We start from the raw sequence: 56337 nt of genomic DNA, 5'->3' as shown, positions 1-56337 counted from the left end.
GGACTTCTTCGCCTTCGGCGGCGTCAGCTTCCGCTGCCTCGGCGTCCTCTGCAGACGGGGTTTCGGCCGCCTCGTCGCCACTGGCCTGCACGGCCTCGGGTTCAACGGCTGCGGCTGCGACTGCTGTGGGGGCTTCAGGCGTGTCGCCTGCCTCCGGGCTGGTGGATTCGATGCCGGGCGCGGCGGCGGCCTCTGGCGTCTCGGCCGAAGGGTCCAGGGGCGCCGGGTTCGGCAGCGAAGGGGTCGATGACATGAAGATTCGGAAAGCGCGGGAAAGGCGCGATTGTGCCCATGCTGGCGGCGTTTGCGCGGCCGGCCCTGCGCGCTGCCGTGTTACCGGGCTGATTTCGTGTCGGCCGGGCCGGTTTTTCCTGTTTCAGTGGCTGGCGGCGACCTGAGAGACGGCGCGCAGGTGCTCCAGCTTGGCTGCATAGACCGCTCGGTTGCCAGGCGTGCTGCCGTTTTTCGCGGCCAGCGCGAGGTGGCTGCGCGCATTCGGCAAGTCACCCAGTTCGAGGTAGACCTGCGCCAGCCAGGCCTGTGCGTCCTGGAAGGTCGGGTCGCGTTCGAGTTCGCGGTTCAGTTCGTCGCGGGCTCGCAGCCAGTCATGCCGCTGCGCGGCGGCCAGGCCGAGGCGGAAGTGGTGGAAGGGTTGCTGCGGCATCAGCGTGGCAATCCGCTGGTCCAGCGGAGCCGCCTCGAAGTCGCGCCCCTGGGTGCGCATCAGGCCGGCCAGGTTCGCCAGCGAGCGCAGGTTGTCGGGTTCCAGCGCCAAAGCATGGCGGTAGGCCAGCTCGGCCATGGCAGGCAGTTGCCGGCGTTGGTAGATCACGCCCAGTGTGTTGACGGCTGCTGCGGCGGGCTTGTCATGCGACACGGCGGCCCGGGCCCACCAGTACGCCGTGTCCAGGTCGCCCTGGGCCATGGACTCGACGGCGCGGTTGTTCTCGAACATTGCGACGAGCACGTCTTCGCTGACCAGGCGGGCACGCCGGCCGCGCACCGCTTCCGTCGGAAGGAAGTCCACGACCAGCGACTGGCTGTCGTCGCCCCACGACATCGAATTGCGCTGGCCCAGCACCACGTTGACGTGGCCGCTGGCGACCACCAAGTCGCCGCTCAGACCCCAGCTGTCCTCGTTCAGCACCTGCTGGAAACTCACCTGCAGGCCGAGCTTGCGGCCCAGCGAGGCGGTCAGGATGACAAGAGAGAGGCAATTGCCTGAACGCGCCTGGAAGGCCTGGGCGGCTGTGCGGGTCTGCGCGGTGTCGTAATCCAGCTTCAGGTACCTGTTGCTCTGCAGTGCTTCGTAGAGGCCGCGCTGCTTGCCCTGGGCGCGGATCAAAGGCTCCAGGTCGCTGCGCAGGAAATGCAGCATGTCGCTGTTCGCGGTGAACAGGTCGCGGGTATCGACGGCTTCCCGCGGCGCGGCGAACAAACCATCAGCCAGCAGCGCCCGAATGCCTGGAGAAGCGGTGCCTGCGCTGTTCGATGGCTGGGCCGATGCGTCTGCAAGCCCGGGCTTCGGCTGTGCAGGAATTTGCGCACAGCCTGCCAGCACGGCTGTCCAGACCAGTGCGGCCGTGCAGCCGGCCACCAAGCGGAAATGTCCTCGCGTGTGCATGAGACCTCCTGCAGACACTTCATCGTAGAGCGGAACCGTGGGCTTGGGAATGGTGCCGGGCCGCATCGCTGCCGTGTTCCGTGTGGCGTGCAAAGGAAGTTCTCGATGCCGTTGCTGTCATTGATATTCCGCAATAGGAATGGCTGCGCACATCGCCTCGGAGTGGCTGGCCCGAATCATGCTGAAGCAGCGGGCATGAACGGGGATACGACAAAACAAAACCGGCCGACCGACACGGCGGCCGTGCTGGGTGCGATTCAACAGGCGGGCGAAGCGGTGCTGGGCTTGACCCATGGGCTGGCCGAGGTCGAGTTGCTGGCTTCGGGTTCGACGCGGGGCGAGGTGGCCCGTCAGTTGGGCCTGCTGGCCACGGCCTTGCGGCATCTGCCGCGCGAGGCGATGCGGGTGATGCCGGAGATCGACTGGGCCGGCTGGCGCGGCATGGCGAGTTCGCTGGACCAGTTGGGCGGGCTGGCGCGCGACGAGGCCTTGTGGTTTGGTGCGCACTCGCTGGTACCGGCCACGCTGAGCACGCTGCACCAGTACCGGGCCACGCGGCCAGAGCTGTTCACCTACTGGAACTGAAAGCTGGCGGCGCGCCGTTCGGGCGCGATGCGCTGGTTGGGGGGATGCCGCTGGGCGGGGTCAGTTGCCCGGCAATTCGCGCAGGCGGGACAGGTCGGCCGGGGTGTTGACGTTGAAAAAGGCGTTGCGGTCTTCAAAGGCCACCAGCGTGCAGGCGTGCTGGCGGGCCCAGCGTTCAACCTGGCGCTGCTCCTGCGCCAGATAGGCCTGCAGCGATGCGCGCAGGTGCGTGCGCAGCAGGCAGAACACCGGTTCGGGATGCAGCGCCCCGCCGGGCGAATGGGTCGCGGCCATGGCGATCTCGCAATCCTGGGTGACCGCGGCCTCTGCCAGCCTTGCAACCAGGTCCGCCGGGAAGTTCGGTGTGTCGCAGGGCACGGTGGCCAGCCAGGGCGTGGCGGCGGCCGACAGGCCGGCCAGGAAGCCGGCGAGCGGGCCGGGGAAGCCGCCCTGGGCGTCGGCCAATACCGGCGGGCCCAGCCTGGCGTAGTCGGCCAGGTGGCGGTTGGCGCTGATGAGGCAGTGGCCGACCTGCGGCGCCAGGCGTTGCAGCGCAGACTGGGCCAGCGGCCGGCCTTGCCAGGTCTGCAGGCCCTTGTCGACACCGCCCAGGCGCTGGCCGCGGCCGCCGGCCAGCAGCAGGCCGGTGATCTGCTCGCGCGGGATGCTGGCCGTCATGATCCGGACCAGTTTGCCGGGAGGCTCAGGTGCTCTTCGAGATGCTGATGCTGGGAAACTTGGACGAGAAGTCCTTGGCACGCTGCGCGACCTGCACCGCGACCTGGCGGGCGATGGCGCGGTAGAGGCCGGCTTCCTCGCTGTCCGGCTGGCTGACCACGGTTGGTGCACCAGCATCGGCCTGCTCGCGGATGGACAGGCTGAGCGGCAACGCGCCCAGATAGTGCACGCCATGCGTCTCGGCCATTCGCTTGCCGCCGTCCGCACCGAAGATGTGGGCGGTGTGGCCGCAGTTGGGGCAGCAGTAGACGGCCATGTTCTCGACCAGGCCGAGGATGGGCACGCTGACCTTCTCGAACATCTTCAGGCCCTTGCGCGCATCGATCAGCGCCACGTCCTGCGGCGTGGTGACGATGACCGCGCCGGTCAGCGGCACGCGCTGCGACAGCGTCAGCTGGATGTCGCCGGTGCCAGGCGGCAGATCGACGATCAGGTAGTCCAGTTCGCCCCAGTTGGTCTGGCGCAGCAGCTGTTCCAGCGCCTGCGTGGCCATCGGGCCGCGCCAGATCATCGCATCGCCCGGATCGACCAGGAAGCCGATGGAGTTGACCTTGATGCCGTGGCCCTGCATCGGCTCCATGGATTTGCCGTCCAGGGTTTCCGGCCGGCCGGAAATGCCCAGCATGGTCGGCTGGCTGGGGCCATAGATGTCGGCGTCCAGCAGGCCCACCGATGCACCTTCGGCGGCCAGCGCCAGTGCCAGGTTCACCGCCGTGGTGCTCTTGCCGACGCCGCCCTTGCCGGACGCCACCGCGACGATGTTCTTCACGCCCGGCAGCAGCGCCACGCCGCGCTGTACTTGATGCGCGACGATGTGGCTGCTGACCTGCACGTCGACCTGCGTGACCTCGGGCAGCGCGCGCACGGCGGCCTGCAAGGCTGATTGCAGCGGCGCGACCTGGCTGCGCGCCGGGTAGCCGAGCTCAACCTCGAAGCTGACCTTGCCGCCGTCCAGGCGCAGCGCTTTCAACTGGCGGGTGGACACAAAGTCCTTGCCGGTGTTCGGGTCGACGACGGTTTGCAGTGCTGCGAGAACGGCTTGTTCGGTGAGGGCCATGGCGTGGGGAGCTGGAAGGGCAGACTGGCCAGCACGGTGCGGGCCGGTCGGCGGGTGCCGGGCTGCCGCGGGTGGCGTTGCCGCGCGCGGGTGGAGAATGGCCGGCAGTCTACCGGCTGCGCCTGTGATGCACGGGGTGGCCTTCGAGAGCCCTGGTTCGATGTCGCCCATGAACGAACGCTTCCTGGCCATTCGCGCCGGGGCTTGCCCAACGGGAGTCGACGGATGATGAACGGGAAGCAGGGTTTTCGCCGTGCGCTGTGTGGCGTGGCACTGGCACTGGCACTGGTCTTGGCAGGTCCGATGGGCAGCCTGCGCGCTGCCGCCGCGCCACCCACGCCAGCCGCCACCGCGCCGATGCCACCTGTGCAGGTCCGGTTGGTGACCGACCAAGGCACCATCGTGGTAGCCGTTGACCTCGCGCATGCGCCGCTGTCCGCCGGTGATTTCCTGCGCTACGTGGACCGCGGGCTGTATGCCGGCGCGAGCTTCTACCGCACGGTGCGGCGCGACAACGACCACGGCACGCCGCAGATCGAAGTCATTCAAGGCGGCGTGGCGGGCGACGACACGCCGGCGCCGCCGGTCGCCCACGAGAGCACGCAAACCACCGGGTTGCGGCACCACGATGGCACGCTGTCGCTGGCGCGTGGTGCGGTGGGCACCGGCTCGGCCGCTGCGTTTTTCATCTGCATCGGCGAGCAGCCGGGGTTGGATTTCGGCGGCCAGCGCAACCCGGACCGGCAGGGCTTTGCCGCGTTTGGCCAGGTGCAGGAAGGCATGGACGTGGTGCGCCGCATCCACGCTGCCGCAACCGATCCAGCTCGGGGTGAGGACTATGTGCGCGGGCAACTGCTGGTCAAGCCGGTGCGCATCCTGCGGGCCGAGCGGGTCGAGCCTGCGCCGCAGGCCGTACCACCCGGGGTGGCGCTGCGCTGAAGCTGCTCAGCGCAGGAACAGCTGGTAGACCGGGTTGTCGGTCTCGTCCACGCAGGGGTAGGCCAGGCCCGCAATGAAGTCCTTGAAGGCCTGTTTGTTGCCCTTGGGCACCTGCATGCCGACGAGGATGCGGCCGTAGTCGGCGCCCTGGTTGCGGTAGTGGAACAGGCTGATGTTCCAGTCCGGGTGCATGGCCGACAGGAAGCGCATCAGCGCGCCCGGGCGCTCCGGGAACTGGAAGCGGTACAGCCGCTCGTCGCGTGCCAGCTCGCTGCGGCCGCCCACCATGTGGCGCACATGCGCCTTGGCCAGTTCGTCGTCGGTGAGGTTGACCGTGGCGAAGCCATGGCGGCTGAAGCTGCGGGCGATCTTGTCGGCTTCGTCGCGCTTGCTGATGGACACGCCGACGAAGACGTGGGCGAGCTTGGCGTCCGAGATGCGGTAGTTGAACTCGGTGACACTGCGCGAGCCGATCAGCTCACAGAAGCGCTTGAAGCTGCCACGTTCCTCGGGGATCGTGACTGCGAACAAGGCTTCACGCTGCTCACCGAGTTCGGCCCGCTCGGCAACAAAGCGCAGCCGGTCGAAGTTCATGTTGGCGCCGCAAGTCACGGCCACCAGCGTCTGGCCCTTGAGCTTGTGCTCGGCGGCGTATTGCTTCAGGCCCGCCACGCCCATCGCGCCCGAGGGCTCGACGATGCTGCGTGTGTCCTGGAACACGTCTTTCATCGCGGCACAGACGGCGTCGGTGTCGACGACCACGAAGTCGTCGACCAACTCGCGCACCAGACGGAATGTCTCTTCACCGACCAGTTTCACGGCGGTGCCGTCAGCGAACAGGCCAACATCCGGCAGCGTGACCCGCTTGCCGGCCTTGACCGAGCGCAGCATCGCGTCGGAGTCGACCGTCTGCACGCCAATCACCTTGATCTCGGGCCGCACGGCCTTGATGTAGGCCGCGACGCCGGAGATCAGCCCGCCGCCGCCGATGGCGCAGAACACCGCGTGGATGGGACCCTGGTGCTGGCGCAGGATCTCCATCGCGATCGTGCCCTGACCGGCGATCACGTCCGGGTCGTCGAACGGGTGTACGAAGGTCAGGCCCTGGGCCTTTTCCAGTTCGACCGCATGGCCGTAGGCATCTGAATAGCTTTCGCCGTGCAGCACAACCTCGCCGCCCCAGCCGGCCACGGCGTCGATCTTGACCTTGGGCGTGGTGACCGGCATCACGATGACGGCACGGCAGCCCATGCGCTTGGCGCTCATCGCCACGCCCTGGGCGTGGTTGCCGGCCGAAGCGCAGATGACGCCGCGCTGCAGCTTTTCGGGCGGCAGGTGGGCCATCTTGTTGTAGGCGCCGCGCAGCTTGAAGCTGAACACCGGTTGCAGGTCTTCGCGCTTGAGCAACACCTGATTGCCCAGGCGCTTGCTCAGCGTACGGGCTGGGTCCAGTGCGGTTTCGTCTGCGACGTCATAGACCTTGGCGTTCAGGATCTTGCGCAGGTAGTCGTTGGCGCTGGGCGGCGTGGCCGCTTGGGGCGCAACGCTGCTGCCGGATGTGGAACGACGGGATGCCGGGCGCGCCGCAGGGCGGGCCGGACGGGCGGCGCCTGCCATGGCGTCTCTCCTTGGTGCAATGCTGGTTAAAAGACTTCGCACGCATCGCCCGGAGGGTCTGTCACGAGAAGCGCTGCATGATAAGACAGCGTGCTGCGACGAGAACCACACAGAAAAAAGCCCGGAGCTTTGCAGCTCCGGGCTGAATCCACCAATGGAGGAGGTGGAGGAGACAACCGGGGCATTGATCGATAGATCCATCAATGCGATGAATAGAGTTTAACCGCACTTGTGCTGCGCTGCAATATGTTGCATGCCGCCCGTTGCGATCCGTGAGCGGGACGGACCGCGAGATAATTCACACCCGGCGGCTTCGCGAGCTTGCGGCGCCGCCGTTACACGAGGATGAAGTCGATGGAATGCACGATCCACTGGGTGCCGGAGACCGGCATGTCGATGCTGGCGGAGACCGGCAGCGGCCATTTGCTGAGCATGGACGGCGCACCCGAAGGCGGCGGCCGCAATCTGGCCCCCCGCCCCATGGAGACGCTGCTGGCCGGCGCCGGTGGCTGCACCGCTTATGACGTGGTGCTGATCCTGCAGCGCGGGCGGCACGAGGTCAGCGGTTGTACCGTGTCCCTCAAGGCCGAGCGAGCGCCGGTTGACCCGAAAGTCTTCACCAAGCTGCACATGCATTTCGTGGTGACCGGCAAGCAGTTGCCAGAAGCCGCAGTGGCGCGCGCTGTGACGCTTTCGCACGAAAAGTATTGTTCGGCGACGGCGATGCTGGGTCGCACCGCGGAAATCAGCACCAGCATCGAGGTGCGCGAGGCCGGCGCCTGAGGCCGTGCAGCCTTGTCAGATGTAGTGCGCGGTGGTTGTCATGACCTTCGCCGCAACCCGCATCAGGCCGCGAACGGGGGCTGGCAGCCGATGGGCCCCTGCTGCCTCGGCCTGTTCGGCATGCCGGACTTCGTCGGTGTGCATCTGCGCCACGATGGCGCGTGAAGCGTGGTCTTCCGAGGGCAGTTGCGCCAAGTGGCTGGCCAGATGCCGGGCCACTTGGCGCTCGGTCTCCGCAACAAAGCCCAGGCTCCAGCGATCTCCAGCGCGGCCTGCCAGCAGGCCCAGCGAGAAAGCACCGGCGTACCACAGCGGGTTCAGCCAGCTGGTGTGGCTGTTCAGGGCTTTCAAGCGTTCGGCTGTCCAGGCCAGGTGATCGATTTCCTCGTCTGCGGCTTGTTGCAGTGCCTGCCGCAGCACGGGATCGTGTGTGCCCAGCGCCTGAGATTGGTAAAGCGCTTGCGCACAGACCTCGCCGACATGGTTCACACGCATCAGCGCGCCCGAAAGTCGCTTGGCCGGTGCACTGAGGGCTGCTGTGTCGCCCTCAGGTTGTGCGGGGCTGGCGCGGCTGGCTCGGGCGCCGCCTGAAAGTGTGCGCAGCGCTTGGTCCGCGTTGATCAATAGGGTGTCGAGCATCCTGGGTCTCTTCCGATCGCGGGCGTCATGTGAATTTCGCGAGACCATATTGTGACGCGCCTGTTTTTTGGCTACCCGTTGTCTATAGGCAACGACCCGGGGCCAGATGTGGCTGAAAGTTTGCCTCCTCGTCGAGGCTCTGGTGCAATCACGTCCAGCTTCCGCATCAGGGTTTGCCTTTAGTGCGCTCCGGACCAGCTGCTCGATGAAGCAGCCAGGCCAACCCTCCGGATCTCTCGTATCAATCTTGGAGATAGTTGCAATGAAAAAAACTCTGCTCGCTCTGGCAGTTCTGGGTGCTTTCGCTGGCGCCGCTTCCGCTCAATCGTCGGTGACCGTGTACGGCAAGCTTGACCTAGCACTGGCCAAGCTCGTGGCTTCCAAGGACAAGCAGGTTGCCGACAACAACGGCAGCCGCATCGGCTTCAAGGGCTCTGAAGATCTGGGCAATGGCATGTCGGCCATCTTCCGGATCGAAAGCCAGATTTCGGCTGACACTGGTGCAGCCAATTCGACGTTTTGGAACCGTTGGTCTTCCGTTGGCCTGAACACCAAGTTCGGCTCCATTCAACTGGGCCGGATGGAAAGCGCAGCTTGGGACGTGGTCAGTTCCTCTGATCCGTTCGGTGGTGACACCATTGCTAATTTGCGTGACGTTGGCGCCACGCTGCGCACCAGCAAGTTCGACGCCACGCAGGCGACGGTGGATGTGCGTCGACTGGACAATTCTGTTCGTTATGACGGTGCTTTTGGTGCCTTCAAGCTGTCAGCTTCCGTCGCGGAAACTTACGGCGCTGGCACCGAGAAGCCCTATGCGGTCGGTGCTTCCTACACGATGGGTTCGCTGATGGTCGGTGGTGCGTACGAAGCCACCACGTTTGAAAACCAGAAGATGTGGACCGCTGTCGGTTCCTACGACTTCGGCATGGCCAAGCTGTCCGGCTCGTACTCCGATGGCAAGACCATTAATGACGATGACGTCAAGGGCTTCCTCGTTGGCGTGGTTGTGCCTTACGGCGCCATCAACCTGAAGGCTGGCTACGCACAGTCCAAGGTGGACTTTGCTGCAGGTTCGCAGACCCTGAAGAAGGCTGGGCTGGGCATCGAGTACAAGCTGTCCAAGCGCACCAAGATCTATGCTGACTACGCCCGCATCGGTGGCGATGTTGGTGGCAGTTTGGCGGCCGACAACAAGAACGGCTACGACTTTGGTCTGAGCCACTCGTTCTAAGTCTCTCCATGCATTGGCGCAGTTCTTCTGCGCGAATGCCGTGTGAGCAAAAGCCCGACAGGCCATGCCTCTCGGGCTTTTTTATTTCTGTCACATCAGCCCCTGCCAAGGCGTGACTCACGTTGGTGAGTCGGCCTGCGTCACTCAGGGCTGGTTTGCGCTGGCTGCGGCGCCGCGGTGGAGGCCGGAGAAGTTGCTGAGGCGCGAGACGGCTTGGTTGATGCCTGATCGGGTAGCACCAAATTGGCCCGTTGGCCGCAGCCAGCGCACAGCAGCGCCAGGGCCAGCCCCGCGGCCAGCGTTACAACTCGCGGTCCGCCACAGAAGGCCTGCGACGAAGAGGTCTTCAAAGGTGCTCGCTTTTGCGGCGCCACTACACTGAACATCACGCAATGCGGCATGACTGAATTTTAGCGATGACCACGACTGCTTCGACCTTGACCGACGCGCAATACCACGAACTGGCTCACCTGGCGCTCGCCAGCGTCGAGGCTCAGATCGACCAGTGGCTGGACCGGGACGTGATCGACATCGACACGCATCGTACCGGCGGCCTGCTGGAGTTGTCGTTCCCCAATGGCAGCAAGATCATCTTGAACACCCAGCCGCCGCTGCATGAGATCTGGCTGGCGGCGCGAGGTGGCGGTTTTCACTACCGGCGTGACGTCGCGGCTGGTTGCTGGATTGACACGCGTGATGGCAGCGAGCTGTTCGACAGTCTTTCACGTCACGCCAGTGCGCAGGCTGGCGTGGCGCTGAAGTTCACCGGCAGCTGACCGCAGCACAGGCATTGTCCCGGGTACCCCGCTCGATGCCGATTCGCGGCAGCGGAGAACCTTTCCAGGCTGGGCTACCGGAACAGGTCCAGGATCCCTTTCTTCTCATCTTCGTTTGGCGGTGTGGGCAGGTGTTCTTCGGTGTTCAGGCTGCTGACGCCCTGGCCGCCGCTGAATTCGTCGTAATACCACTCGCCAGCCACGTTGACCACGCCCTGTGTGGGCTGCACTTCGGCCACCGGCACGCCTTTGAGCGCCTGACCCATGAACTCGATCCAGACGGGCAGCGACAGTCCCCCGCCAGTCTCGCGGTCTCCCAGCTTGCGTGGGTTGTCGTAGCCAATCCAGACGACGGCCGCCAGCGAGGGTTGGAAGCCGGCAAACCAGGCGTCCATCGAGTCATTGGTGGTGCCGGTCTTGCCATAGATGTCTGGCCGCTTGAGCGTGGCCTGGGCGCGCGCCGCGGTGCCTGAACGCGCAACTTCTTGCAACAGGCTGCTCATGATGAATGCGTTGCGAGGCTCAATGACACGAAGCGATTCGTCTGGAGGCGTCAGCTTGGTCTCGTGCAACACGCGGCCGCGGTTGTCGGTCACCCGGGCGATCAGCACAGGGTTGACGCGGTAGCCGCCATTGGCAAACACGCTGTAGCCGGTCACCATCTGCATGGGCGTGACCGAGCCGGCACCCAGTGCCATCGTCAGGTAAGGGTCATGGCGCTCTTTCTCGAAACCGAAGCGGGTGATCCAGTCGCGTGCATAAGGCACGCCAATGGCTTGCAACACCCGGATCGACACCATGTTTTTGGACTTGGCCAGCGCCCGCCGCAGCGACATCGGGCCGTCGAAGGTGCCGTCGTAGTTCTTCGGCTCCCAGGGTTGGCTGCCAGTGCTTCCGGCGTCGAAGAACAGTGGTGCGTCATTGACCACCGTGGCGGGTGTGAAGCCCTTTTCGAGTGCGGCGGAGTAGATGAAAGGCTTGAAGCTGGAGCCCGGTTGCCGCCACGCCTGGGTGACGTGATTGAACTTGTTCTTGCCAAAGTCGAAGCCGCCTACCAGGGCCCGAATGGCGCCAGTCCCTGGCTCCATCGACACGAACGCACCCTCGACCTCGGGTTGCTGGGTCAGCGTCCAGTCGCCCTTGACTGTCTTCAGCACCCGCACGATGGCGCCTCGGCGGACCTGCACCTTCGGGTCGGCGCGGTCCGACAGGCCGGAGGTTGCCGGCTTCAGGCCCTCGCCGACAATTGTCAGCGCCTCGCCGGATTGCAGCGCGGCGATGACCTTCTTGGGCGACGCCTCCAACACCACGGCGGCCTTCAGTTCATCGTTGTCTGGGTGGTCTGCCAGCGCTTCCGCGATGCGCGCATCCAGCGCCCTGGGATCTGCCGGGAGGTCCACATAGGCTTCAGGGCCGCGGTAGACCTGCCGTCGCTCAAAGTCCATCAGACCTTTGCGCAACGCATGGTAGGCGGCGGCCTGATCGGCAGCTTGCACGGTCAATTGCACGTTCAGTCCGCGGGTGTAGGTGTCCGCGCCGTACTGGGCAAACATCAGCTGCCTGGCTGCTTCGGCCAGATATTCGGCATGTACCGGCACCTCGGTAGGAGTGCGGTACTTCAGGTTCTGCGCGAGCGCTGTGTCCCGCTGTTCGGCAGTGATGAAGCCGTTGTCCAGCATCCGGTCCACGATGTAGCGCTGGCGCACCGTGGCCCGGCGCGGGTTGGCGATCGGGTTGTAGGCAGATGGCGCCTTGGGCAGGCCGGCCAGCATGGCTGCCTCGGCCACGCTCAGTTCCCGCAGTGGCTTGCCGAAATAGATTTCGCTGGCTGCGGCGAAGCCATGCGCCCGCTGTCCCAGGTAGATCTGGTTCATGTAGATCTCCAGGATCTGGTCTTTGCTCAGCGCACTCTCGATCTTCAGTGCCAGCAGCACTTCGTAAAGCTTGCGAGTGATCGTCTTCTCGGTCGACAAGTAAAAATTACGTGCGACCTGCATCGTGATCGTGGAGGCGCCCTGGCTGCCGGCTGCACCGAACTGTGCGATGCCAGCCCGCAACACGCCAAGGTAGTCCACGCCGCTGTGCTGATAAAAACGTGCATCCTCAATTGCCAGCACAGCATGCTTCATCACGTCCGGGATTTCGGCAATGGGAGTGAACTGGCGTCGTTCGTCGCCGTACTCACCCAACAACACGCCATCGGCTGAATAGATTCGCAGAGGCAGCTTTGGGCGATAGTCGGTGATCGCATCCAGCTCGGGCAGGTTCGGATACGCCACGGCCAGCGCAATGCCCCCGCAAATCAGTCCCGCCGCCACCAGCGCCAGTCCCGTGCCAAACAGTGCCGCGATCAAACGCAAAAAAACGGACGCGACCCGCGAAGCAGGGGTGGCTGTGGACGTCGAGCTGGAGCGCTTGTCGGTACCGGCGGACGAGGAAGGGGCGGGATCGTTGGGGTCGGCGTCGCTCATGGTTCTCCCGTTGGGCCGCCGATTATAGGAAGGGGCACCGGCTTCAAGCCCGCCCCCAACGCGGCTGTCGTGGGCGACAGCACAGCTTTTGGGGATGCGGCGCAAAGGTTCCGTACCGGTATCCTTTGCTTACCAATCAGTCGGTCCAACGCAACGGACGCGCGGATTCGTTCCGGGGAAATCCTTGGTTCGTCAACAAGCTTGCTGCTAGCATTGAAGTGCTTTGTTAACTTTGCGCCCGTTCACGGTGTCGCTGGAGCCATCTCCCGTGGGTTTTCTTGATCGCTTTCTGGGCCAGAAACATCCCCAGATGATGGGTCTCGACATCAGTTCATCCAGCGTCAAGCTGGTCGAGTTGGGTCAGTCATCGTCCGGCGAATTGCTGCTCGAACGACTTTCCAGTGAGCCTTTCGAAAAGGGCTGGATCGTGGACGGGCAAATCGAGAAGTTCGATGAAGTGGCCGACGCGGTGCGGCGGGTGGTCGCCCGCAGCGGCACGCGCACCCGGCACGTGGTGATGGCCATGCCGGCCGCCGCGGTCATCACCAAGCGCATCGTGCTGCCCGCCGGGCTCCGCGAAGAGGAAATGGAACTTCAGGTTGAAACTGAGGCCCATCAATACATTCCGTTTTCGCTGGACGAAGTCAGCCTGGACTTTTGCGTCATCGGCCCGAATTCAAATTCTGCCGGCGACGTGGATGTGCTGATCGCCGCTTCTCGCAAAGACCGCGTGCAAGACCGGCAAGGCCTGGCGGAGGCCGCAGGATTGACGCCGGTCGTGCTGGACATCGAATCGCACGCTTCCCGGCTGGCCATGACGCGGCTGGTGGCTGCCTTGCCTGAGCAAGGCAAGGACGCTTTGGTTGCGCTGTTTGAAATTGGCGCCGACACCACCAGCCTCAAGGTTCTGCGGGAAGACGAACTGCTGTACGACCGCGACCAATCTTTTGGTGGCGCACAACTGACGCAGCTGATTTCCCGGCAGTACGGTTTTTCGTACGAAGAAGCCGAGCAAAAGAAGCTCAGTGGCGATTTGCCGGAAGACTACGGTCCCACATTGCTGACGCCCTTTGTGGACAGCCTGGCGCATGAGATCGGCCGTGCCTTGCAGTACTTTTTCACCAGCACGCCGCACCACAAGGTGCATTACGTGATGCTGGCGGGCGGTGCCGCGTCCATGACCGGCTTGCGCGAACGGGTCAAGGATGTCACCGGCTTTGCTTCGCGCGTCGTGAATCCATTCGAAAACATGAAGTTAGGCCCGGCGGTGCGGGAGGCCAAGCTCAAGCGTGAGGCGCCGTCGTACCTCACGGCCTGCGGTCTGGCCATGCGGAGATTTGTGCAGTGATCCTGATCAACCTGTTGCCTCACCGCGAGGCGCGCCGGCAGGAACGCAAACGGGCATTCTTCGCGGCATTGGGGCTGGCAGCCATCATCGGCGCTGGCATTGTGTTGCTCTGGTATCTCGTGTTGCAGCAATTGACCGCCGCGCAGAATTCCCGGAACAGTTTTCTGAAAACCGAGATAACCAAGCTCGATGTCAAAATCAAGGACATCGCCGACTTGAAGGCGGAAATCGAAGCTTTGAAGGCTCGGCAAAACGCGGTGGAGAACCTGCAGACAGATCGGAACGTGCCGGTTTATCTGTTAAACGAACTTGTTAAACAGACGCCCGAAGGGGTCTATTTGACGGCCGTTCGCCAAAGCGGCAATCAGGTGACAGTCAGCGGCATTGCCCAGACCAACGAACGTGTTTCCGAGTTGCTGCGCAACACTGCTTACAACTCCACTTGGTTGGAGCGTCCCGAGTTGGTGGAAAGCAAGTCGGCCAATATCTTGATTGGCAAGGATCAACGCAAATTGTTCGATTTCTCCATCAAGGTGTCGATCAAGCGGCCCGCTCCGCCCGCTGGGGCGGCCAGCGGCGTCCCAGGCAAGCCTGCGGCCCCCAAGGTGTCCTGAGTATTGGCCATGGCGACACAGAAAAAAACCTCTCAAATCGACGTTGGGGCATCGCTGCGAGCGGCGGGAAGCCAATTCCAGGGCCTGGATCCCAAAGAGCCCGGGCAATGGCCGGCGCTGCCAAAGGCCCTGGTATGGCTATTGGCAACCATCGTGGCCGTGGTGGTAGGTTGGCTGGTATTGATCAGTGATGAAACTGATCATTTGGCGCAGTCGCGAGACCTCGAGCCCAAGCTGAAGTCCGAATATCGGAATAAGCTGACGGAAGCCGTGAACCTTGAAGAGTTGCGCAAGCAAAAAGAACAGGTTCAGGAGTATGTGACGCAGCTCGAAAAGCAGTTGCCTGGCAAGGCTGACATGGACGCCTTGCTGTCCGACATCAACCAGGCCGGCGTCGGGCGGGGGATGCAGTTCGAACTGTTCCGGCCAGGGCAAGTGGTGGTGAAGGACTATTACGCCGAGCTGCCGATCGCCATCCGAGTGTCCGGCCGTTTCCATGACATCGGTTCATTCGCCGGAGATGTTGCCAATCTTTCTCGCATTGTCACTTTGCACAATCTGGTCATCACGCCCACAACGGCCAAGGACAACTCAGGCGCCTTGGTCATGGAAGCCACGGCACGGACTTATCGCTATCTGGATCCAGCCGAGGTTGCTCAAGTCAAGCGAGATGCTGCAGCGAAGTCGAGCACAAAGAAGAAGGGCAAGTCATGAGTCGGCAGTCTTCGACTTGGTTGGGATTGGTTCTCCTTTTCTCGATGGCGGGATGTTCCGGTGACAATCAGGAGATTCAGGCTTGGATGGATCAGCAGGCGAAAGAGGTCAAGCCAAATGTGCAGCCGATCTCGCCGCCGCGGAAATTCGAACCAGAACCGTATGTCGGAAGCGTCGCACCGGAGCCTTTTGGCGCGGGCAAGATGGTAGCTGGGACGAGGCTCGATGCGCGGGGCTCCAATGCGATCCTCACAGCCGAAATGCGCCGCCGAAAGCAGCCGTTGGAATCGTATCCGTTGGATGGCATGAAAATGGTCGGCAGCGTGAACAAAAGCGGCCAGCCCCACGCGTTGTTGAAGGTTCAGGGGCTGCTTCACTATGTGAAGGCGGGCGATTATCTGGGTCAGAATTTCGGCAAGATCATCAGGATTTCCGAAACCGAGCTTGAGTTGCGGGAAATCGTGCAAGACGCCTCGGGCGAATGGATCGAACGCACCAGTACCCTCCAGCTTCAGGAGTCGGGGCAATGAACAACAGGTTGGAGTCACGCAAAATGCGTAGTTGGTACGCGGCAGCCTTGGCGCTGTCGATCGGAATGATGGCGCCGGATCTGGCCTTGGCGCAAAACGTCATTCGCTCGGTCACCGGTTCGCAACAAGCCAACGGCGAAGTAATTCGCGTCGAGCTGAGCCAGCCTTTGACCGCCGCGCCCACCGGGTTTGTGGTGCAGGCGCCGCCTCGAGTCGCCATCGACCTGCCGGGTGTCACCAATGGGTTGGGTACGTCCAGCGTCGAGGTGAATCAGGGCAATGTTCGGTCTGTCAACGTCGCCAATTCTGGTGATCGGACTCGGTTGGTGGTGAGCCTGAAGCAGGCGACTTCCTACAAAACCGAGATTCAAGGCAAAACGCTCTTGATCTTGTTGGACACGCAGGCTTCAGCGGGTGCCGCCCAGGATGCGGTGCACTTCGCCAGCAGCCAGAATTCCGAGCAGCTTGCTTTGCGAGACATTGACTTCCGCCGCGGTCCGGATGGTGCCGGACGCGTGGTGGTTGGATTGGCCAACACCCAGGTTGGCGTGGATCTGCGGCAGCAGGGGCAGAATCTGGTGGTGGAGTTTCTGCATTCCACCTTGCCGGAGAGCTTGCGTCGAAAGCTGGATGTTTCCGACTTCGGCACGCCTGTGCAAGGCATTTCGGCGGTACAGAACGGCGACCGAGTTCGTTTGTTGATCGAGCCTCGCGGCGCATGGGAGCACAGTGCTTATCAGACCGATACGCAGTTTGTGCTGGAGGTTCGTCCTGTTCGCATGGATCCGAACAAGTTGGTGCAAGGCCCCGGTTTCCAGGGCGAGAAACTGTCGCTGAATTTCCAGAACATCGAAGTCCGCGCGTTGCTGCAAGTCATCGCTGATTTCACGAACTTCAACGTGGTCACCAGCGACACAGTGACCGGCAGTGTGACCCTGCGTCTCAAGGATGTGCCTTGGGACCATGCGCTGGACATCATTTTGCAAGCCAAGGGGCTTGGCATGCGCAAATCTGGCAACGTGCTTTGGATTGCGCCGAAGGAGGAGTTGGCGGCCAAGGAGCAGGTTGATCTCGAGGCAAAGAAGAAGATCACCGAACTGGAGCCGGTACGGACGCAGTCTTATCAGCTGAACTACACCAAGGCAGAGGACATCGCCAAGGCCTTGAGCGGTCAAGCCTCCAGTTCTGGCGGTGGTGCAAATTCTGGGGGTGCCAGTGGGGGCAATGCCACTCGCATTCTGTCGCCGCGTGGTTCTGTGTTGGCTGAGGCGCGAACCAATCAGCTGTTTGTGTCGGACATTGCTTCCAAATTGGAAGAAGTGACGACCATGATTTCTAAAATCGACATTCCTGTCCGCCAAGTGCTGATCGAGGCGCGCATCGTGGAAGCCGACGACAAGTTCGGCCGCGCATTGGGTATCAAGTTGGGCGCGACCGATCTTCGCGGTGTCAATGGCGGTGTTCCGGGTTATTCGGTCGGTGGCAGCAACTACGTTACGGTGGGCGGCAACTACAACCAAGTCGGCTATCAAACCAATCAGCAAAGCACCGACACCGCTTACTCCAATAGCCAATTCGTGAGTCTGCCGGCCAACACCAGCGCCATTAGCACCGCGTCTGCAGCCACCATGGCACTCTCGCTTTTCAGCGCGTCGGCCAATCGCTTCCTGAACCTGGAATTGAGTGCGCTGGAAGCAGAGGGCAAGGGGAAGATTGTTTCCAGCCCGCGGGTGATCACCACGGACCAAGGCAAAGCCGAAGTCGAGCAGGGCGTGGAGATCCCTTATCAGATCGCTTCCTCAAGCGGCGCCACTGCTGTGTCCTTCAAGAAGGCGAGTCTGCGTCTGGAAGTGACACCGCAAATCACGCCCGAAGGCAACGTGATCTTGGCTCTGGAAGTCAACAAGGATAGTCGAGGCGACAACACCACCGCTGGCCCAGCGATCAACACCAAACACGTGAAAACCCAGGTGCTGGTGGAAAATGGCGGTACAGTCGTCATCGGTGGCATCTTTACGCAGGAAGAGCGCGACGAAGTCAACAAGGTTCCGTTGCTGGGCGATATTCCGTATCTTGGCGTTTTGTTTCGCGACACGGTTCGCTACAACAACAAGACGGAACTGTTGATGTTTATCACGCCCAAGATCATTACCGACAGATCTGCGGCTCGCTGAGTGTTTTGAAATCTGGCTTGGTGCCGACAGAGAATTGAGGGGAAATGATGGTTCGGACGAAACTTGCCGCCGCTATTATGCTCGCGGCTGCTGCTTTGTTGCAGGCATGCGGAGGTGGAGGTGGCAGCAGCGCTGGGACTCCAGTCGTTGGCGGCGATGGGGCGAGTGGCGGATCTGGATCTAGTGGAGATGCGGGTTCCGCAATTTCCGTATCGGTTGGCGCCAGTGATCAGATTGTTGATGGCGATACGTCCGAAACCTATGTTCAGGAATTTACGGTGCAGGTGGTCGATAGTAAGGGTTATCCTGTGGCGGGCGCAACGGTTACACCGACTGTGACGCTGCCGATGTATGCGAAAGGGTATTGGGGATTAAACACGGACGGCGCTTGGGCTCGGTGTGGCTATCCCTATGCCAATGAGGATGTCAACGGCAACGGCTCACTTGATGCTGGTGAGGACGTGGACGGTGATGGGAAATTGGCGCCCCGAGCCGCTGACGTCTCTGTGAGCTACATTGATGCCAAGACCACCGACGCTAATGGCCAGGTGAAATTGAGGATTCAATACCTGCAGAGTTCCGCGTCTTGGATCCAATATGCGTTGAAGGCTTCAGCTAAAGTTTCGACCACTGAGGGCGTCGGTAGTTTCAGTGACTGGCTGGGCGTACCAGTGGATCAGCTCTCCGATACCACGAGTGCGCTGCCGTTTCAGAATAGTCCCTATGGGGCGGGTCTTTGTGGTTCCTCTTCTTGAATTCAGCTTGGCTGTCGCTGTGAACTGATAGAGTCCACCGATTCATCATTTGTGGCTCAAGCCGTAGGAGTTCGAGATCATGGGCATGGTCGCCTTGGTCGGCCTGCCGGGTAGCGGTAAATCCACCATCGGTCGGCAATTGGGCAGGAATCTTGGTTGTCGGTTCGTCGATGCCGACCATGAAATCGAGCAGCACATCGGCTGCTCGATTTCGTCGTATTTCGAGCTTCACGGAGAGTTGGCATTCAGAGAGGTTGAAGAGTCTGTGATTGCCCGGCTCAGCCAGCTTGATGGCTTGGTGTTGGCAACTGGCGGGGGGGCAGTCCTGCGTGAAGCCAATCGCCATGCGCTCAAGGCCGGTGGCAATCTGGTCATCTACCTGCGGGCGCAGGTGGATGACCTCGCCAGGCGGCTCCAGCACGATACCCAGCGTCCGTTGCTGAAGGATGTCTCGCCTCAAGTGCGGTTGCGAGAGTTATTTGCTCAACGTGATCCGCTGTACCGCGACATCGCTGATTTCGCAGTCGACACGGGGCGCAGCTCGGTTGCAACCTTGGCACACTTGATCGCAATGCAGCTCGAGCTTGCGAGGCCTGAGCAGTTCAGGGGGCGGGCCGGCTAGTCGGCCCCGTTTACACTGGCGGTATGCCAACGACAGTGACCTGCCGCTCTCCGGTAATCCGCGTGCCAGTGAGCCTGGGTGACCGTGCATATGACGTGATGATCGGCTCCGGCCTGCTGCGGGCCGAAGAGCTTTGGGTGGACTTGCCGCGTGCTTCGATCGCAGTGTTGGTGACCAACGTGACCGTGGCGCCGCTGTATGCCGCCACAGTGCAATCCCAACTGATGAACCGATTTAACAGGGTGCATGTTGTGACTCTGCCCGACGGCGAGCAGCACAAGACCTGGCACACGCTGAACCTGATCTTCGACCAATTGCTGGGTCACGAATGTGATCGGAAAACGGTGTTGGTGGCCCTCGGCGGCGGCGTGATCGGCGACATGACCGGTTTCGCCGCTGCTTGCTACATGCGCGGCGTGCCGTTTGTGCAGGTGCCCACCACGCTGCTGGCGCAGGTGGATTCCTCGGTGGGTGGCAAGACTGCCATCAACCATCCGCTTGGCAAGAACATGATCGGCGCGTTTTATCAGCCGCTTCGTGTCGTTTGCGATGTGGATACCTTGCAGACCTTGCCGCCGCGGGAAGTGGCTGCGGGGTTGGCGGAAGTCATCAAGTACGGCCCGATTGCGGACGCTGCCTTCCTGGACTGGCTCGAGACCCACATTGAAGACCTTGTGGCGCTCAAGCCCGAAGCGCTGACGCACGCGGTGCGCCGAAGCTGCGAGATCAAGGCGGCAGTGGTGGCGGCAGATGAACGTGAAGGCGGCCTGCGCGCCATCCTCAATTTCGGCCACACCTTCGGCCACGCCATCGAGGCTGGCCTGGGTTTTGGTGTCTGGCTGCATGGCGAGGCGGTTTCAGCAGGCATGGTGATGGCAGCGGATCTGTCAGAGCGGCTGGGACTGATGCCGGCTGGTTTTCGGGCGCGCTTGTCGACGCTGTTGCAACGTGCAGGGTTGCCTGTGGCAGGCCCGAAGTTGTCGATTGACGAGTACATCCAGCACATGCGGGTCGACAAGAAGGCAGAGGCTGGTGACATCCGCTTCGTGCTGATCGACCGCCTGGGCTCTGCCGTGGTGCGGTCCGCGCCGGTTGCGCTGGTGCGGCAGACGCTGGAGGCCTGCACCGCGTGATGAGCATTGCTCGCCTCGGCTTGCCGCCGCAGGCGGTTTACGCGGTGCCTCAGACCAGTCCCGGCGGCCGGCGCATTGCCGAACTGCCAGCGCCAACACGCAGCGACTTCCAGCGCGACCGCGACCGCATCGTGCATTGCACGGCCTTCCGCCGGCTGGTCTACAAGACGCAGGTTTTCCTCAATCATGAAGGCGACCTGTTTCGCACGCGACTGACGCATTCGCTGGAAGTGGCTCAGCTCGGGCGCTCCATCGCCCGCAGCCTCGGGCTGAACGAAGACTTGGTCGAGGCCATTTCGCTGGCGCATGACTTGGGCCATACGCCTTTTGGTCATGCCGGGCAGGATGCGTTGAACGACTGCATGGCCGATCACGGTGGTTTCGAGCACAACCTGCAGAGCTTGCGGGTTGTTGACGCCTTGGAACAGCGCTACCCCGGTTGGGACGGCCTGAACCTGTGCCTGGAAACGCGCGAGGGCATCCTGAAGCGCTGCCCGTTGCCGCTGGCAGCACAGATCGAGGCTCGCGAGCCGGCGGGTGTGGCCCGGCGGTTCATTGACGGCACGCAACCCAGCCTCGAGGCGCAACTCTGCAACCTGGCCGACGAGATCGCCTACAACGCCCACGACATCGATGACGGCGTGCGCTCAGGCTTGTTGAGCCTGGCAGCCTTGCGTGTTGTGCCGCTGTTCGCCCGCTTCGACGAGGAGGTGCAGCGCGACCATCCTGGCCTGGCCACCAAAGCGCCACGCCGCCTGCTCGCGGAAATCATCCGCCGCATGCTGTCGGCGCAGGTCTATGACGTGATCGACAGCGCCTCCGAAGCAATTGCAGTCGCTGCGCCAGCTTCTTGCGACGCCGTTCGTCAGCAGCCGGCGTTGATCCGCTTCACGGCCGACATGCGTCACGCCAGTGCCGAGCTGAAGCGCTTCCTCTTCCGCGAGTTGTACCGGCATCCGCAGGTCATGGACACGACCCAGCGTGGCCGCCGAATCATCACGGAGCTGTTTGCTGCCTACCTGCACGACCCGCAGCAATTGCCGGAAGAACATCGCGGACTCGACGCCGCGGGCGGCATCGGCCCGCGTTGCGTGGCCGACTACATCGCCGGCATGACCGACCGCTTCGCCACCCGTGAGCACGAGCGCCTCACCGGCAGGCGCGTCTTCCTCGACGACTGACCGCGAGCCATCCCATGCAGATCCGCGCCGATAAATGGGGTCGGAGTCAATTTGTTAGACTGCCGGCATGGCCCGTCAAGCTCGCATGTCGGTCGCGGGATATCCGCATCACTTGATCCAGCGCGGTCACAACCGTGCTGACGTTTTCGTTGATGATGCCGACCGCCAGCGTTACCTGGACATCCTTCGAGACGTTGCGCACGAGCACAAAGTGGCCGTGCATGCCTATGTACTGATGGGCAATCACGCGCACCTGTTGGCCACGCCCGAGACCGCTGAAGGCCTCAGCCGCATGATGCAGAGCCTGGGCCGGCGCTACGTCGGTTGGTTCAACCACAGGCACCAGCGGACCGGCACGCTCTGGGAAGGGCGCTTCCGGTCCCACCTGGTCGATGCCGATGCCTATCTGTTGAGTTGCCTTCGCTACATCGAGCTCAACCCGCATCGTGCCGGCTTGGTCTCAGGTTTGCTTGACCACCCCTGGTCCAGCATGGCGCACCACCTCGGACAGCGACGCGATCCATTGGTGACTGACCACCCCGCATTTTGGCAACTCGGGAACACGCCCTTCGAACGAGAAGCTGCTTATCGGCAATGGTTGGAAGAGGGAATTTCCGAATCCGAGCGACAGCGCCTGACCGAGAGCCTGCTGAAGGCGCGCCCGCTCGGCAGCCCGCGCTTCATGCAGCAGTTGTCGCAAGAACTGGCACGGCCCTTGGTTCCCAGGCCGCGCGGTCGGCCTCGCAAGCCCACCGCGACGGAATGACTCCGTCCCCATTTAAACGAGGAGGCCGCATTCGTGGTCCACTTAATTCACTCTGACCCCAATTTATAGAACTTGAAGGGGGAGGCGTATTTGCGCACACTAGGGTCATTCCCCAGCTACCGTCGAGGATTGCGCCATGACCCAGGCCGCCACGGGACCTACCCGCCAAGAAATCGAATCGCTCGCCAAGGGCGGCTTGTATGACCCGACACAGGAGCACGACGCCTGCGGCGTCGGCTTCGTGGCCCACATCCAGGGCCTGAAGGCGCACCACATCGTCGAGCAGGGGCTGAAGATCCTGGAGAACCTGGATCACCGCGGCGCGGTGGGTGCGGACAAGCTGATGGGCGACGGCGCCGGCATCCTGATTCAGATCCCGGACGAGTTCTTCCGCGCCGAAATGGCCGCGCAAGGTGTGGCGCTGCCGCCGTTGGGTGAGTATGGCGTCGGCATGATCTTCCTGCCGAAGGAGCATGCGTCCCGCCTGGCCTGCGAGCAGGAACTGGAGCGCGCCATCAAGGCCGAAGGCCAGGTGCTGCTGGGCTGGCGAGACGTGCCGGTGGACCGCGACATGCCGATGTCGCCCACCGTGCGCACCACCGAGCCGGTGATCCGCCAGGTCTTCATCGGCCGCGGGCAGGACGTCATCGTGCCGGACGCGCTCGAACGCAAGCTCTACGTGATCCGCAAGACGGCTTCAGCTGCCATCCAGCGCCTGAAGCTCACGCACAGCCGCGAGTATTACGTGCCCAGCATGAGCTGCCGCACCATCATCTACAAGGGCCTGCTGCTGGCTGACCAGGTCGGCAAGTACTACAAGGACCTGGCCGATCCGCGCACCGTCTCGGCACTCGCGCTGGTGCACCAACGTTTCTCGACCAACACTTTCCCGGAATGGCCGCTGGCGCACCCTTACCGCATGGTGGCGCACAACGGCGAGATCAACACCGTCAAGGGCAACTTCAACTGGATGCGCGCCCGCGAAGGCGTGATGAAGTCGCCGGTGCTGGGCGACGACCTGCAGAAGCTCTACCCGATCAGCTTCGAAGGCCAATCCGACACCGCCACCTTCGACAACGCGCTGGAACTGCTGACCATGAGCGGCTATCCGCTCGCTCAGGCCGCGATGATGATGATTCCCGAGGCCTGGGAGCAGCACGAGAAGATGGACCCGAGGCGCCGCGCGTTCTATGAATATCACGCCTCGATGATCGAGCCCTGGGACGGCCCGGCCGCGATGGTTTTCACAGACGGCAAGCAGATCGGCGCAACGCTGGACCGCAACGGCCTGCGCCCGGCGCGCTACATCGTCACCGACGACGACCTGGTGGTCATGGCCTCGGAAAGCGGCGTGCTGCCCATTCCCGAGAACCGCATCGTCAAGAAGTGGCGCCTGCAGCCGGGCAAGATGTTCCTGATCGACCTGGAGCAGGGCCGCATCGTCGACGACGCCGAACTGAAGAACCAGTTCGCCAGCGCCCGCCCGTATCGCCAGTGGATCGACAACGTCCGTGTCAAGCTGGACGACGTGCCGGCCAGTGCCGCGGTCTCCACCAGCTTCGCCGAAGCGCTGCTGGACCGCCAGCAGGCTTTTGGCTACACGCAGGAGGACATCAAGTTCCTGATGGCGCCGATGGCGATTGCCGGCGAAGAAGGCATCGGCTCGATGGGCAACGACTCGCCGCTGGCCGTGCTGTCGGATAAGAACAAGCCGCTCTACAGCTACTTCAAGCAGCTGTTCGCCCAGGTCACGAACCCGCCGATCGACCCGATTCGCGAAGCCATCGTGATGTCGCTCAACAGCTTCATCGGTCCCAAGCCCAACCTGCTGGACATCAACGCGGTGAACCCGCCGATGCGCCTCGAAGTGGCCCAGCCCATCCTGGACTTCCAGGACATGGCGCGGCTGCGCGCGATCGAGGCCCACACCAGCGGCAAGTTCAAGCCCTACGAGCTGAAGATCACCTACCCGCTGGCCTGGGGCAAGGCCGGCGTCGAGGCCAAGCTGGCCTCGCTGTGCGCCGAAGCGGTGGACGCGCTGAAGAGCGGCCACAACATCCTGATCATCACCGACCGGGCGATGGACCGCGAACACGTGGCCATCCCCGCGCTGCTCGCGCTCTCCGCGGTGCACCACCATCTGGTGCGCGAGGGCCTGCGCACGACGGCTGGCCTGGTCGTCGAGACCGGCTCGGCGCGCGAGGTGCATCACTTCGCGGTACTCGCCGGCTACGGCGCCGAAGCCGTGCACCCGTACCTGGCGCTGGAGACGCTGGCGGCGATGCACGCCGACCTGCCGGCCGATCTGTCGACCGACAAGGCGATCTACAACTACGTCAAGGCCATCGGCAAGGGTCTGTCGAAGATCATGTCCAAGATGGGCGTGTCGACCTACATGTCCTACTGCGGCGCCCAGTTGTTCGAGGCCATCGGCCTGAACCGCGACATGGTTGCCAAGTACTTCCGCGGCACCGCCACGCAGGTCGAAGGCATTGGCGTGTTCGAAGTGGCCGAAGAAGCGTTGCGCAACCACCGCGCAGCGTTTGGCGAAGACCCGCTGCTCGAAGGCATGCTGGAAACCGGTGGCGAATACGCCTGGCGCACCCGCGGCGAAGACCACATGTGGTCGCCGGACGCGATTGCCAAGCTGCAGCACAGCACCCGTTCGGGCAAGTTCGACACCTACAAGGAATACGCCCAGCTGATCAACGACCAGAGCCGCCGCCACCTGACGCTGCGCGGCCTGTTCGAGTTCAAGTTCGACCCCAGCAAGGCGATTCCGCTGGAAGAGGTCGAGTCGGCGGCCGACATCGTCAAGCGCTTCGCGACCGGCGCGATGTCGCTGGGTTCGATCTCCACCGAAGCCCACTCCACGCTGGCCATTGCCATGAACCGCATTGGCGGCAAGAGCAACACCGGCGAAGGCGGCGAAGACCCGGCGCGCTATCGCAACGAGCTCAAGGGCATCCCGATCAACGCCGGCACCAAGGTGTCCGACGTGATTGGCGCCGATGTGATCGAGTCCGACTACACGCTGAAAGACGGCGACAGCCTGCGCTCGCGCATCAAGCAGGTCGCCTCGGGCCGCTTCGGTGTCACGACCGAGTACCTGGTCTCGGCCGACCAGATCCAGATCAAGATGGCCCAGGGCGCCAAGCCCGGCGAGGGCGGCCAGTTGCCAGGCGGCAAGGTCACCGAATACATCGGCCGCCTGCGCCACTCGGTGCCGGGCGTGGGCCTCATCAGCCCGCCGCCGCACCATGACATCTATTCGATCGAGGACCTGGCGCAGCTGATCCACGACCTGAAGAACGTGAACCCGCGCGCCAGCATCAGCGTCAAGCTGGTGTCCGAGGTTGGCGTGGGCACCATTGCGGCCGGCGTGACCAAGTGCAAGGCCGATCACATCGTGATCGCCGGGCATGACGGCGGCACTGGCGCCTCACCGTGGTCGTCCATCAAGCATGCTGGCTCGCCGTGGGAGCTGGGCCTGGCCGAGACGCAGCAGACGCTGGTGCTGAACCGCCTGCGCGGCCGCGTGCGCGTGCAGGCCGACGGCCAGATGAAGACCGGCCGCGACGTCGTCATCGGCGCGCTGCTGGGTGCTGACGAATTCGGCTTCGCCACCGCACCGCTGGTGGTCGAAGGCTGCATCATGATGCGCAAGTGCCACCTGAACACCTGCCCGGTCGGCGTCGCCACGCAGGACCCGGTGCTGCGCAAGAAGTTCGCCGGCAAGCCCGAGCACGTCGTGAACTTCTTCTTCTTCGTCGCTGAAGAAGCTCGCAGCATCATGGCCCAGCTGGGCATTCGCAAGTTCGATGAGCTGATCGGCCGCGCAGACTTGCTGGACACCAAGAAGGCCATCCAGCACTGGAAGGCGAGGGGCCTGGACTTCAGTCGCGTGTTCCACCTGCCCAAGGTGCCGGCCGAGGTGCCGCGCTTCCATGTCGAGTCGCAGGACCACGGCCTGGACCGGGCGCTGGACCGCAAGCTGATCGAAAAGTGCCGCGCCGCGATCGAAAAGGGCGAGAAGGTCCAGTTCATGGAGGACACGCGCAACGTCAACCGCACGGTGGGAGCCATGTTGTCCGGCGAGCTGATCCGCCATCGCCCCGAGGGCCTGCCGGACCACACCGTCTTCATCCAGATGGAAGGCACCGGCGGCCAGAGCTTTGCTTCATTCCTCGCGCCCGGCATCACGCTGTACCTGATCGGCGAAGCCAATGACTACACCGGCAAGGGCCTGTCCGGCGGCCGCGTGGTGGTGCGTCCCAGCATCGACTTCCGCGGCGACGCCAGCCGCAACATCATTGTCGGCAACACCGCGTTGATCGGCGCCACCAGCGGCGAGGCCTTCTTCCGTGGCGTGGCCGGCGAGCGCTTCGCGGTGCGCCTTTCGGGTGCCACGGCGGTCGTCGAAGGCACGGGCGATCATGGTTGCGAATACATGACCGGTGGCACCGTCGCCGTGCTGGGCGTGACCGGGCGCAACTTCGCGGCCGGCATGTCCGGTGGCCTGGCCTATGTCTACGACGAAGACGGCAAGTTCGCCGACCGCTGCAACACCTCGATGGTCGCGCTGGACAAGGTGCTGCCGGCCGCAGAGCAGGAAGCCAGCACCGACAAGGCGCTGTTCCATCGCGGCAAGAGCGACGAAGCCACGCTGAAGAAGCTGATCGAGGACCACCACCGCTGGACCGGCAGCCTGCGCGCCCGGGACATCCTGGACCACTGGGCCGAATCGCGCGCCAAGTTCGTCAAGGTCTTCCCGCACGAATACAAGCGCGCGCTGGGCGAGATGCACGCCAGGCAACAAGCCAGCGAAGTCGTGACCAAGGCGAAGGCCGTTGAAGCCACGAAGTCGGTCCCCGCCAAATAAGCCAGCCGCAGCACGCTAGGAATCAAACATCATGGGAAAAGTCACTGGCTTCATGGAGTACGACCGGCTCGAAGAGGGCTACCTGCCGGTCGAGTCGCGCCTGAAGAACTACAAGGAATTTGTCATCGGGCTGAAGAGCGATGACGCGAAGGTGCAGAGCGCCCGCTGCATGGACTGCGGCACGCCGTTCTGCAACAACGGCTGCCCGGTCAACAACATCATCCCGGACTTCAACGACCTGGTTTTCCGCAACGACTGGCGCAACGCGATCCGGGTGCTGCACAGCACCAACAACTTCCCCGAGTTCACCGGCCGCATCTGCCCGGCGCCCTGCGAAGCCGCCTGCACGCTGAACGTCAACGACGACGCGGTCGGCATCAAGTCCATCGAGCACGCCATCATCGACCGTGCCTGGGCCGAAGGCTGGGTTGCGCCGCAGCCAGCCAAGCACAAGACCGGCAAGCGCGTGGCCGTCGTTGGCTCGGGCCCGGCCGGCCTGGCCGCGGCGCAGCAACTGGCCCGCGCCGGCCATGACGTGGTGGTGTTCGAGAAGAACGACCGTGTCGGTGGCCTGCTGCGCTACGGCATTCCCGACTTCAAGATGGAGAAGACGCACATCGACCGCCGGGTCAAGCAAATGGAGGCCGAGGGCGTGGTGTTCCGCACTGGCGTGATGGTCGGCGCGCTGCCCAAGGGCAGCAAGGTCACCAACTGGGCCAAGGAGACCGTCAGCGCCGAGCAGCTGAAGGCCGAGTTCGACGCGGTGCTGCTGGCGGGCGGTGCAGAGCAGAGCCGCGACCTGCCGGTGCCGGGCCGCGAGCTGGAAGGCGTGTACTTCGCGATGGAGTTCCTGCCGCAACAAAACAAGGTCAACGCGGGCGACAAGCTCAAGGGCCAGCTGCGTGCCGAAGGCAAGCACGTCATCGTGATCGGTGGCGGCGACACCGGCTCCGACTGCGTTGGCACCAGCAACCGCCATGGTGCGGCCAGCGTCACGCAGTTCGAGCTGATGCCCACGCCGCCGGAAGAGGAAGACCGGCCGCTGACCTGGCCGTACTGGCCGTACAAGCTGCGCACCTCGTCCAGCCACGAAGAAGGCTGCCAGCGCGAGTTCGCCATTGCCACCAAGGAGTTTGTCGGCGAGAAAGGCAAGCTGACCGGCCTGAAGACGGTGCGCGTCGAATGGCAGGGCGGCAAGATGGTCGAAGTGCCGAACAGCGAGCAGTTGCTGAAGGCCGACATGGCGCTGCTGGCCATGGGCTTCGTGAACCCGGTCGGCACCATCCTCGAAGCCTTTGGCGTCGACAAGGACAACCGCGGCAACGCCAAGGCCACCACCGAGGCGCACCACGGCTACCGCACGTCTGTCGAGAAGGTGTTCGCCGCCGGCGACATGCGGCGCGGCCAGTCGCTGGTGGTCTGGGCGATCCGCGAAGGCCGGCAGGCGGCACGTTCGGTCGATGAATTCCTGATGGGCCACAGCGAGCTGCCGCGCTGAGCTGCGCACTTTTTCGCCCCTGCGATTCACTGCCGCTTCGCAACTCGGAAGCCCCTGCCGACCATTGGTCCGCGCAGGGGTTTCGCGTTTACCGGGCTGCTGCGACCGGGCTGGCGGCACCAGCTGTCAATGCAAGATGAACCTTGGTTCACCGCGGGGAAACCCCGCGCCACAGGCGAAACGCCAAGATCCGGTATCCTACGCATTGACTTTCCGGTCCCCAGCCAGTGGCTGCGCGTGGCCCCTCTTGTCTTCAACCCCTTTGAGTCCGGCCCTGGTGGCCGCGCTTGCCTTTGTCCCAAGCATTGATCGAGATCGACCACGTCACGTTTGGCTACGACCCGAGCCGGCGCATCCTGAACGACGTGTCGCTGAGCTTCCAGCGCGGCCAGGTCACCGCCATCCTGGGCGGATCGGGCTGCGGCAAGACCACGCTGCTGCGGCTGATCGGCGGCGTGCATGCCGTCAACAGCGGCAAGGTGATGTTCGACGGCGAAGAACTCAACGTGCGCGACAAGGCCCAGCTGTACCGGCTGCGCCGTCGGCTGGGCATGTTGTTCCAGTTCGGCGCCTTGTTCACCGACCTCAGCGTGTTCGAGAACGTGGCCTTCCCGCTGCGCGAGCACGGCGACCTGAGCGAGGAGATGATCCGCGACATCGTGCTGATGAAGCTCAACGCGGTGGGCCTGCGCGGCGCGGCTTCGTTGCGCATCAGCGAAGTCTCGGGTGGCATGGCGCGGCGCATTGCGCTGGCCCGCGCCGTGGCGCTGGACCCGGAAGTCATCATGTATGACGAGCCTTTTGCCGGGCTGGACCCGATCTCGATGAGCGTCACCGCGAACCTGATCCGCAAGCTCAACGACGCCACCGGCGCGACCACGCTGATGGTCTCGCACGACGTGCAGGAGTGTTTCCAGATCGCCGACTACGCTTACCTGATGGCGGCCGGCGGCCGCGTCGTGGCACATGGCACGCCTGCCGAGCTGAGCCAGTCGGAAGAGCCTGAAGTGCGCCAGTTCATCCGTGGCGAGCCCGACGGTCCGGTGCGATTCCACTATCCGGCCCAACCGCTGGCGCAAGAACTCGGCTTGGCGGCCGAGCCGGTGCAACCCGAGGCGGCAGCATGATCGACCTGATCGCGCGCCTGGGCGCTGCCACGCTGCGTGTCCTGCAGTCGCTGGGCCATGCCACGTTTTTCCTGTTCGACCTGATCCGTTTCCTGCCTGCAGCGCTGCGCCGTTTCGGGCTGGTCGTCACGCAGTTGCATGCCATCGGCAACCGCTCGCTGCTGATCATCCTGGCCTCCGGCATGGCGGTCGGCTTCGTGCTGGCGCTGCAGATGTACTACGCGCTGGTGACCTACGGCGCGGCCGAGTCGCTGGGCCTGATCGTCAATCTGGCACTGGTTCGCGAGCTGGGGCCAGTGGTCGCCGCGCTGCTGTTCGCTGGCCGGGCCGGCACTTCGCTGACGGCCGAGATCGGCCTGATGAAGGCCGGCGAGCAACTGGCGGCGATGGAGATGATGGCGATCGACCCGCGTGCTCGCGTGCTGGCGCCGCGTTTCCTCGGCGGCATCATCTCGATGCCGCTGTTGGCCGCGCTGTTCTCGGCCATCGGCATCCTCGGCGCCTATGTCGTTGCGGTGCTGCTGATCGGCGTGGACGCCGGCAACTTCTGGTCCATCATGCAATCCCGGGTGGACGTGTTTCGCGACGTGGGCAACGGCGTCGTCAAGTCCTGTGTGTTCGGCCTGATCTGCACCTCGGTGGCGCTGTACCAGGGCTATGAAAGCCAGGCAACGCCCGAAGGCGTGGCCCATGCGACCACGCGCACTGTCGTGATTGCTTCCCTGGGTGTGTTGGCAATGGACTTCCTGCTGACCGCCCTGATGTTCTCCACCCCTTGAGCCGCATGCCCAACCTCATGTCCAAGGCGGGAGCACGAAAGAACTGTTTATGAACAAGAAAAGCATCGAAATCCTGGTCGGCCTGTTTGTGCTGCTTGGCGCCGCCGCCATCGTCTTCCTGGCCCTCAAGGCGGCCAACCTGGCCAGCTTCTCCAGCACCGAGGGCTACCAGGTCAAGGCACGCTTCGACAACATCGGCGGGCTGAAGCCCCGCGCGCCGGTGCGCTCGGCCGGTGTCAATGTCGGACGGGTCAAGTCCATCACGTTGGACCCCGCCACCTACCAGGGCCTGGTCACGCTGGAGATCAGCAAGGGCGTGCAGTTTCCCAAGGACTCGTCGGCCAAGATCCTGACCGCCGGGCTGCTGGGTGACCAGTACGTGGGCATCGAGCCGGGGGCAGATGACAAGAACCTGGCCGCTGGTGACGTGATCAAGCAGACCCAGTCGGCCGTGGTGCTGGAGAACCTGATCGGACAGTTCTTGTTCAACAAGGCGGCCGATGCGGGCGCCGACAGCGCAGGGGATTCCAAATGAGCATGACGACACGCCGCAGCGGCCTTGCCGCTGCGTTGCTGGTGTTGAGCCTGGCCGCGCACGCGGGCGAGGACGACATCGCGGTTGCCGCAGAGCCGTCCGAAAGCCAGCAGTTGCAGGACGTCCAGGCCGCGCCGGTAGCCGAAGAAGCACAGCTCGCACCGGCAGAGGCAGACGCGCAGCAGGCCGCTCCGATGCCTGCGCCTGCCGCGCCCGACGCTGTCACACCCGTGGCCGAGCTGGCGAGTGCCGTCGCTGTCGAGGCCCAGGCGGACCGGGACACCGAAGCCAATGACAAGCCGGCGAGCCCGGTCCCGAACAAGCGCGATCCGTTCGAGTCCTTCAACCGCGGCGTGTTCTCGTTCAACGAAGGCCTGGACGCGCACCTGCTCAAGCCGGTGGCCGAGGGCTACAAGAAGGTCGTGCCGGAACTGGTCCGTACCGGCGTCGAGAACGTGCTGGGCAACCTGGGTGACGTCTGGTCCACCGTCAACAACCTGCTGCAGGGCAAGATCGAAGGCACCGCGCGCATGACGATGCGGGTGCTGAGCAACTCCATCATCGGCATGGGCGGCATCTTCGATCCGGCCACCGACATGGGCCTGGAGCGCTTGAGCGAGGACTTTGGCCAGACGCTGGGCCGCTGGGGCATGCCGCCCGGGCCTTACCTGGTGCTGCCGCTGCTCGGCCCGTCCACCGTGCGCGACGCGGCCGCGACGCCGGCCAACGTCTACTTCGGCCCGACCTATTTCATCGACGACTCGAACGTGTCGCTGGGCGTCGGGGTGTTGAACGTGATCAGCACCCGGGCCTCGCTGCTGGACGCTGGCCAGATGCTGGACTCGATCGCGCTCGACAAGTACAGCTTCCTGCGCGACGCCTACCTGGCCCGCCGCCGCAACCAGGTCTACGACGGCAACCCGCCGGACGAGCCGGACGACAGCGACGCCGATGGCGCGCCTGCGCCGGCCAAGCCCTGACGTCACACACAACTCGTCACGTCTCTCGCGTCGGCTGGAAGCCGGGCCCGGGCGTTGACTGCAAGCACTGACCGGGCTGTCCGCCCGCTGAAAGGAAATCCAGGCATGTCGTTCGCTCTGTTCCCGCGCGCCGCAATCGTGATCACCGTGGCCGCCTCGGCCCTCGTCTCCACCGCCGTGTTCGCGCAAGCCACCGCGCCCGATGCGCTGATCAAGGATTTGTCCACCGAGGTCATCGACACGGTGAAATCAGACAAGGCGATCCAGGCTGGCGACGTCAGCAAGATCGTCGCCCTGGTCGACGCGAAGGTGATGCCCAACGTCAACTTCCAGCGCATGACGGCCTCGGCCGTGGGCCGCCACTGGCGTGGCGCCACGCCGGAGCAGCAAAAGCGCCTGCAGGAAGAGTTCAAGATCCTGCTGGTGCGCACCTATGCCGGCGCGCTGACCCAGGTCAAGGACCAGACGGTCGCCCTGAAGCCTTACCGCGCCGCTGTGGAAGACACCGAAGTCGTTGTGCGCACCGAGATCAAGGGCAAGGGCGAACCGATCCAGCTGGACTACCGGCTGGAGAAGACGGCCGCGGGCTGGAAGATCTATGACGTCAACGTGCTGGGCGTCTGGCTGGTCGAGCAATACAAGAGCAGCTTCGCGCAGGAAATCGGCACCAGCGGCGTCGATGGCCTCATCGCCAAGCTGGCCGAGAAGAACAAGGCGGCCGCCGGTTCGAAGGGCTGATCTCGCGATGATTGCCTTGCCCGCCCACCTGACGCTGCGTGAAGCGCGCGCCACGCTGGCCACCTTGACGCCGGTGATCGCAGCCAGCACCGAGCCGGTGATCGAGGTGGACGCGGCTGCGCTGACGCACATCGACTCCGCCACGCTGGCGGTGCTGCTGGCCTGCCGGCGCAGTGCCGAGGCCCAGCAGCGGCGCTTCGTGGTGCTGAATGCGCCGGCCCGGCTGGTCGAGCTGGCCACTTTGTACGGCGTGCAGGACCTGCTGGGGCTGCAGGCGCACTGAGTCAGCTGCACCCCAACGGTCAATGACCCACGGCCGCGCGAACCTCAGGTTCACGCGGCCGTTGTGCTTTCTAGGCCCGCGCTATTCCGGTTGCGCATAGCGCCGCATGCGCAGGTTGCGCTTGATCTCCTGCAGCACCGGCCGCTGGGCCTGGCCCAGGCGCAGGGCCACGCCGGTGGTCAGGATGTCGATGATCATCAGGTGCAGCATGCGCGAGACCATCGGGCTGTAGCGGTCGTAGTCTTCCGGGTGGTCGGCCGCCAGCAGGATCTGGTTCTGGTTTTGCGCGAGCTGGGCCAGCGGCGAACTGCTGGCGGTGATGACGATCAGCGTTGCACCCTTGCGCAGCGCGATCTCGGCCACGTCGATCAGGTCCTTGCTGCGGCCCGAGTTGCTGATGATGACGGCGCAGTCCTCGGCCTTCAGCATCGTCGCGCTCATGATCTGCACATGGCCATCGCTCATCGCCACCGCGTTGACGCCAAGCCGGAAGAACTTGTGCTGCGCGTCCTGGGCGACGATGCCGGAATTGCCCACGCCGTAGAACTCGACCCGGCCCTTGACCTGCGCGGTGGTCGTCAGCGCCGCCAGCGCGCGCTCGAAGGCATGGCCGGTCGCGTCATTGCGGTACTTCAGCATGGCCGCCACGGCGTTGTCGATCACCTTGACGATCAGGTCACCCGGCTTGTCGTCCTCGTCCACCGAGCGGTGCACAAACGGCACGCCTTCGTTGACCGTGCCGGCCAGCTTCAGCTTGAAGTCGGCCAGCCCGTCATAGCCCACGCTGCGGCAGAAGCGCACCACGGTCGGTTTGCTGACATGCGAGCGCTCGGCCAGCTCGCCCACCGGCATCGACGAAAAGCTGCGCGGATCCTGCAGCACCAGCTTGGCCACGCGCTGCTCCGCAGGCGGCAAGGCGGGAATGGAGGCTCGGATGCGGTCCAGCATGATGGGTGACCTGGTTGGCTGTGGCTCGGGCTGGGCGAGGTTCATCGGCATGTCCTCACCTCTTTTTTCAGATCACTGCTCTTCGGCCCAGGCGAAACCGTCTCGCGCGACCAAGGCGCTGGCGGCCGCAGGCCCCCAGCCACCGGCCGCGTAGGTCTTCAGGTCGCTGGGGTTGCCTTCCCAGGCATCCAGGATGGGTTCGACCCAGCGCCAGGCCTGTTCCTGCTCGTCGCTGCGCACGAACAGGTTCAACCGGCCGGCAATCGCGTCCAGCAGCAGGCGTTCGTAGGCGCCCACTCGCTCGGAGGGGAAGGCCTTGTCGAAGTCCAGGTCCAGTGACACCGGCGCCAGCTGCTCGGCCGGGCCGGAGCCCTTGGCGGCCAGCAGGTGCAGCTCCAACCCGTCTTCCGGCTGCAGGTTGATCACCAGCTTGTTCGCGCGGCCGTTGCTGGCAAAGATCGGGTGCGGCACCGGGCGGAAGTTGACGACGATCTGTGCGTCCCGTGCGGCCAGCCGCTTGCCGGTGCGCAGGTAGAAGGGCACGCCGGCCCAGCGCCAGTTCTGCACCTCGGTGCGCAGCGCCACGAAGGTTTCGCAGCTGCTGTCCTTCGGCACCTTCACTTCGTCCAGGTAGCCGGGCACCGGCTTGCCGTCCACCGTGCCGGCCTTGTACTGGCCGCGCAGCACGTCGCGCGTCACGCTGTCCGGCGTGAAGGGCTTGAGGGACTTCAATACCTTGAGCTTCTCGTCGCGGATGGCGTCGGCGTCGTTGGTCGACGGCGGCTCCATTGCAATCATCGTCAGCAACTGCAGCGCATGGTTCTGGATCATGTCGCGCAGCGCACCGGTGCGGTCGTAGAAGTCCCCCCGCGTGCCCACGCCGATGGACTCGGCCAGCGTGATCTGGATGTTGGCAATGCTCTCGCGGCGCCACAGCGGCTCGAACAGCGCATTCGCAAAACGCAGCGCCATCAGGTTCTGCACCGAAGGCTTGCCGAGGTAGTGGTCGATGCGGAAGGCCTGGCGCTCGTTGAACACCGAGCGCACCACGCGGTTGATTTCCTGCGCGCTCGCCAGGTCGTGGCCCAGCGGTTTTTCCAGCACCACGCGCACCCGTTCTTCGTTCAGCCCGGCGGCGCCCAGCTGTTCGCAGATCACCGGGAACAGGTACGGGCTGGTCGCCAGGTACAGCACCACGGTTTCGGCACTGCGCGCGTCCAGCCATTGCTTCAGGCCGGCGTAGTCCTCGGGCTTGGACAGGTCCATGCGCCGGTAATGCAGCAGGTCGGCAAAGCGGGCGAACTCCTCGTCGCTCGGCCGCTTCGAGCTTTCGACTTCGGCGAAGCGCTCCTTGATGAAGCTGCGGTAATCGTCGTCGCTGCGTTCATCTCGCGCCACCGCCAGGATGCGGCCGCCGGCTGGCAGCTTGCCATGACGGAAGGCCTGGAACAGCGCGGGCATCAGCTTGCGCCAGGTGAGGTCGCCGGTGCCGCCAAAAAACACGAGGTCGAAAGACATGGGAGTGGATGTGTAATTTAATTACCTGGTTCATGATGCATGAGTTTCTTGGACCGGTCAATCCGGCCTGCCAGGGAGGCCAGGGCCGGCTGGCGGCACCTGTCCTGCATGCGTCCACAGCGTCGGAACGTAACCGAAACGTACTTGCCGCGTCACGCAATCGCGGTCTAATTGCAGCTGCCGTGGCGCGCCCTTCGCGCGTCGGCCCTTCTGATGAACCAGCTCGACCAACTCAAGGCCTTCACCACCGTCGTTGCCGACACCGGCAACTTCAAGCAGATGGCGCAATACGCGCCACGCGACGCGACCACCAACCCTTCGCTGATCCTGAAGGCCGTGCAAAACGCGGACTACGCGCCGCTGCTCCGCGACACCGTTGCCGCGCACCGCGGCGAGCCGCTGGACCGCATCGTCGACCAGGTGCTGGTGCGCTTCGGCCTGGAGATCCTGAAGGTCGTGCCGGGCCGGGTCTCGACCGAAGTCGACGCCCGTCTGTCCTTCGACACCGCGGCCACCATCGCCCGTGCCCACTACCTGATCGGCCTGTACGAGGCTGCCGGCATTGCCCGCGAACGCGTGCTGATCAAGATCGCCGCGACCTGGGAGGGCATCCAGGCCGCCAAGGCGCTGGAGCAGGTCGGCATCCATTGCAACCTGACACTGCTGTTCAGCTTCTGCCAGGCCGTGGCCTGCGGCGAAGCCGGCATCCAGCTGATCTCGCCCTTCGTCGGCCGCATCTACGACTGGTACAAGAAGCAGGCCGGCGCCAGCTGGGACGAGGCCGCGATGGCCGGTGCCAACGACCCCGGCGTGCGCTCGGTCAGCCACATCTACCGCTACTACAAGAAGTTCGGCATCAAGACCGAGGTCATGGGCGCCAGCTTCCGCAACGTCGGCCAGATCACCGCGTTGGCTGGCTGCGACCTGCTGACCATCAGCCCGGACCTGCTGGCCCAGCTGCAGGCCAGCGACGCGCCGCTGCAGGCCGCGTTGACCCCGGCGCTGGCCGAGGCTGCCACTGACCTGCATGCCGTCAGCTACCAGGAAAGCAGCTTCCGCTACGCGCTCAACGAAGACGCGATGGGCACCGAGAAGCTGGCCGAAGGCATCCGCGCGTTCGCCGTGGACGCTTCCAAGCTCGACCAGCTGATCGTGGGGCTGCAATGAGCGCAGCCGCTGCACCCCGCTGCGACCAGACGATTGCCTGGACGGCGCTGCAAGGCCACTTCCAGGCCCACGGCCGCGGCCTGGACCTGCGCGAGGCCTTTGCCCGTGACGCTGGCCGCTTCGCCGAGTTCAGCGTGCAGGCGCCGGAGGTGTTTGCCGACCTGTCCAAGAACCGCTGGGACGCGACCACGCGCCGCCTGCTGGTGGAACTGGCCGAGGCCTGCCAACTGCCCGCGCGGCGGGACGCGATGCTGGCCGGCGAGCCGATCAACAGCACCGAAGGCCGGGCCGTCTTGCACACCGCGCTGCGCGCCCCGCGCGGCCAGGGCTTGTTCAGCACCGAAGTGCATGAGGTACTGGACAGCATGCTGGCCTTCGCCGAGCGCGTGCGGGACGTGGCGACCAGCGGCATCACCGACATCGTCAACATCGGCATCGGCGGTTCCGACCTCGGCCCGCAGATGGCGATGCCCGCGCTGCAGCCCTACGCGCACCCCGGGCTGCGGCTGCATTTCGTCTCCAACGTCGACGGCCACGACATCACGCCGGTGCTGTCCCAGCTGCGCCCCGAGCGCACGCTGTTCATCATCGCCTCCAAGACCTTCACCACGCAGGAGACCATGGCCAACGCCGCGGTCGCGCGGCAGTGGTTCGTCGAGCAAGGCGGGCAGGACGTGGCCAAGCACTTCGTCGGCGTCACCACCAACCTCGAAGCCGCGGCCAAGTTCGGCATCAGCGAGACCTTCGGCTTTTGGGACTGGGTCGGCGGCCGCTATTCACTGTGGAGCGCCATCGGCCTGCCCATCGCCATCGGCATTGGCAGCGAAAACTTCCGTGCCTTCCTGGCCGGTGCGCATGCAATGGACCGCCATTTCGCCGAAGCCCCGCTGGCCGGCAACCTGCCGGTGCAGCTCGGCCTGCTGGACGTCTGGTACCGCAATTTCCACGGCTTCACCAGCCGCTCCGTCGCGCCCTACCACCAGGGCCTGAAGCGCTTCCCGGCTTACCTGCAGCAACTGGAGATGGAGTCCAACGGCAAGTGTGTGGACATGGCCGGCCAGGCCTTGCCCTACGGCACCAGCCCCGTCGTCTGGGGCGAGCCTGGCACCAATGGCCAGCACGCCTACTTCCAGATGTTGCACCAGGGCACCGACGTGATCCCGGTCGAGTTCATTGCCGTGAAGACGCCCACTCACCCGCACGCCGATCTGCACACCAAGCTGCTGGCCAACTGCCTGGCGCAAAGCCAGGCGCTGATGCTGGGCAAGACTGCCGCCGAAGCCGCAACCGAATCCGCACCCACCGCGTCCAAGACCTTGGACCGCGAGGTGCTGTCCCACCACCGCAGCTTCCCCGGCAACCGCCCGAGCAGCACGTTGGTGCTGGATGCGTTGACGCCGAGCGCGCTGGGCGCGCTGATCGCGCTCTACGAGCACCGCGTGTTCGTCAGCAGTGCGATCTGGGGCATCAACAGCTTCGACCAATGGGGCGTGGAGCTGGGCAAGGCCTTGTGCAGCCAACTGCTGCCCCGTTTTGGCACGGGTGATGCGGCTGGCCTCGACGGGTCCACCGCCGGACTTCTGGCGAAATTGCGGGCTTGAGGTCAGCGTGAGCAAGCCTGCCGTCATCTTCGACTTCGGCGGCGTGCTGTTCCGCTGGAACCCGGCCGAGCTGCTGGCCCTGGTGCTGCCGGACCGCGTTCGCAATGTCGCCGATGCCGAACACTGGAAGCTGCAGTTCTTCCAGCAGTACGAGGGCGACTGGGGCGCGTTCGACAGCGGCCTGATCGACGATGCCGAGGTGGTCCGGCGCATCGCGGTGCGCACGGGTCTCACCGAAGCCGAGGTGCGGGCCGTGGTCGATGCGGTGCCCGGCTACCTGGTCCCACAGCCAGGCACCGTCGCCGTGCTGCGCGCGCTCAAGGACGCCGGCCACCCGCTGTTTTTCCTGTCCAACATGCCAGCGCCTTATGCGGAGTATCTGCGCCGCACGCACGACTTCCTCGGCTGGTTCGAGGCTGGCGTGTTTTCGTCCGAGGTGAAGATGGGCAAGCCGGCGGCGGAAGTCTTCGAGCTGGCACTGGCCCGCTTTGGCCTGCAACCCGGGCAGGCGCTGTTCATTGACGATCACCCGATCAACATCAGCGCTGCCCATGCGCTGGGCCTGCCGGCCGTGTTGTTCACAAGCGCCGAACAACTGGCGCTGGACCTGAAGGCGCAAGGGCTGCTGTAAAGCAGCAGGCACGGATCAGTTCCCGGCTTGTTTCGACAAGGCCGGTACCCTTGACCGCTGACGCGCCCGCCGCCACTGCCGCTCCGAGCTGAAACCGCCCAGCGCGGCCGCTTGTTTGCCGGCCAGGCCGGCGGCGCTGGCTTCCACTGCCAGTGCCAGGCGCACCTGTTCGACGTGCTCGCGCGGCGACAGGCCGGCGTGCTGCTGGAACAGCCGTGAGAGGTGGCGTGGGGTGACGTGGGCCAGTGCGGCCATGCGTTCCAGCGTCCAGTCCTCGCCGGGTGCGTCCACCACGGCGTTTTGCACCGCGTGCACGGCGGGGTGCAAATGCCGGCGCCCGGTCAGCAAGGGCGAGCGTTCCGGGTCTTCACTGCCGCGGCGATGGAACACCACCATGACCTGCGCGACGGCGGAGGCCAGGCCTTCGCCCTGGCGTTCGGCGATCAGGTGCAGCGCCAGGTCGATGCCGGCTGTGATGCCGGCGCTGCTCCAGACCGGGCCGTCGCACACGAACACGCGGTTGGGCAGCACGCGGGCGCCGGGTGCCATCAGCGCCAGGTCGGCCAGCAGCTCGTGGTGGGTGGTGACCTGCCGCTCGGCCAGCAGGCCGGCGTCTGCGGCCAGCAGCGCGCCGACGCAGACGGTCAGCAGCCGGTGTTCGCTGCCCGGGTTGGCCAGCGCAGGCGCGAGCACACGGCCCAACCAGTCCCGCGTGGCCAGCCAGGCGTCCTGGTGGCGCACCACCTGCAGCGCGTCACCCGGCCGGCCCAACAGCACGACCCAGGTCGGTGAGGCGAGCTGTGCGGGCAAGGGTGACAAGGCCGAGAGCCCCAGCCCCACCGACGAGATGACCGTGGTTTCGGGCCCTGCAAAACGCATCTCGAAACCCGCGGGCAGGCCGCGCCTGGCGAGTTGCTGGTTGGCCAGGCGGAAGGCCTCGGCCGGGCCGGCGAGGTCCAGCAGCAGCGTGTCCGGCAGCACGATGAACAGCACCTGGACCGGCGGTGCGCCGGGCAGGCCGAGCGCGGGCGGGCGAGGGGCAGTAGGGCTCATGGGTGTTTCAGGACAGCAGCGGATCGTCACGCCATGGTGTGTCGAGCTGGCGTGCGGTGCGGCGAGCCCACACGCTGCCAGCGCTGTCCGGCCCAAGGCCCGCCAACGCGGCATCGCCCGCGCGCCGCACCAAGTGCAGGCTGAGGTCGATGCCGGCGGCAATGCCGGCCGAGGTCAACACCTTGCCGGTGTCGACCCAGCGCAGGTCGGGGCGCAGCGTCAGACCTGGCTGCAGCTTGGCCAGATCGGCGAGGTCTTCCCAGTGCGTGGTCGCCTCGCAGTCGCGCAGCACGCCGGCTGCGGCCAGCACCAATGCACCGGTGCAGATGGAGGCCACGCAGCTGGCGGCGCTGGCGCGGCGCTGCAGCTCGGCCAGCAGCGGTGCGTCGGTCAACAAACCGTTCACCACGCCGCCGGGCACCAGCAGCCAGTCGCAAGCCGGGGCGTCGGCCAGGCGGTGCCGCGGCTGCAGCGGCAGGCCCGCGCGGGCGAGCACCGGGCGGCCGTCCGGCGAAGCCGTCACCAGTTCGAAGTGCGGCAGCTGCAGCGGCGCGACAACCCCATTCACCACAGGTGCCTCATTGCCGGCGAGGCGCTGGGCCATGCGGTTGGCGGTGGTCAGCACCTCATACGGCCCGGCGAAATCCAGCAGTTCGACCTCGTCGAACATCAGCAACAGCACGCGGATCGCTGCGGGTGCGGTCATGCCGCCTCCGCTTCTGCGCCGTGTGCCGCCTCGGCGGCGCGGGCCAGGGCCTGGTCCACGCTGCAGATGGTGGCGAAGCGGCCGGCCAGGACGGTCTCCGTGCGTTCGCAGATCGCTGCGGCACTGAGCACCGTGCCGGCGGGGGTTTGCATGTCGAAAGTCAGCGTGGCCTCGGTCACGTAGTCAATCTCCCAGCCTTCGTCGCTGGCATGGCGAGTGGTGGTTTCGCAGCATTGCTCGGTGCGGATCCCGGCGACGATCAGGCGGCCGATGCGCTGTGCGCGCAGCCAGTCGCCCAGCCCCGTGCCGACCAGCGCGCTGTGGCGATGCTTGTCCACGCGCAGGGCCGGCGTGAAGGCTGGCAGGCCGTCCAGCGGGCGCACCAGGCCGCTGGCATGCGCGAAGGGGTTGTCGGGCGTGTCCGGGCCGTCGCTGTGGAAGACCTGCACCACGGGGATGCCCCGGGTCTCGCAACCGGCCAGCAGGCGGCGGGTTGCGTCCAGGTAAGCGGGCAGTTCGCTGTCCTGCCAGTAGGGCCGTGCGGGGAAGGAGGCCTGCACGTCGATGAGCAGCAGGGCGGTCCGGGTGGTGTCAAAAGAGGACATGGAATGATTCTCCGTGGAAAGCGTACATCCGAATGTTCCCTTCTTGGCGACAAGCGACCAAGGCCGCCGCCGGACCTGTTGCGGTCAATTCAGGACTTCAGGTGGCGCAGGGCGGGTCCTTCATGCTGCATTGCCGAGCTGTCGGATCGCTGTCGGCATCCTGTCCGGCGCGAAATGGCGGGCGAAACGCCGCCTGTTCTGCGCTTTGGCATTGGCGGGGCCGCCCGATAGTCAAGGTCTGGCACGTCCTGGCATTGCCCGCCGGGCGGTGAGGCTGTGCCACGTTGGGAGTCCAAGATGAATCTCTCCTCGATCGGCACTGGCGCTGCAGCGCAAGCCCTTTCTGCCGCCGGCGTTTCCGGCAAGACCGCCATGAGTTTCCACGAACTCGGCAAGTCGCTGCGCAAGGGCGACATCGAAGGTGCCAAGCAGGCTTATGCCGACATCCTGAAGAACCCGCCCGAAGGCGCCAGCTGGGACCCCAACAGCGCGTTTGCGCAGTTGGGCAAGGACCTGGCCAAGGGGGACATCGACGGCGCCAAGGCCATCGCGGCCGATGCGATCAAGTCGGCTCGCGATCAGCGCGGCCATGGCTCGACCACTGGCGGCCCGATCGTGAACCAGGACCCGACGCCGCCGGACGCTGAATCAATGGCCGTCAGCGGCAGCATTTCGCTGACCGCCTGAGGTCGACCGGCTTGGTCAGCGGGCGGCCAGCGCCCGCTTGGCCAGGTTGACCCAGAGCGCTGCGCCCTTGGGGATCAGCGCGTCATTGAAGTCGTAGTTCGGGTTGTGCAGCGTGCAGGGCCCGAGGCTCAGGTCGTGGCCGGCGTAGCCTCGCCGGTGCTCGCCTTCGCCGTTGCCGATCATGAAATACGCACCCGGCTTTTCCATCAGGAAAAAGCTGAAGTCTTCCGCGCCCATGGTCGGGTCGAAGTCCAGCGTGTTCTCGGCGCCCACCGTCTCGCGCATCGCTTCGCGCAGCTGTGCGACCTCGGCCGTGTGGTTGATCGTCGGCGGATAGTTGCGGTGGAAATCAAACGCCGCCTTCGCTCCGAAGGCGGCCGCGGTGTGCTCGCTGATCTCTCGCATGCGCTGCTCGATCATGTCCAGCACGCCGACCGAGAAGGTGCGCACCGTGCCCTGGATCTCGCAGGTGTCCGGCACCACGTTGGTGGCCTCGCCGGTGTGGATCATGGTCACCGAGATCACGGCCGCATCGGTCGGCTTCTTGTTGCGCGTCACGATGGTCTGGAAGGCCTGCACCATCTGGCAGGCGACCGGCACCGGGTCGATGCCGTTGTGCGGCAGTGCGGCGTGCGAGCCCTTGCCGGTGATGACGATCTTGAACTCGTTGCTCGAAGCCATGATGGGCCCGTCGCAGACCGAGAAGCTGCCTTCGGGCAGGCCCGGCCAGTTGTGCATGCCGTAGATCGCGTCCATCGGGAAGCGTTCGAAAAGCCCGTCCTTGATCATTTCGCGCGCGCCGCCGCCGCCTTCTTCGGCCGGCTGGAAGACCAGGTAGACGGTGCCGTCGAAGCCGCGCTCACGGGCCAGGTGCTTGGCCGCGGCCAGCAGCATCGCGGTGTGCCCGTCGTGGCCGCAGGCGTGCATCTTGCCGGCGTGCTTGCTGGCATGCGCGAAGGTGTTGTGCTCGGTCATCGGCAGCGCGTCCATGTCGGCGCGCAGGCCGATGGCGCGTGGGCTGCTGCCGTTTTTCAGGATGCCGACCACGCCGGTCTTGCCCAGGCCGCGGTGGATGGGGATGCCCCAGGCCGTGAGGTTGCGCGCCACCAAGTCCGAAGTGCGTTCCTCGTGGAAGCACAGCTCCGGGTGAGCGTGGATGTCGCGTCGCAGCGCGGTGAATTCGTCTGCATCGCGCAGCAGGTCGGAGATCAGGGGCATGGCGCGTTCCGCTGTCAGGGTTCATGCCATGTTAGCCCCCTGACGCATACCCGACTTGCCATGCCGGACGACCGTGCGTTGGCGCTGCGGGGGCCGGCGCCGGTGGCTTGGCGTACCCGCGAGGCCGGCTGCCCCATCTACCTCCTGACGGCCCCGTTCTCGGTCAGCATCGACAGTTCAACGAACTTGGAAGCGACGTGATCGTGTGCACCGAGGTTCAGGTTGAAGCCGCCGAAGTTGACGTTTTGCAGCGACTCCAGCCCGGTGGTCAACCCTTCCCGGGTGTTGGTGCGGCCGCGTTTCAGGCCCTCGACGAACACACGTGCCGCCAGGAAGCCTTCCATGCTGGAGTAGTTCGGTTTGGCGGCACTGCCGGCGGCCTTCACGGCGTCCAGGTATTCGCGGGAAATCGGCGTCGTGGTCGAGAACGGAAAGGGCATGACCTGGCTGACGACCACGCCCAGCGCTTCCTTGCCCAATTCGTCCGCCAGCGCCTGTGTGCCCACGAAGGACACGTTGTAGAAGGTGCCGCCGTAGCCGGCCTTGCGGGCGGCGCGGATGAAGGCCGCGCAGCTCTTGTAGGCGCTGATCTGCACCACGCCGTCCGGCTTCGCGGCGATGATGGCCTTGACGGCGGCGTCCACGTCCACGCTGTTGCGCTCCACCGTGCCCACCGCGACCGGCTGCAGGTTGTGTGCCTTCAAGGCTTTGTTCACGCCGTCCAGTCCGGCCTGGCCGTAGCTGTCGTTCTGGCGGAAGACGGCGATCTTGCTCAGGCCAAACGAGGTCATCTGCTTGACGATCAGGGCCGTCTCGTCGTCGTACGAAGCACGCACGTGGAAGACGTTGCGGCTGAACGGCTCGCGCAGCGCCGGGGCCCCGGTGAACGGTGCGAAGAACGGCATCTTCGATTCGTTGACCAGGGGCATCGCCGCCAGCGAGGTCGGCGTGCCGACATAGCCGAACAGCGCGAACACGTTGTCGGCGATGAATTTTTCGGTGTTGGCCTTGCAGCGAACCGGGTCGTAGGCATCGTCCAGCGTGCGCAGCTCGATGAGCTGGCCGTTCACGCCGCCGCTGGCATTGACCTGGTCGAAATGCAGCCGCGCTCCCAGGTTCATCTGCGTGCCCAGCAGCGCCGCCGGGCCGCTGAAGGCGGCCGACACCAGGCGACTTTCCTTGTCGGCGCGGGCCGAAGGAAGCAGGGCGGCTGTGGGAAGGGCCGCCAGCGACTGCAGCGCACGCCGGCGGGACCAGCCGCGCATGCGCGGCTTGACAGATGAATCGGAATTCATGTTTCGTGCTCTTTGAGCTGAGGAATGGGCAAGGCCCAACGAAAAAGACATCGGCCGGTGCAATCCCGGATTGACAGGCTCGATCAATGACCGCTGCATTGTTACAAGAGTAAGCAGGACTTATTGCGCGGAAAAGCGGTTTTTATCGCCGCTTCAGTGGCCGCATGACCTGGTTGACCCTGGCTTTGCCTTCGGGGCGACCTTCGCGGTCCTGGTGAGGCATGTGACATGATCCAAGAATGAGCGATCAGACGACTGCCACCCACCCGGCTGCCGCAGTGCGTGTGGTGCACGCAGCCTGCCCTCACGACTGCCCCGACACCTGTGCGATCCGTGTCACGGTGCAAGGCCAGCAGATCGTGCGCCTGCAGGGCGACCCCGACCACCCCACCACCCACGGCGCGCTGTGCACCAAGGTTTCGCGCTACGCCGAGCGCGTCACCCACCCCGAGCGCGTGCTGCGGCCGCTGCGCCGCCTCGGCGCAAAGGGTGAAGGCCGCTTCGAGCCGGTCAGCTGGGACGAGGCGCTCAGCGACATTGCCGGCCGACTGAAAGCCATTGCCGCGCGGGACCCGGAAGCCATCCTGCCCTACAGCTACGCCGGCACCATGGGCCTGGTGCAAGGCGAGAGCATGGCCTCGCGCTTCTTCCACCAGCTCGGCGCTTCGTTCCTGGACCGCACCATTTGCGCCGCGGCCGGCGGCGAAGGCCTGCAGCAGACCTACGGCGCCAAGATGGGCATGCACCTCGAGCACTTCGCCGAGAGCAGGCTGATCCTCATCTGGGGCAGCAACTCGATTGCCTCCAACCTGCATTTCTGGACCTACGCGCAGGCTGCCAAGCGCAACGGCGCCAAGCTGATCGCCATCGACCCGCGCCGCAGCGAAACCGCCGAGAAGTGCCACCAGCACATCGCGCCGATGCCCGGCACCGACGGCGCGCTGGCGCTGGGCCTGATGCACGAACTGATCGTCAACGACTGGCTGGACCATGACTACCTGGCGCAGCACGTCGAAGGCTGGCCCGAACTGCGAGCGCGCGCGCTGCAGTGGCCGCCCGAGCGCGCAGCCGAAACCTGTGGGCTGACGGCCGACGAAGTGCGCGGCCTGGCGCGTGACTACGGCACCACCGCGCCGGCCGCGATTCGCCTGAACTACGGCATGCAGCGCGTGCGCGGTGGCGGCAATGCCGTGCGCCTGATCGCGCTGCTGCCTTGCCTGACGGGTGCCTGGAAGCACCGCGCAGGTGGCCTGTTGCTGTCGGCCTCCGGCTGGTTCAAGCGCGTGCGCAACGGCGCTGCGCTGGAGCGCCCGGACCTGCTGGCCGGCCGGCGGCCGCGCGCCCTCAACATGAGCACCATCGGCGACGACCTGCTGAACCCCGGCTCGGCAGCGTTTGGCCCGAAGGTCGAGGCGGTGATCGTCTACAACAGCAACCCGGTCGCGGTGGCGCCGGACTCGGCCAAGGTCGTCGCCGGTTTCCAGCGCGAGGACCTGTTCACCGTGGTGCTGGAGCACTTCCTGACCGACACCGCCGACAACGCGGACTACGTGCTGCCGGCCACCACGCAGCTTGAACACTGGGACGTGCACACCAGCTACGGTCACACCTACCTGCTGATCAACGAGCCGGCCCTGGCGCCGGCCGGCGAGGCCCGCTCCAACGCCGAGATCTTCCGCCAGCTGGCCGCGAAGATGGGCTTCGACGACCCTTGTTTTGCCGACGACGACCTGGCGCTGGCCCGTCAGGCGTTGGTGCCGTCGGTGGACTTCGAGCGCCTGCGGCGCGACGGCTGGCTCAAGCTGGACCTGCCCGAGGCGCCGTTTGCCGAAGGCGGTTTCGCCACGCCCAGCGGTCGCGCCCGCGCCACCGCGCCCGGCGTGCCGCTGCCGGACTTCGTGCCGAACTACGAAAGCGCGCGCAGCACCCCAGAGCTGGCCAGTCGCTTCCCGCTGGCGATGATCTCGCCGCCAGCGCGCAACTTCCTCAACTCCACCTTCGTCAACGTCAAGAGCCTGCGCGCCATCGAAGGCGAGCCGCTGCTGGAAATGCACGCCGGTGACGCGGCCTCTCGCGGGTTGGTGGACGGCAGCATGGTCCGTGTCTTCAACGACCGCGGCGAGCACCACTGCCTGCTGAAGGTCAGCCCGCGCGCGCGGCCGGGGGTCGTGCACGGCCTGGGCGTGTGGTGGCGCAAGCTGGGCCGCAACGGCACCAACGTCAACCAGCTGACCCACCAGGGCCTGACCGACCTGGGCGGCGGCCCGAGTTTCTACGACTGCCTGGTCGAGGTCGCCGCGCTGCCCGTGGCGGCGTGAGCGCCCAGGCAGCTCAAGGATGCGCTGGGGCAGGTGGCTGGCCGTGAGCACGGCATCTCTGGTGGGCGTGGTCGTGTTGGCCGCCGGTACCGTGTGCGCCACCAGCGGCTGCAGTTCCATCGGCTACCTGCTGCAGTCGGCGCAAGGCCATGTCTCGCTGATCACCAGCGCGCGTCCGGTGAGCGACGTGATCGCCGATGCGCAGACCCCCCCGGCCCTGAAGGAGCGCCTGGCGCTGACCCAGCGCCTGCGCGACTACGCCGTCTCCGAGCTGAAGCTGCCGGACAACCACAGCTACCGCAGCTATGCGGACCTGCACCGGCCGGCCGCCGTGTGGAACGTTGTGGCGGCGCCCGAGCTGTCGCTGAAGCTGCGCACCTGGTGCTTTCCCATCGTCGGCTGCGTGGGCTACCGCGGTTACTACGCGCTGGACACCGCCGAAGCGGCTGCGCAGTCACTGCGCGACGAAGGCCTGGAAGTGGCCGTCTACCCGGTGCCGGCCTACTCCACGCTGGGCAAGACCGAATGGCTGGGCGGCGACCCGCTGCTGAACACCTTTGTGCAATGGCCCGAAGGCGAGCTGGCGCGGCTGATCTTCCATGAGCTGGCGCACCAGGTGGCCTACGCGCCGGGCGACACCTCGTTCAACGAAGCCTTCGCGACTGCGGTCGAGCGCCTGGGCGGCGAGCGCTGGCTCGGCACGCATGCCAGCCAGCAGGCACGTGACCAGTACGCCGCGCTGAACAGCCGCCGCGACGACATGCGGGCCATGGTCAACCACACCCGGCTGGCACTGGACGCCGTCTACAAGAGCCCGCTGGACGATGACGGCAAGCGCGCCCGCAAGGCCGAGCTGATGGCCGCGCTGCGTGCCGAGTATGCGCAGGCCAAGGCCGAGCGCTGGAACGGTTACGCCGGCTATGACCTGTTCTTCGAGAAGCTGAACAACGCCACGCTGGGCGTGCAGGCCGCTTACCTTGGGCTGGTGCCGGCCTTCGAGGCCTTGTTCGAGCGCGAAGGCCGTGACTTTTCGCGCTTCTACACAGCAGTCAAGGCGCTGGCCGAGCGACCCCGAGCCGAGCGCGACGCCGCCATCAAGGCGCTGTTGCCAGCGGGGCAGGCCGCGCCCGATGTCACACCTGAAGCCGACCCGGCCAGCAGGCCGGGCTGAAGTTGCAATTCCGAGCGCGCTGCAGCGGCGACAATCCGGCTCGCTGTGCGCCACTTGGCGCGCCCTGTTCCGTCCAGACTCCGCCAACGCCATGTCCGATTTGAAGATTCGCCGCGAACACCAACTGGGCTTGGCCCGCGCCCGCGCCGTGGCCAAGAAATGGGCCGAACACGCCGAAAAGAAGTTCGACGTGAAGTGCGAGCTGGCGAGCGGCGAAGCGCAGGACGTGCTCCGCTTCAGCCGTGCCGGCGTGAGCGGCGAGATGCTGGTCAGCTCAGATGCATTCGAGCTGAACGCCAAGCTCGGCTTCCTGTTCAAGCCCTTCGCCAGCCAGATCGAAGCCGAGGCCTGCAAGCAGCTGGACACCGCGCTGGCCAAGGAAGCCGCCAGGGGCGCTGGCTGAAGTCAACGCGGCAGGCTGTCGCTGCCGTTTGGCCCTGGGCTCAACAGCGTGATCTGACAGCGCCGGGCCTGCGCCGATCCGTCAGGTTCCTGCCTTGGTCTTCGCGCTGTACATCAGCGAAATGTGGCTGCCGTTGCTGCCGTCGTCGCTGACGTCGACCATCACGTTGCTCTCGGCCTTGGTGTCCGAGATGCTCAGCGTCATGCCTTTTTCCTTGCCCTGGTCCATCACCAGCTTGTCTGCCTGGCTGGCCTTGAGTTGGGCCCGGTACCAGTCCGAAACCTTCTTCGGGTCATCGCTGCTGGTCAGCTCCACCTGCATCATCATGCCCTCGCCATTGACGATGCGCGTGCCCTTGTTGTCGGCCGGCTTGGCGCCCGGGTAGAACGGCAGCCCCAAGTCCTTCTCGCTGATCTGGGCCGAGCCCATCTCCATCTTGAAGGCCTTGCCGTGCTCGTCCTGCCCCTCGACCTTCATCCCGCCGTTGCCCAGGTCTACCTTGGCATTGGTGTTGCCATCCTTGTTGATCGAAGACTCGATCATCTTCTCGGTCGCCTTCTGCGTGGCCACCTCCTGAACCTTGCCGCAGGCGGTCAGGCCGGCTGCCAGGGCAAGCGTTGCCAGTGCAAGGGTGAGGCGGGGGTGTGGGGCGGCGGTGAGCAGAGCAAAACTGCGCATCATCGAAGTCTCCTGGAGCTTGAATGAAAAAGTGGTGGGCATCATGCCGTGCGGTCTCCCTGGTGCCCATCCCCGAAAAAGGGGCGTGACGTGGGCTGGCGAGTCGACGCTTCAGGCACGGCCAGGCCACCGCTTCGCATTTCATCGCCCGATTCCCGCAACTCGTCGCACACCGGCAGACAATCGGCCGCCCGCTTTCTACAGTGTGCTACATCACCAACACACTGGAGCGGCCCATGCAGACCTGGGACAACCGGCAACCGATTTACCGGCAACTGGCCGACCGCCTGGCCGGCGGCCTGCTGGATGGCAGCCCGCCGGAGGGTGAGCCCATGCCTTCGGTGCGGGCGCTGGCCTCGCATTACGTGCTGAACCCGCTTACTGTCGGCCGGGCGCTGCAGGCGCTGAGCGAGGACGGGCTGCTGGAGAGCCGGCGCGGGCTGGGCATGTTCGTGCGCAGCGGGGCGCGGCAGCGGCTCAAGGAGCTGGAGCGGCAACGCTTCCTGGAGCTGGAGTGGCCGCAACTGCGGCGGCGCCTGCGCCAGCTGGGCCTGGGACCCGAACAACTTGACTGGGAGGCATGACGCCATGAGCGACAACATCAACATCAGCACAGACCAAGGTGCAGCGCTGATCCGGGCCGAAGGCGTGAACCTTCGCTACGGCAAGAAGACCGTGCTGGACAACCTGAGCTTCACGATCCCGAAGGGCCGCGTGGTTGGCCTGCTGGGCCACAACGGCGCCGGCAAGACCACGCTGATGAAGGCGATGGTCGGCCTGGCCGCCCATGCCGGTCAACTGGACGTGCTGGGCCTGGACCCGCGCAAGCAGCGCACCGAGTTGCTGCAGTCGCTGTGCTACATCCCGGACGTGGCCATCCTGCCGCGCTGGGCCAGGGTGCACGAGCTGATCACGCTGATGAGTGGCATGCATCCGAAGTTCTCGGCCGACCGATCCCGCGAGCTGCTGCGCCGCACCAGCGTGGGCCTGAACGACAAGGTCAAGCAGCTCTCGCGGGGCATGGTGGTGCAGTTGCACCTCGCGCTGATCGCCGCGGTGGACGCCCGCATCATGATCCTTGACGAGCCGACGCTGGGCCTGGATGTGCTCTCGCGCAAGGCCTTCTACGAGCTGCTGATCAACGAATGGTGCGATGGCGAGCGCACGGTGCTGATCTCGACCCACCAGGTCGAGGAAGTGGAGGCGCTGCTGTCGGACGTGATGATGCTCAACGACGGCAAGCTGGTGCTCAACATCAGCCTGGACCAGCTGGACCAGCGCTACTCGGCGCTGAGCCATGCGCCTGCGGCTGCCAGCGCGGTCGCCGCGGCCCATCCGCTGCTGCGCTACGGCGCGCCGAACGGCCCGTCCACCGCGATCTTCGACGGGGCGATGCCCAGTGAGGTCGAGGCCCTGGGCCAGCGCGTGCGGCCCAGCCTGGTCGACCTGTTCCTCGCGCTGACACGCGCCCCCGAACTGAACCCGCGCGCCGGCCGCTGAGCGGCCACGTGATCCAAGGAGCATGAAATGAATTCGACGACTTTCCTGGCGCTGATGCAGCGCGAATGGATGCAGCACCGGCGCGGCTGGCTGATCTTCAGTGCGGTACCGCTGTGCATGATGCTGTTCGCCATCGTGGTGGGCAATGTGCATGTGTCTTCCGACGAAAGCGCACTCAGCGTACTGGTGGCGCTGGCCGGTGGCTACATCGGCGCGGTGATGATGCTGGGCTGGGTGGGCGCCGGCTTCCAGTCCTCCGGGCTGGGCCAGCGGGACCGGCAGGACCGCAGCATCGAGTTCTGGCGCTCGTTGCCTGTGAGCGACTGGGCGGCGGTGGGCGCCACCGCGCTGATGCACGTGCTGGTGTTCCAGCTGATGGTGGCCGGCATCGCCTTCGTCTGCGGCCTGGTCGTGGCGGTGCTCACCGTGGCCCGCGTCTACGGCCTCGGCGGGCTGGCCTCGCTGCCTTGGGGCACGCTGGGCACGGTGATTGTGGCCGCCGTGCCGCGGGTGCTGGTGGCGGTGGGTGCTGCGGCGCTGTGGGCCGCGCCGGTGATGCTGTTCGTGATGGCGGCCTCCGCCTGGCTCAAGCGCTGGGGCGGCATTGCCGCGGTGGGCGCGCTCGGCCTGGGTGGCGTGATCCTGGCCAAGGTCTACCAGATGCCCTGGCTGCTGCAGACGCTGGCGACCATGGCCGAGCGCTTCCGCGACGCGATCTTCCCGGTGGCCCGACACGACTTCGAGTCCTTCCCCTGGGACGGCCAGCTCACGCAGCTGCCGCAATGGCTGCTGAGCGACACCCATCGCGTGCTCGGCGAACTGGTCGACCCGGCGATGGGCTGGGGCCTGGTGCTGGCGGTGCTCAGCTTTGTGCTGTTGGTGCTGCGGCGGCAGCGGGCTTGAGCCTCTTGCCCCGACAAAACAAAAGCCCCTCGCGAAGGGGCTTTTTCAATGGGCGACGAGAAGAGCGTCAACCTGCCGGAAACAGGTCCCTCAATCGCGGATACAGCTGCGCCCAGCGCGCCTGGCGCGGCGCCAGGTAGGCGGCTTCGGCGGCGTCGGGTTCGAAGCGGCGGGCCAGCGGCGGCGCGGGGCAGACCTCGGCCAGCAGCGTGCGGGGCAGGCTGCCGTCCGCGTTCAGCGCGGGCGACAGGTCGGCCAGCCAGGCGAGGCGGGCCGCGCCGAGCGCGCCGCCGGCTTCGCCGCCTTGGTGGGTGTGCAGCGCCACGCCCAGCGTCGAGGCCAGCAGCTGCGCCCATTCGGGGCTGCGGGCACCGCCGCCGACGAGCGACAGCGCCTTGACCGCACCAGGTGCAGCGCCCAGCGCGCGCCAGCCGTCCAGCAGGCCGAAGCCCACGCCTTCCATCACGGCGTAGCCGAGATGGAAGGCGCTGTGGCTGCCGGTGAGGCCAAACAGCACGCCTTGCGCGTTGGCGTCGTTGTGCGGCGTGCGTTCGCCGCTGAGGTAGGGCAGGAACAGCGGGGCGGCGTCGCGCTCGGCGGGGCTGAGCGCGGCGACCTGGGCGACCAGCTCGGCCTCGCTGGCCAGCCCGGTCAGCTCGCGCACCCAGCGCAGCGCGCTGGCGGCCGAAAGCATCACGCTCATCTGGTGCCAGGTGGCGGGCAGCGCGTGGCAGAAGGCGTGCACCGCGGAAGCCGGGTTGGGCCGGAAGCGGTCGTTGGTCAGGAAGATCACGCCCGAGGTGCCGAGCGACACGAAACCCTGGTTCGGCTGCACCGCACCAATGCCGACCGCGCTGGCCGCGTTGTCTCCGCCGCCGCCAGCGATGGGCAGGCCGCCGTTTTCGCCACGCTTCAGGCCCCAGCGAGCGGCCAGCGCGGGCAGCAGGTGGCCGGCCACCGCGCTGCCTTCGGCGAGGGCCGGCATCTGCGCTTCGGTGAGGCCGGTGGCCGCCAGCAGTTCAGGTGACCAGCGGCGCTGCGCCACGTCCAGCCACAGCGTGCCGGCCGCGTCGGACAGGTCGCTGATGGCCTCGCCCGTCAGCTGCAGTCGCAGCCAGTCCTTGGGCAGCAGCACCTTGGCGACGCGGGCGAAGAGTTCGGGCTCGTGCTTCCTGACCCACAGCAGCTTGGGCGCGGTGAAGCCTGGCATCGCCAGGTTGCCGGCGATGGCGTGCAGGTCCGGGCAGGCGGTTTCCAGCTCGGCGCATTCGGCGCTGGCCCGGCCGTCGTTCCACAGGATGGCCGGGCGCAGCACCTGGTCGGCCTCGTCGAGCAGCACCGCGCCGTGCATCTGGCCGGACAGGCCGATGGCACGCACCTCGGCCATTGCCGCCGGGTGCGATGCAGCGAGTGCTTGCATCGCGGCGTCGGTGGCGGTCCACCATTGCAGCGGATGTTGTTCGCTCCAGCGCGGCTGCGGGCGCGACAGCGTCAGGGCTTCACCGGTGGTGGCGACGATGCGCTGCTGCGCGTCGAGCAGCAGCAGCTTGATCTCGGAGGTGCCGAGGTCGATGCCAAGGTACATGGGCTTCAGTTCCTTCGGCCGTCGGGCAGCAGGCCAAAACGCTGGCCTGCCTGGCGGCGGAATTCGGTGGGCGTCATGCCCTTGATGTCCAGGAAACGGCGGTTGAAATTGGCCACGTTGTTGAAGCCGACCTCGAAGCAGATGTGCGTGACCAGCCGGTCCGAATCCATCAGCAGCTGGCAGGCGCGGTTCACGCGGATGCGGTTGACGAAATCGGTGAAGGTGTTGCCGGTGGCGCGGCGGAAGAAGCGCGAGAAGCGGCTTTCGCTCATGCCCAGTTCGCCTGCGAGTTCGCTGGCCGACAGCGGCTGGGCCACGTTGTCCGTGATGCGCGAAACGATGGCGTTGATCTGGTCCAGCTGGGTGTCGTCGTCGGCACTCTGCATCTGCACGCTGGACAGCAGCCGGTAGTCGGTGCAGCGCGCCAGCTCGCCGAGGAATTCGGCGAAGGCCGCGAAGCGCAGCAGCCCGTGCCTGGCCTTCACGCGCTCCCAGTGCGCTCGCGCCTGCTCGGCCAGGCCGAAGAACTCGACACCGCGGCGCGCCCGCTCCAGCAGCGGCAGCGCCTCGGCCAGTTCAGGAATGTGCTCGGCCGCAGCGGCGATCGGCGCATGCGGGAACTGGATCACCAGGTCGCGTTGCGCAAAGCCGCCTTCGGGCAGGTCCATCGAGATCCAGTTGTGCGGCAGCCGCGGGCCGCACAGCACCAGGTGACCGGGCTGGAACGGCCCGATCCAGTCGCCCACGAAGGCCTTGCCCGAGCTGGCGACGATGAGGTGCAGCTCGTACTCGTCATGGTGGTGCCAGCGCGCCAGCGGCGTCGGGAAACCGTGCGACAGGCAGCGGATGAAGCCCACGTCCTCCGGCGCCTCGTAGCCCAGCGCGGGGCTGCGGGCGTAGTCATGCTCCAGCTCGGGCTGGCGCTGGCGGGGGAGTTGGGGCGGGTTCTGCATCAGGGGGCTGTGACAGGCGGGTGCGAAGCGACGAAGCTTGCCGCGCGCGCGGCGGCGTCTTGCAACGCGGCCAACAGCGCAGGCGTGCCGGCCAGTTCACCGAACAACACCGTGTCCGCCGCGAAGGCGGCGACCGGGTCGGCCGCGCTGCAGATCGCATGCGCCACGGCCGGGTCCATCGCCTGGTCGTGGTAGACGTGCGGCAGCGTGCCGGCATGCCAGCGCTGCAGGTAGGCCAGGAACAGCGCCGGCAGCATGGCCACGCTGGCAATGCTGGCACCTGCGGCCAGGCGCTCGCGCAGCGTCGGCGCGATGAAGCCGGGGATCTTCGAGAAACCGTCCATCGCCACGCGCTGGTTGGTGTCGGCAATGGCGGGGTTGGCAAAGCGGTCCAGCACCACGTCGCGGTACTTCGCCAAGTCAATCGGGCTGGGCTTGGCGGGCGTGTCCAGCACCGGAATGGTGTCGTTGGTCACGTAGTCGAAGGCCAGTTGGCGGATGGACGCGTCCTGCGTGCCTTCGTGGATGTAGTGGTGGCCCACCAGCGTGCCGGCCCATGCGATGCAGCTGTGAGTCGCGTTCAGCAGCCGGATCTTGGCCTCCTCGTAGGCGTCCACCGACTTCACCATTTCGACGCCCACGGTTTCCCAGGCCGGGCGGCCGGCGGCGAAGCGGTCTTCGATGACCCACTGGATGAAGCTTTCGCCCATCAGCGCGGCCGGGTCGTCCACGCCGGTGGCTGCCAGCACGCGCTCGCGCACGGCAGGCGTGGCGCGCGGCGTGATGCGGTCCACCATCGCATTCGGGCAGGTGGTGCAGACCTCCACCCAGTCGCGCAGCGCGCTGTCGCCGATCAGGTCGATGAACTGCAGCAGGCCGCTGCGCACCCGGTCGCCGTTGTGGCGCAGGTTGTCGCAGTTCAGCAGCGTGAGCGGGCCGCTGGCCTGCTGCATGCGGGCGCGCAGGATCTGCGTCAGCGCGCCGTAGATCGTGGTGCCCGCCCGGGCGGCCTTCAGCGCTGCCACGTCTGCCGCCAGGTCGGCGAAGTTCAGGTCCAGCTGGTGGTCCGCATTCAGGTAGTAGCCGGCCTCGGTCACGGTGAACGAAACGATGCGGGTCAGCGGATCGGCGCCGGCGGCGACCAGGCCTTGCAGCTGCGCGTCCCAGCCAATCACCTGCGTGATGGCGCCGATGCGCTGGTACACGCGCTCGCCGGCCGGCGACACGGTTTCCAGCGTGTACGCGCCGCCCGCAGCCTGCAGCGCGGCGATGGTCTCGGCGCCGTCGGGGCGGATGTTGCCGCCGGCCAGCACCCAGCTGCGGTCACCGGCGTCGTGCAGCGCTTGCTGGTAAACGGCCTGGTGCGCGCGGTGGAACGCGCCCAGGCCCAGGTGCAGCATCACGAACGGGGCTTCGGCGGAGGAGGGAGAGGCGGTGGTCATGGAAGCAGGCGGAAAATGAAGAGGAATCTCAATGGGTTGCGGCAATGGCCACACCCGTGCGTGTCACGCGGCCACCGGCGTCGAACAGGTGCACGGTCTCGGGCTGAAGCTGCAGGCCCACGCGGTCGCCGGCGGACAGCGCGCTGCGCGAGTTCTGCCGCGCCACCAGCTGCGCGCCGCTGTCGGTGCTGACATAGATCAGCGTCTCGGCGCCCAGTGCCTCGACCAGCTCGACCTGGCCGCTGAGCTGGCCCTGGCCGGCCGGCAGCACGGCCAGGTTTTCCGGGCGCAGGCCGATGAAGCCATCTGCCGCGACGGGCAGGCCGTAAGCCGCTGCGGCCTGCGGCATCTGCGCCGCCGCGACCACGTTCATCTGCGGCGTCCCGATGAACTGCGCCACGAACTGGTTGGCCGGTTTGTCGTACAGCTCCAGCGGCGTGCCGACCTGCTCGATCCTGCCGTCGCGCAGCACCACCACGCGGTCGGCCAGCGTCATGGCCTCGACCTGGTCGTGCGTGACGTAAATGGTGGTGGCGCCCAGCTCGCGGTGCAGCTTGGCAATCTCCACGCGGGTCTGGCCACGCAGCGCGGCGTCCAGGTTGGACAGCGGCTCGTCGAACAGGAAGACCTTGGGCGAGCGCACGATGGCGCGGCCGATGGCCACGCGCTGGCGCTGGCCGCCGGACAGCTCCTTAGGCGTGCGCTGCAGGTAGGCGGTGAGGTTCAGGATCTTCGCGGCGCGCTCGACCTTCTCGCGGATCTCGCTTTCGCTGACCTTGGCCAGCTTCAGCGCGAAGCTCATGTTCTCGTACACGCTCATGTGCGGGTAGAGCGCG

52 protein-coding genes (1 of these 52 only partly in view) are annotated in these 56337 nt (G+C 65.6%); 33 read left to right on the top strand and 19 right to left on the bottom strand.

Features of this window, described 5'->3' with window-relative positions; all coding sequences use genetic code 11:
• Together ACAH41_RS07140 and ACAH41_RS07135 are read right to left on the bottom strand one after the other, a co-directional pair.
• Nucleotides 1-253, bottom strand: the 5' portion of a protein-coding gene (locus ACAH41_RS07140; protein ID WP_325652064.1) for a ProQ/FINO family protein. 851 nt of this gene lie to the left of the window's left edge; only the first 253 of its 1104 coding nucleotides appear in the window; its start codon is at nucleotides 251-253; its stop codon lies beyond the left edge, outside the window.
• A gap of 123 nt (nucleotides 254-376) precedes the next feature.
• Entirely contained in the window at nucleotides 377-1624 is a 1248-nt protein-coding gene (locus tag ACAH41_RS07135) for a hypothetical protein (RefSeq protein ID WP_325652062.1), read from the bottom strand.
• Between the two features lie 195 nt (nucleotides 1625-1819).
• On the opposite strand from ACAH41_RS07135, the gene ACAH41_RS07130 reads away from it, so the two are divergent.
• Nucleotides 1820-2209, top strand: a complete 390-nt coding sequence (locus ACAH41_RS07130; protein ID WP_325652060.1) for a hypothetical protein — start codon at nucleotides 1820-1822, stop codon at nucleotides 2207-2209.
• Nucleotides 2210-2269: 60 nt separating this feature from the next.
• On the opposite strand, the gene mobA is transcribed toward ACAH41_RS07130, so the two are convergent.
• Nucleotides 2270-2887, bottom strand: a complete 618-nt coding sequence (gene mobA, locus ACAH41_RS07125) for a molybdenum cofactor guanylyltransferase MobA (RefSeq protein WP_325652059.1) — start codon at nucleotides 2885-2887, stop codon at nucleotides 2270-2272.
• Between the two features lie 25 nt (nucleotides 2888-2912).
• A complete protein-coding gene (gene apbC, locus ACAH41_RS07120; RefSeq protein ID WP_325652058.1) occupies nucleotides 2913-4004 on the bottom strand; it encodes an iron-sulfur cluster carrier protein ApbC in 1092 nt (363 codons plus the stop codon).
• A gap of 225 nt (nucleotides 4005-4229) precedes the next feature.
• Here apbC and ACAH41_RS07115 point away from each other — a divergent pair, with 225 nt between their 5' ends.
• A complete protein-coding gene (locus ACAH41_RS07115) occupies nucleotides 4230-4943 on the top strand; it encodes a peptidylprolyl isomerase (RefSeq protein ID WP_325652057.1) in 714 nt (237 codons plus the stop codon).
• 6 nt (nucleotides 4944-4949) lie between these two features.
• Here ACAH41_RS07115 and ilvA read toward each other — a convergent pair whose 3' ends face one another.
• Entirely contained in the window at nucleotides 4950-6560 is a 1611-nt protein-coding gene (ilvA, locus tag ACAH41_RS07110; protein WP_325652056.1) for a threonine ammonia-lyase, biosynthetic, read from the bottom strand.
• A 354-nt stretch (nucleotides 6561-6914) separates the two neighbouring features.
• Here ilvA and ACAH41_RS07105 point away from each other — a divergent pair, with 354 nt between their 5' ends.
• Entirely contained in the window at nucleotides 6915-7343 is a 429-nt protein-coding gene (locus ACAH41_RS07105; RefSeq protein ID WP_325652054.1) for an OsmC family protein, read from the top strand.
• 15 nt (nucleotides 7344-7358) lie between these two features.
• Here the strand turns inward: ACAH41_RS07105 and coq7 are convergent, their stop codons facing one another.
• A complete protein-coding gene (gene coq7, locus ACAH41_RS07100) occupies nucleotides 7359-7982 on the bottom strand; it encodes a 2-polyprenyl-3-methyl-6-methoxy-1,4-benzoquinone monooxygenase (RefSeq protein WP_325652053.1) in 624 nt (207 codons plus the stop codon).
• A gap of 262 nt (nucleotides 7983-8244) precedes the next feature.
• Here coq7 and ACAH41_RS07095 point away from each other — a divergent pair, with 262 nt between their 5' ends.
• Both ACAH41_RS07095 and cyaY read left to right on the top strand, forming a co-directional pair.
• Nucleotides 8245-9213 carry a porin gene (locus ACAH41_RS07095; RefSeq protein WP_325652052.1) on the top strand — a complete coding sequence of 323 codons (969 nt, stop codon included), beginning with the start codon at nucleotides 8245-8247 and terminating at the stop codon, nucleotides 9211-9213.
• A 416-nt stretch (nucleotides 9214-9629) separates the two neighbouring features.
• Nucleotides 9630-9989, top strand: coding sequence for an iron donor protein CyaY (gene cyaY / locus ACAH41_RS07090; protein ID WP_325652051.1), 360 nt, complete (start codon nucleotides 9630-9632; stop codon nucleotides 9987-9989).
• Nucleotides 9990-10063: 74 nt separating this feature from the next.
• Here the strand turns inward: cyaY and ACAH41_RS07085 are convergent, their stop codons facing one another.
• Nucleotides 10064-12460 (bottom strand): penicillin-binding protein 1A, encoded by a 2397-nt coding sequence (locus tag ACAH41_RS07085; RefSeq protein WP_325652049.1) that lies wholly within the window; start codon nucleotides 12458-12460, stop codon nucleotides 10064-10066.
• Between the two features lie 268 nt (nucleotides 12461-12728).
• Between ACAH41_RS07085 and ACAH41_RS07080 the strand changes: the two genes are divergently transcribed.
• From ACAH41_RS07080 to ACAH41_RS06995, 18 genes are all read left to right on the top strand, one after another.
• Nucleotides 12729-13808, top strand: a complete 1080-nt coding sequence (locus tag ACAH41_RS07080; RefSeq protein ID WP_325652048.1) for a pilus assembly protein PilM — start codon at nucleotides 12729-12731, stop codon at nucleotides 13806-13808.
• On the top strand, nucleotides 13805-14422 hold the full coding sequence (locus ACAH41_RS07075; protein WP_325652047.1) for a PilN domain-containing protein: 618 nt from the start codon (nucleotides 13805-13807) through the stop codon (nucleotides 14420-14422). The genes ACAH41_RS07080 and ACAH41_RS07075 overlap by 4 nt, the downstream gene beginning before the upstream one ends.
• Nucleotides 14423-14431: 9 nt before the next feature.
• Nucleotides 14432-15136: a type 4a pilus biogenesis protein PilO gene (locus ACAH41_RS07070; RefSeq protein WP_325652046.1), complete on the top strand. Its 705-nt coding sequence runs from the start codon at nucleotides 14432-14434 to the stop codon at nucleotides 15134-15136.
• Entirely contained in the window at nucleotides 15133-15666 is a 534-nt protein-coding gene (locus tag ACAH41_RS07065) for a pilus assembly protein PilP (protein ID WP_325652044.1), read from the top strand. The genes ACAH41_RS07070 and ACAH41_RS07065 overlap by 4 nt, the downstream gene beginning before the upstream one ends.
• A complete protein-coding gene (gene pilQ, locus ACAH41_RS07060; RefSeq protein ID WP_370538235.1) occupies nucleotides 15663-17840 on the top strand; it encodes a type IV pilus secretin PilQ in 2178 nt (725 codons plus the stop codon). Before ACAH41_RS07065 ends, pilQ begins: the two co-directional genes overlap by 4 nt.
• A gap of 44 nt (nucleotides 17841-17884) precedes the next feature.
• Nucleotides 17885-18595, top strand: a complete 711-nt coding sequence (locus ACAH41_RS07055) for a hypothetical protein (RefSeq protein ID WP_325652042.1) — start codon at nucleotides 17885-17887, stop codon at nucleotides 18593-18595.
• A gap of 79 nt (nucleotides 18596-18674) precedes the next feature.
• Complete coding sequence (locus tag ACAH41_RS07050) at nucleotides 18675-19217, top strand: shikimate kinase (protein WP_325652041.1); 543 nt, start codon at nucleotides 18675-18677, stop codon at nucleotides 19215-19217.
• 23 nt (nucleotides 19218-19240) lie between these two features.
• Complete coding sequence (gene aroB, locus ACAH41_RS07045; RefSeq protein WP_325652040.1) at nucleotides 19241-20350, top strand: 3-dehydroquinate synthase; 1110 nt, start codon at nucleotides 19241-19243, stop codon at nucleotides 20348-20350.
• A complete protein-coding gene (locus ACAH41_RS07040) occupies nucleotides 20350-21531 on the top strand; it encodes a deoxyguanosinetriphosphate triphosphohydrolase (protein WP_325652039.1) in 1182 nt (393 codons plus the stop codon). The genes aroB and ACAH41_RS07040 overlap by 1 nt, the downstream gene beginning before the upstream one ends.
• A gap of 67 nt (nucleotides 21532-21598) precedes the next feature.
• Nucleotides 21599-22297: a transposase gene (locus tag ACAH41_RS07035; protein WP_325652037.1), complete on the top strand. Its 699-nt coding sequence runs from the start codon at nucleotides 21599-21601 to the stop codon at nucleotides 22295-22297.
• Nucleotides 22298-22433: 136 nt separating this feature from the next.
• Complete coding sequence (locus ACAH41_RS07030) at nucleotides 22434-27179, top strand: glutamate synthase-related protein (RefSeq protein WP_370538234.1); 4746 nt, start codon at nucleotides 22434-22436, stop codon at nucleotides 27177-27179.
• Nucleotides 27180-27210: 31 nt separating this feature from the next.
• Nucleotides 27211-28677 (top strand): glutamate synthase subunit beta, encoded by a 1467-nt coding sequence (locus tag ACAH41_RS07025; RefSeq protein WP_325652033.1) that lies wholly within the window; start codon nucleotides 27211-27213, stop codon nucleotides 28675-28677.
• Between the two features lie 287 nt (nucleotides 28678-28964).
• Nucleotides 28965-29804: an ABC transporter ATP-binding protein gene (locus ACAH41_RS07020; protein ID WP_325652031.1), complete on the top strand. Its 840-nt coding sequence runs from the start codon at nucleotides 28965-28967 to the stop codon at nucleotides 29802-29804.
• Nucleotides 29801-30583, top strand: coding sequence for a lipid asymmetry maintenance ABC transporter permease subunit MlaE (mlaE, locus tag ACAH41_RS07015; protein WP_325652029.1), 783 nt, complete (start codon nucleotides 29801-29803; stop codon nucleotides 30581-30583). Before ACAH41_RS07020 ends, mlaE begins: the two co-directional genes overlap by 4 nt.
• 49 nt (nucleotides 30584-30632) lie before the next feature.
• Nucleotides 30633-31118 (top strand): outer membrane lipid asymmetry maintenance protein MlaD, encoded by a 486-nt coding sequence (gene mlaD, locus ACAH41_RS07010; RefSeq protein ID WP_325652027.1) that lies wholly within the window; start codon nucleotides 30633-30635, stop codon nucleotides 31116-31118.
• The gene (locus tag ACAH41_RS07005) at nucleotides 31115-32098 is read left to right on the top strand and encodes a VacJ family lipoprotein (protein WP_325652025.1); all 984 of its coding nucleotides are present in this window, start codon (nucleotides 31115-31117) and stop codon (nucleotides 32096-32098) included. The genes mlaD and ACAH41_RS07005 overlap by 4 nt, the downstream gene beginning before the upstream one ends.
• Nucleotides 32099-32203: 105 nt before the next feature.
• On the top strand, nucleotides 32204-32836 hold the full coding sequence (locus ACAH41_RS07000; protein ID WP_325652023.1) for an ABC transporter substrate-binding protein: 633 nt from the start codon (nucleotides 32204-32206) through the stop codon (nucleotides 32834-32836).
• Between the two features lie 7 nt (nucleotides 32837-32843).
• Nucleotides 32844-33119, top strand: a complete 276-nt coding sequence (locus ACAH41_RS06995; protein ID WP_325652021.1) for an STAS domain-containing protein — start codon at nucleotides 32844-32846, stop codon at nucleotides 33117-33119.
• Nucleotides 33120-33200: 81 nt separating this feature from the next.
• Here the strand turns inward: ACAH41_RS06995 and ACAH41_RS06990 are convergent, their stop codons facing one another.
• Together ACAH41_RS06990 and zwf are read right to left on the bottom strand one after the other, a co-directional pair.
• Entirely contained in the window at nucleotides 33201-34067 is an 867-nt protein-coding gene (locus ACAH41_RS06990; protein ID WP_325652092.1) for a MurR/RpiR family transcriptional regulator, read from the bottom strand.
• Between the two features lie 72 nt (nucleotides 34068-34139).
• Entirely contained in the window at nucleotides 34140-35585 is a 1446-nt protein-coding gene (gene zwf / locus ACAH41_RS06985) for a glucose-6-phosphate dehydrogenase (RefSeq protein ID WP_325652019.1), read from the bottom strand.
• A gap of 213 nt (nucleotides 35586-35798) precedes the next feature.
• Here zwf and tal point away from each other — a divergent pair, with 213 nt between their 5' ends.
• From tal to ACAH41_RS06970, 3 genes are read left to right on the top strand one after another with little or no spacing between them, the layout of a single operon-like run.
• Entirely contained in the window at nucleotides 35799-36752 is a 954-nt protein-coding gene (gene tal / locus ACAH41_RS06980) for a transaldolase (RefSeq protein ID WP_325652017.1), read from the top strand.
• The gene (gene pgi, locus ACAH41_RS06975; protein WP_325652015.1) at nucleotides 36749-38353 is read left to right on the top strand and encodes a glucose-6-phosphate isomerase; all 1605 of its coding nucleotides are present in this window, start codon (nucleotides 36749-36751) and stop codon (nucleotides 38351-38353) included. Before tal ends, pgi begins: the two co-directional genes overlap by 4 nt.
• 7 nt (nucleotides 38354-38360) lie before the next feature.
• The gene (locus ACAH41_RS06970) at nucleotides 38361-38984 is read left to right on the top strand and encodes an HAD family phosphatase (protein ID WP_325652013.1); all 624 of its coding nucleotides are present in this window, start codon (nucleotides 38361-38363) and stop codon (nucleotides 38982-38984) included.
• A gap of 15 nt (nucleotides 38985-38999) precedes the next feature.
• Here ACAH41_RS06970 and ACAH41_RS06965 read toward each other — a convergent pair whose 3' ends face one another.
• From ACAH41_RS06965 to ACAH41_RS06955, 3 genes are read right to left on the bottom strand one after another with little or no spacing between them, the layout of a single operon-like run.
• Complete coding sequence (locus ACAH41_RS06965) at nucleotides 39000-40037, bottom strand: helix-turn-helix domain-containing protein (RefSeq protein ID WP_325652012.1); 1038 nt, start codon at nucleotides 40035-40037, stop codon at nucleotides 39000-39002.
• A gap of 7 nt (nucleotides 40038-40044) precedes the next feature.
• On the bottom strand, nucleotides 40045-40743 hold the full coding sequence (locus ACAH41_RS06960) for a DJ-1/PfpI family protein (protein ID WP_325652010.1): 699 nt from the start codon (nucleotides 40741-40743) through the stop codon (nucleotides 40045-40047).
• A complete protein-coding gene (locus ACAH41_RS06955; RefSeq protein ID WP_325652008.1) occupies nucleotides 40740-41348 on the bottom strand; it encodes an isochorismatase family protein in 609 nt (202 codons plus the stop codon). Before ACAH41_RS06955 ends, ACAH41_RS06960 begins: the two co-directional genes overlap by 4 nt.
• 297 nt (nucleotides 41349-41645) lie before the next feature.
• On the opposite strand from ACAH41_RS06955, the gene ACAH41_RS06950 reads away from it, so the two are divergent.
• Nucleotides 41646-42035: a hypothetical protein gene (locus ACAH41_RS06950; RefSeq protein ID WP_325652006.1), complete on the top strand. Its 390-nt coding sequence runs from the start codon at nucleotides 41646-41648 to the stop codon at nucleotides 42033-42035.
• Between the two features lie 15 nt (nucleotides 42036-42050).
• On the opposite strand, the gene ACAH41_RS06945 is transcribed toward ACAH41_RS06950, so the two are convergent.
• Both ACAH41_RS06945 and ACAH41_RS06940 read right to left on the bottom strand, forming a co-directional pair.
• Nucleotides 42051-43253 (bottom strand): M20 aminoacylase family protein, encoded by a 1203-nt coding sequence (locus ACAH41_RS06945; protein ID WP_325652005.1) that lies wholly within the window; start codon nucleotides 43251-43253, stop codon nucleotides 42051-42053.
• 137 nt (nucleotides 43254-43390) lie between these two features.
• Nucleotides 43391-44548 carry an ABC transporter substrate-binding protein gene (locus ACAH41_RS06940; protein ID WP_325652002.1) on the bottom strand — a complete coding sequence of 386 codons (1158 nt, stop codon included), beginning with the start codon at nucleotides 44546-44548 and terminating at the stop codon, nucleotides 43391-43393.
• 239 nt (nucleotides 44549-44787) lie between these two features.
• Here ACAH41_RS06940 and ACAH41_RS06935 point away from each other — a divergent pair, with 239 nt between their 5' ends.
• The 3 genes from ACAH41_RS06935 to ACAH41_RS06925 all read left to right on the top strand — a co-directional run bounded on the left by ACAH41_RS06935 (nucleotide 44788) and on the right by ACAH41_RS06925 (nucleotide 48440).
• A complete protein-coding gene (locus ACAH41_RS06935) occupies nucleotides 44788-46866 on the top strand; it encodes a molybdopterin oxidoreductase family protein (RefSeq protein WP_325652000.1) in 2079 nt (692 codons plus the stop codon).
• 19 nt (nucleotides 46867-46885) lie between these two features.
• On the top strand, nucleotides 46886-48037 hold the full coding sequence (locus tag ACAH41_RS06930; RefSeq protein WP_370538233.1) for an aminopeptidase: 1152 nt from the start codon (nucleotides 46886-46888) through the stop codon (nucleotides 48035-48037).
• A 91-nt stretch (nucleotides 48038-48128) separates the two neighbouring features.
• Nucleotides 48129-48440 carry a polyhydroxyalkanoic acid system family protein gene (locus ACAH41_RS06925; RefSeq protein WP_325651996.1) on the top strand — a complete coding sequence of 104 codons (312 nt, stop codon included), beginning with the start codon at nucleotides 48129-48131 and terminating at the stop codon, nucleotides 48438-48440.
• Between the two features lie 81 nt (nucleotides 48441-48521).
• On the opposite strand, the gene ACAH41_RS06920 is transcribed toward ACAH41_RS06925, so the two are convergent.
• Nucleotides 48522-49118: a hypothetical protein gene (locus tag ACAH41_RS06920; protein WP_325651995.1), complete on the bottom strand. Its 597-nt coding sequence runs from the start codon at nucleotides 49116-49118 to the stop codon at nucleotides 48522-48524.
• Between the two features lie 236 nt (nucleotides 49119-49354).
• Here ACAH41_RS06920 and ACAH41_RS06915 point away from each other — a divergent pair, with 236 nt between their 5' ends.
• The 3 genes from ACAH41_RS06915 to ACAH41_RS06905 are packed head-to-tail and all read left to right on the top strand — an operon-like array spanning nucleotide 49355 to nucleotide 51521.
• Nucleotides 49355-49702: a GntR family transcriptional regulator gene (locus ACAH41_RS06915; RefSeq protein ID WP_141289706.1), complete on the top strand. Its 348-nt coding sequence runs from the start codon at nucleotides 49355-49357 to the stop codon at nucleotides 49700-49702.
• 4 nt (nucleotides 49703-49706) lie between these two features.
• Complete coding sequence (locus tag ACAH41_RS06910; protein WP_325651992.1) at nucleotides 49707-50618, top strand: ABC transporter ATP-binding protein; 912 nt, start codon at nucleotides 49707-49709, stop codon at nucleotides 50616-50618.
• A gap of 27 nt (nucleotides 50619-50645) precedes the next feature.
• Nucleotides 50646-51521, top strand: a complete 876-nt coding sequence (locus tag ACAH41_RS06905; protein ID WP_325651990.1) for a hypothetical protein — start codon at nucleotides 50646-50648, stop codon at nucleotides 51519-51521.
• A 67-nt stretch (nucleotides 51522-51588) separates the two neighbouring features.
• Here the strand turns inward: ACAH41_RS06905 and xylB are convergent, their stop codons facing one another.
• The 4 genes from xylB to ACAH41_RS06885 form a co-directional block, all read right to left on the bottom strand.
• A complete protein-coding gene (xylB, locus tag ACAH41_RS06900) occupies nucleotides 51589-53106 on the bottom strand; it encodes a xylulokinase (RefSeq protein ID WP_325651989.1) in 1518 nt (505 codons plus the stop codon).
• 5 nt (nucleotides 53107-53111) lie between these two features.
• Nucleotides 53112-54059 (bottom strand): AraC family transcriptional regulator, encoded by a 948-nt coding sequence (locus ACAH41_RS06895; RefSeq protein ID WP_325651988.1) that lies wholly within the window; start codon nucleotides 54057-54059, stop codon nucleotides 53112-53114.
• Entirely contained in the window at nucleotides 54059-55459 is a 1401-nt protein-coding gene (gene dalD, locus ACAH41_RS06890; RefSeq protein ID WP_325652090.1) for a D-arabinitol 4-dehydrogenase, read from the bottom strand. Before dalD ends, ACAH41_RS06895 begins: the two co-directional genes overlap by 1 nt.
• Before the next feature lie 70 nt (nucleotides 55460-55529).
• A partial coding sequence (locus ACAH41_RS06885) for a TOBE domain-containing protein (protein WP_325651986.1) occupies nucleotides 55530-56337 on the bottom strand: 808 nt, incomplete at its 5' end.

This window comes from Ideonella sp. (assembly GCF_041287625.1).
GTDB lineage: Bacteria > Pseudomonadota > Gammaproteobacteria > Burkholderiales > Burkholderiaceae_C > Ideonella.
This window is presented reverse-complemented; position numbering and strand designations above follow the sequence as displayed.

Coding starts and splice junctions, on each gene's coding strand:
- ACAH41_RS06930 (WP_370538233.1), top strand. CDS start 46,886: ATGCGCTGGGGCAGGTGGCTGGCCGTGAGCACGGCATCTCTGGTGGGC.
- ACAH41_RS07105 (WP_325652054.1), top strand. CDS start 6,915: ATGGAATGCACGATCCACTGGGTGCCGGAGACCGGCATGTCGATGCTG.
- ACAH41_RS07070 (WP_325652046.1), top strand. CDS start 14,432: ATGGCGACACAGAAAAAAACCTCTCAAATCGACGTTGGGGCATCGCTG.
- ACAH41_RS06915 (WP_141289706.1), top strand. CDS start 49,355: ATGCAGACCTGGGACAACCGGCAACCGATTTACCGGCAACTGGCCGAC.
- ACAH41_RS06940 (WP_325652002.1), bottom strand. CDS start 44,548: ATGAATTCCGATTCATCTGTCAAGCCGCGCATGCGCGGCTGGTCCCGC.
- ACAH41_RS06995 (WP_325652021.1), top strand. CDS start 32,844: ATGATTGCCTTGCCCGCCCACCTGACGCTGCGTGAAGCGCGCGCCACG.
- ACAH41_RS07115 (WP_325652057.1), top strand. CDS start 4,230: ATGATGAACGGGAAGCAGGGTTTTCGCCGTGCGCTGTGTGGCGTGGCA.
- ilvA (WP_325652056.1), bottom strand. CDS start 6,560: ATGGCAGGCGCCGCCCGTCCGGCCCGCCCTGCGGCGCGCCCGGCATCC.
- ACAH41_RS07065 (WP_325652044.1), top strand. CDS start 15,133: ATGAGTCGGCAGTCTTCGACTTGGTTGGGATTGGTTCTCCTTTTCTCG.
- aroB (WP_325652040.1), top strand. CDS start 19,241: ATGCCAACGACAGTGACCTGCCGCTCTCCGGTAATCCGCGTGCCAGTG.
- zwf (WP_325652019.1), bottom strand. CDS start 35,585: ATGTCTTTCGACCTCGTGTTTTTTGGCGGCACCGGCGACCTCACCTGG.
- ACAH41_RS06960 (WP_325652010.1), bottom strand. CDS start 40,743: ATGACCGCACCCGCAGCGATCCGCGTGCTGTTGCTGATGTTCGACGAG.
- ACAH41_RS06945 (WP_325652005.1), bottom strand. CDS start 43,253: ATGCCCCTGATCTCCGACCTGCTGCGCGATGCAGACGAATTCACCGCG.
- ACAH41_RS06920 (WP_325651995.1), bottom strand. CDS start 49,118: ATGCGCAGTTTTGCTCTGCTCACCGCCGCCCCACACCCCCGCCTCACC.
- pgi (WP_325652015.1), top strand. CDS start 36,749: ATGAGCGCAGCCGCTGCACCCCGCTGCGACCAGACGATTGCCTGGACG.
- ACAH41_RS06990 (WP_325652092.1), bottom strand. CDS start 34,067: ATGCTGGACCGCATCCGAGCCTCCATTCCCGCCTTGCCGCCTGCGGAG.
- ACAH41_RS06965 (WP_325652012.1), bottom strand. CDS start 40,037: ATGAGCCCTACTGCCCCTCGCCCGCCCGCGCTCGGCCTGCCCGGCGCA.
- ACAH41_RS07095 (WP_325652052.1), top strand. CDS start 8,245: ATGAAAAAAACTCTGCTCGCTCTGGCAGTTCTGGGTGCTTTCGCTGGC.
- apbC (WP_325652058.1), bottom strand. CDS start 4,004: ATGGCCCTCACCGAACAAGCCGTTCTCGCAGCACTGCAAACCGTCGTC.
- ACAH41_RS07085 (WP_325652049.1), bottom strand. CDS start 12,460: ATGAGCGACGCCGACCCCAACGATCCCGCCCCTTCCTCGTCCGCCGGT.
- ACAH41_RS07035 (WP_325652037.1), top strand. CDS start 21,599: ATGGCCCGTCAAGCTCGCATGTCGGTCGCGGGATATCCGCATCACTTG.
- ACAH41_RS06895 (WP_325651988.1), bottom strand. CDS start 54,059: ATGCAGAACCCGCCCCAACTCCCCCGCCAGCGCCAGCCCGAGCTGGAG.
- mobA (WP_325652059.1), bottom strand. CDS start 2,887: ATGACGGCCAGCATCCCGCGCGAGCAGATCACCGGCCTGCTGCTGGCC.
- pilQ (WP_370538235.1), top strand. CDS start 15,663: ATGAACAACAGGTTGGAGTCACGCAAAATGCGTAGTTGGTACGCGGCA.
- ACAH41_RS07030 (WP_370538234.1), top strand. CDS start 22,434: ATGACCCAGGCCGCCACGGGACCTACCCGCCAAGAAATCGAATCGCTC.
- ACAH41_RS07005 (WP_325652025.1), top strand. CDS start 31,115: ATGAGCATGACGACACGCCGCAGCGGCCTTGCCGCTGCGTTGCTGGTG.
- ACAH41_RS07025 (WP_325652033.1), top strand. CDS start 27,211: ATGGGAAAAGTCACTGGCTTCATGGAGTACGACCGGCTCGAAGAGGGC.
- ACAH41_RS07040 (WP_325652039.1), top strand. CDS start 20,350: ATGAGCATTGCTCGCCTCGGCTTGCCGCCGCAGGCGGTTTACGCGGTG.
- ACAH41_RS06955 (WP_325652008.1), bottom strand. CDS start 41,348: ATGTCCTCTTTTGACACCACCCGGACCGCCCTGCTGCTCATCGACGTG.
- cyaY (WP_325652051.1), top strand. CDS start 9,630: ATGACCACGACTGCTTCGACCTTGACCGACGCGCAATACCACGAACTG.
- ACAH41_RS07135 (WP_325652062.1), bottom strand. CDS start 1,624: ATGCACACGCGAGGACATTTCCGCTTGGTGGCCGGCTGCACGGCCGCA.
- mlaD (WP_325652027.1), top strand. CDS start 30,633: ATGAACAAGAAAAGCATCGAAATCCTGGTCGGCCTGTTTGTGCTGCTT.
- tal (WP_325652017.1), top strand. CDS start 35,799: ATGAACCAGCTCGACCAACTCAAGGCCTTCACCACCGTCGTTGCCGAC.
- xylB (WP_325651989.1), bottom strand. CDS start 53,106: ATGTACCTTGGCATCGACCTCGGCACCTCCGAGATCAAGCTGCTGCTG.
- dalD (WP_325652090.1), bottom strand. CDS start 55,459: ATGCTGCACCTGGGCCTGGGCGCGTTCCACCGCGCGCACCAGGCCGTT.
- mlaE (WP_325652029.1), top strand. CDS start 29,801: ATGATCGACCTGATCGCGCGCCTGGGCGCTGCCACGCTGCGTGTCCTG.
- coq7 (WP_325652053.1), bottom strand. CDS start 7,982: ATGCTCGACACCCTATTGATCAACGCGGACCAAGCGCTGCGCACACTT.
- ACAH41_RS07000 (WP_325652023.1), top strand. CDS start 32,204: ATGTCGTTCGCTCTGTTCCCGCGCGCCGCAATCGTGATCACCGTGGCC.
- ACAH41_RS06935 (WP_325652000.1), top strand. CDS start 44,788: ATGAGCGATCAGACGACTGCCACCCACCCGGCTGCCGCAGTGCGTGTG.
- ACAH41_RS07130 (WP_325652060.1), top strand. CDS start 1,820: ATGAACGGGGATACGACAAAACAAAACCGGCCGACCGACACGGCGGCC.
- ACAH41_RS07050 (WP_325652041.1), top strand. CDS start 18,675: ATGGGCATGGTCGCCTTGGTCGGCCTGCCGGGTAGCGGTAAATCCACC.
- ACAH41_RS06925 (WP_325651996.1), top strand. CDS start 48,129: ATGTCCGATTTGAAGATTCGCCGCGAACACCAACTGGGCTTGGCCCGC.
- ACAH41_RS06905 (WP_325651990.1), top strand. CDS start 50,646: ATGAATTCGACGACTTTCCTGGCGCTGATGCAGCGCGAATGGATGCAG.
- ACAH41_RS07055 (WP_325652042.1), top strand. CDS start 17,885: ATGATGGTTCGGACGAAACTTGCCGCCGCTATTATGCTCGCGGCTGCT.
- ACAH41_RS06950 (WP_325652006.1), top strand. CDS start 41,646: ATGAATCTCTCCTCGATCGGCACTGGCGCTGCAGCGCAAGCCCTTTCT.
- ACAH41_RS06910 (WP_325651992.1), top strand. CDS start 49,707: ATGAGCGACAACATCAACATCAGCACAGACCAAGGTGCAGCGCTGATC.